Origin of the sequence: Pseudomonas sp. BF-R-30 (assembly GCF_019956175.1) — a bacterium.
Lineage (GTDB): Bacteria > Pseudomonadota > Gammaproteobacteria > Pseudomonadales > Pseudomonadaceae > Aquipseudomonas > Aquipseudomonas jessenii.
Window position 1 is genome coordinate 401,074 of sequence record NZ_JAHBDE010000011.1, and the last position, 57,212, is coordinate 458,285.

Sequence of the window (57,212 nt, forward strand, 5' to 3'; positions counted from 1 at the left end):
CCTCGTTGCCCAACAGGCCGGCCGATGCCTTCAACTTGTCCTTGGCCACGTCCAGGCGCTGCTCGACCTCGCTCACCGGCAAGCCGTCCTGCAACGACTGACGGTAGGCCATCAGGGATTTTTCAGTGTCTTTACGCACGTTGGCGTCAATGTTATCCAGCGAGCTCTCAACCAGCTCGAAGCCTTCCAGATACGCTGCTACCGATAAGTCATAAGCCTGATCATGCTCACCGGCACGATACGCCGCGATGCTCTTGTCCAAAGTGGCCGCAGTGTAGTCGAGCAGTTGCGCCGGGCCACGCTTGACCTGTGGCGGCTGCGCCCGCTGGGCACGGAAGGTCGCGGCGGCTTGCGGGCCTTCGACAGCCTGTACTTCGGCCGGGGTCTGACGAGCGAGGTCGGCGATGTTGTAGGTCTTTTCAGCCTTGGCCGTGGCCGGGTCGACACTGAAGCTGGCGATATAGGTGGCCAGGTCCCAACGCTGACGATCATCCAGTTGATCGGCAAAGGCCGGCATGTCAGTCCCTTCGACCCCCAGGCCCAGGGTGCTGTAGATCGCGTAGAGGCTCAGTCGGTCCAGTCGTGTGGTATCACGCAGATTGGATGGCGGCGGCGCCATGCCGACACCTGCCGGGCCGTCGCCGGCCCCTGTATCGCCATGGCAGACCGAGCAATGCTGAGCGTACAGCGGCGCACCACGCACCGGGTCCGGCGTAATGACCGGGGCCTGACTGACTTCATAGGCCACGGCCAGCTTCGCACCCAGTTGCCGGGCCTGGCGCGCGACGTCGGCGCCGTCCTGATGGGCGTCAATGGAGTTTCCCAGCGCGGCCAGGCTTTGCTCCAGAGCGGCTTTTTCCGGCTTGGCCGGCATGACTGCAATCAGACGTCCCAGCGTCTTGACCGAGTCTTGCTGCACGCGAAATCCGGCCTGGTCCGTGATGCTGCCCGCCTGCACCGTGTCCGGGTAATCCGCGCCGATGTAATCGAGCAAGTGCAGCGCCTGCGGCGCACCTTCGGCGGGAGCGGCCAGTAGCTGAAAACTGCACGCAGCCAACAGCGGCAGCAACAGCCAGGCCAGGAAACGGGAGGGGGCAATCATGAATGAATCTCAATTGGAAATACGAAGTTACATATTGTTAACGCCAGACGGGTTTCGCTCAAGCTTTGTTGATATCTCTTCGTAATTGCATCAGTTTCGAGAGCGGCTCATCCAATCAAAAAAGGCGACCTCCAGGGTCGCCTTTTTTGTACATCGCCGTTTTACACAGCAGCTTTGCGCAACGTCGCCATGAACGCCGCCGCCCCGATGAACAGCCCGGCAAAGGTCCGGTTCATGCGCTTTTGCTGTTTCGGTGTGCGCAACAGACGCAGCACTTTGGACGCCAGACCGGTGTAGCCGGCCATGACGATCAGGTCGACGCAAACCATGGTCACACCGATTATCAGATACTGAATCAGCAGTGGCGCATGGGGGTCGATGAACTGCGGCAGCACCGCCAGCATGAACACCAGCGCCTTGGGGTTGCTGATGTTCACCAGAAAACCACGGAACACCAGGGCCATCGGCTTGCCGATCTGGCGCAGCGCCGCGTCATCGCTCATATCGCTGGGCAGCGCACGCCATTGCTTGATCGCGAGGTAAACCAGATACGCCACGCCAAACCATTTGATGGCGTAGAAGGCCGTGGCCGACGCCGTGAGAATGGCGCCGACACCGGCGCCGACGATGGCGATCTGCATAGCCAGGCCCAGTTGCAAGCCCAGGGCGTTCCAGTAGCCGCGCCAGAAACCGTATTGCAAGCCGCTGGACATCGACGCAATGGCGCCGGCACCGGGGGACAGGCTGATCACCCAGCAGGCGGCAAAAAACGCCAGCCATGTTTGAAGCTCCATTGCACACCTCGACTCAGACTCGTGACAGATGTCTAAGCTAATGCGGCTTTGATTGGATGACTACCGATTTTTTGTAGGACATGACGACTGCTGACCAGCGTGCTCGGCGTTATGACCCCTTCGCGAGCAAGCCCGCTCCCACACTGGATCTACGCTGCTCACAAAGTTTTGTGTCCACCGAAGAGCAAATGTGGGAGCGGGCTTGCTCGCGAAGGCAATCTATCAGACAGCAGAAGGCTTACTTTTCAAACCCGCTGGAAGGAAACACATCCGTCCCGCGCCAGCGCCGCACCGAACGCTGGAAGAACAAACTGTTGGGCACCTGCACCATGGCGCTGCCAGTGCCGAGTTCTTCGGCCTCGATCAGCGTGGTGTAAAGAAGATTGATCGCCACCACCCGGCCTTTGACACCGGGCTTGTCGGTGGTGTCCACCAACTCGACTACGTCACCTATGCGAAACGGGCCGACGGTAAAGATCAGGATCGCGCACAGCAGGTTCGAGAGCACGCTCCACATGGCGAAAAACGCCACCGCCGCGACTGCGACGAAACCGGACAACGCGGTCCAGAGCACCGTGGCCGAAACACCGAGGCGTTCCAGCACGAAAATCAATGCACTGCCCATGATGAGCCAGCGCAGGCCACCGCGCAGCGGCATCAGCAACTGCGGCGGAAACGGATAGCGCTCGCCGAGACGGGTCAGGCATTTGGCGACGAAACGCTGGGCGATGTATCCGGCCAGCAGGATCAGCAGGATTTGCACGCCGAGCCAGATCGGCTCGACCCACACCGCCGGCAGCGGCAGCTTGAAGGCGTCCATCAGGACAGCTCCTCCAGCTCCGCCTGCATGTTTTCCAGCAACTCCAGGGCTTCCATCCAGGCTTCTTCCAGCTCCGCCTCACGCACCTTCAGCTTGGCCTGTTCGGCCAGCAGATCCCGCAATTCGTTCTTGCGCGCCGGCTCGTAGATGTCGCTGTCGCCGAGGCTGGCATCGATCTTCGCCAGCTTTTCGTGGAGCTTGCCGAGTTCGGCTTCAAGCTTGTCAGCTTCGCGCTTGTGCGGCGCCAGTTGCTGACGCAACGCAGCAGCGGCCTGACGCTGGGCTTTCTTGTCGGTCTTGTCCGGGTTGACCGGCGTGTTGCTGACCGGTGCGTTGCGCTGGCGATACTCCACCAGCCAGCGGGTGTAGTCCTCCAGGTCGCCGTCGAATTCCTCGACCTTGCCGTCCGCCACCAGATAGAAATTGTCGGTGGTGCTTTTGAGCAAGTGGCGATCGTGAGAGACCACCAATACCGCACCACTGAATTCCTGCAGGGCCATGGTCAGCGCCAGACGCATTTCCAGGTCCAGGTGGTTGGTCGGTTCGTCGAGCAGCAACAGGTTCGGTCGGTCCCAGGCGATCAAGGCCAACGCCAGGCGCGCCTTTTCGCCACCGGAGAAATTCAGTACCGGCTCGTCGATTCGCGCACCACGGAAGTCGAACCCGCCGAGGAAGTCGCGCAGGGTCTGCTCACGCTCGGTCGGTGCCAGGCGTTGCAGGTGCAGCAACGGGCTGGCCTTGGAGTCCAGCGAATCCAGCTGATGCTGGGCGAAGTAACCGACAACGGTGTTCTCGCCACGGGTCAAGCGGCCGGCCAATGGCGAGAGCTCACCGGCAAGGTTCTTGATCAGGGTCGATTTACCGGCGCCATTCGGGCCGAGCAGACCGATTCGCGCACCCGGGGTCAGTTGCAGCTTGACCTTCTCCAGCACGGCCTTGTCGCCGTAACCCAGGCGGGCATCGGACAGGTCGATCAGCGGGCTGGAAATCTTCTGCGATTCACGGAAGACAAAGTCGAATGGCGAATCGACGTGGGCAGCGGTCAGCTCTTCCATCCGCTCCAGTGCCTTGATCCGGCTCTGGGCCTGACGGGCCTTGGTAGCCTGGGCCTTGAAGCGGGCGATGTAGCTTTCCATGTGCGCACGTTGCACCTGCTGCTTCTCGTACGCCTGCTGTTGCTGGGCCAGGCGTTCGGCACGGGCACGCTCGAAAGCGCTGTAGCCACCGCGGTACAGGGTGATCTTGCGCTGATCGACGTGGGCCACGTGGTCGACCACGGCATCGAGGAAGTCCCGGTCGTGGGAAATCAGCATCAAGGTGCCGGGATAACTCTTGAGCCACTCTTCGAGCCAGATGATGGCGTCGAGGTCCAGGTGGTTGGTCGGTTCGTCGAGCAGCAGCAGGTCCGATGGGCACATCAAGGCCTGCGCCAGGTTCAGGCGCATCCGCCAGCCACCGGAGAAATCCCCGACCTGGCGATCCATCTGCTCGTTGGTGAATCCAAGCCCGGCCAGCAGCTTGCGCGCCCGGGCATCGGCGGTGTAACCGTCGGCGCTGTCGAGTTCCGAGTGCAGTCGGGCCTGAGCGGCACCGTCATGGGCCGCTTCGGCTGCCGCCAGGTCGCGTTGCACCTGGCGCAGGCGCAGGTCGCCATCGAGCACGTAGTCGACCGCCAGGCGTTCGAGGGTGTCGACCTCCTGGCGCATGTGGGCGATACGCCAGTCGGCCGGCAGGAAGCAATCACCCGAGTCCGGGTGCAGCTCACCCCGAAGCAAGGCGAACAGGCTCGATTTGCCAGCGCCGTTGGCACCGATGAGGCCGGCTTTCTGGCCGGCGTGCAGAGTCAGCTCGGCGTCTTCTAGCAGACGTTGCGGGCCACGCTGTAAAGTCAGGTTCTGAAGTCGAATCATAATGGCGGCGGAGTCTACCAGCTTCGCTCGCAACTGGCGCGAGTAGCACTATGTCCTCTGACCTGTGGAGCTTTTCCCTAAGTACTTATGCACAGCCCGGCGTTGAACCCGCATGCCTGCAATTGCAGTCGGCGGGCATCAATGTGTGCTTGCTCCTCTGCGGACTGTGGCTGGGAGAACGTGGCGTCGCCTTTAACGAACACCGATTGCAGCAACTGCGTAGCGTGGCCGAGCCGTGGGACGCAGACGTGGTGCGACCGTTGCGAGCCTTGCGGGTGAATTGGAAAGTCGTTGCCGCCGACGATGGCGAACTGAATGCTTTGCGCGAGCAAGTGAAGGCACTCGAACTGGAAGCCGAGCGACATCTGTTGGTACGACTGGAACGAACGGCGTTGAGTTGGCCGCAAGGTGAGGCGACCGATCTATCGGCCTGGCTCAATGGTGTGGCGGCAGGCGCCGCCCACCTGGACCGCGACGCGCTGCATCAGCTGCGCGTCGCGGTAACCGGCACTTAGGAAGCGCTGGTTGGGGTGGTTGCTGCGATCGATGCGGCGGCCGGCGTTGGCGCTGGCGTGCCTGTCGAGGTGGCTGCTGCTAAAGCAGACGGTGCACCCGGAGCCGGATTGGCTGGCTTGGCAACTGGCGCGGCGGCCGGCTTGGCGGCAACAGGTTTCACTGCTGGTTTTGCAGCTGGTTTTGCAGCTGGCTTCGCCGCCGCTGGCTTGGCAGCGGGCTTGGCGGTGGCCGGTTTGGCAGCAGCGGCTGGTTTAGCCGCAGCAGGTTTAGCCGCAGCAGGTTTGGCTGCCGGTTTAGCGGCTGGTTTAGCGGCCGGCTTGGCCGCTGCTTTTACAGCGGGTTTGGCCGCAGTTTTCGCAGCTGGTTTTGCAGCGGTTTTAGCCGCGACAGATTTGGCGGCCGGCTTCGCAGCAGGTTTCGCTGCTGCAGTTTTGGCTGCTGGTTTTGCTGCGGGTTTAGCGGCTGGTTTTGCAGCCGGTTTCGCGGCGGCGGTTTTAGCCACGGCTGGTTTGGCAGCAGCGGCTCTTGCAGCGGTAGGTCGTGCGGCGGCTGGTTTGGCAGCCGTGGTTTTAGCCGCAGGTTTTGCAGCGCTGGCAGCAGCTGGTTTTCTCGCAGCCGGTTTGGCTGCAGGTTTGGCTGCGGCAGTTTTAGCTGCTGGCTTGGCAGCTGCAGGTTTTGCGGCAGGTTTGGCCGGTGCTTTTGCAGCAGCCGGTTTGGCAGCGGCTTTCTTCGCAGGTGCCGCAGCAGGCTTGGCCGCACGCAAGGACAACACCTTGCCGACAGCCTCTTGTACACGACCGACGCCCTGGGCCAGTTTCAGGCTTTCCTGAGCATCGCGCTTGAGTTGCAGAATGTAGCCGCGGGTTTCCGATTGACGATCCTTGAGGGCATCGAGCAGCTCCTCAAGATCGGCCACTGCGCCCTTGGCCTTGGCTTGTGCCTTGGCTTTTCCGGCCGCCGCAGCGTCCTGCAATTTGGTGCGGGATTTGTGCAGTTTTTCTTGCGCTTTTCCGCGCTGCTTTTCCAGCTTGGCGAGCAGTTTTTCAGCATCAGCCAAGGCTTCGGAACAAGCGGTTTCCAGATGCTCGAGCAGGCTGCTCGAGAGTTGTTGGAGCAAGTGCAACGGAGTGTTTACTGGCTTCTTGGTGGCCGACATGGTTTACCTCCTGGCTGAAGTGAGTGCGGCTCATACTAGACCTCTGCTGCAACCGCCGCTAGGGCATGTTGACACTATCGAAAGCGCTGTGTTGCAAAGGATTGAAAAACTTCTGCCTCGGCGCAAAAGCAGTTCACCGTTGCGCGCATTCTCGCTGGCATAATCGCCCGCAATTCAGGTCGGAGAGTGCCCATGTCGCGCTACCTTTTTTTATCGCTGTGCGTGTTTTTTTCGGTGGCCCAAGCCGGCGAAACAACGCAGGAAAATGAAGCCCACGATCTCGCTTACAGCCTGGGTGCAAGCCTTGGCGAACGCTTGCGCCAGGAGGTTCCCGACCTGCAACTCCAGGCATTGGTCGAAGGATTGCAGCAAGCCTATCAGGGCAAACCGCTGGCGCTGAAGGACGAGCAGATCCAACAGATACTGACCGAGCATGAAGCCCGCATCGCCATGCAGTCCGACGAGCCGCAAAGCGAAATGGCACTGGAAAAAGAACAGCGTTTTCTCGCCACAGAAAAAGCCAGGCCCGGCGTACGCGAACTGGCTGATGGCGTGTTGCTGACCGAGTTGACGCCAGGTACCGGCGCCAAGGCCGGACCGAACGGCAAGGTGCAGGTGCTGTACATCGGTCGATTGCCCGACGGCACTGTGTTCGATCAGAACAGTCAGCCGCAGTGGTTCAGTCTCGACAGCGTGATCGCCGGATGGCGCAGTGCGCTGCAAAACATGCCGGTCGGGGCGAAATGGCGACTGGTGATTCCATCGGCTCAGGCCTATGGCGCCGACGGTGCCGGTGACGTGATCGCACCATTCACACCACTGGTGTTCGAAGTCGAACTGCGCGGCGCCACCAGCTGACGATGCAAACGAAAAACGGCGTGCCTTGGCACGCCGTTTCCGGATCTTGCAGAGAAGTGCTTCAGGCCTGAACCGAGTCGGCTTCCTTGTGGGCGGTGTGCAGCACTTCGATCAGGCAGTCTTCCAGTTCAAAGCGCTCGTGCAATAGTCCGCCGAGTGTCTTGAACTCTTCGGCGACACACTTACCTGCGTCACACAGGTCATTGAAGGCGAGCAGCTTTTCGGTGATGACGTCGATCCGCGGGTAGATGGTCTCGGCGAGCTCCAGGCCACGCTTGTCGTTGAAGGCCTTGGCCTCCCCCGTCAGCTGCTCGTAGATCTCGAAGTGCCCGGCCGATACATAATCGACCAGCACGCCGCAGAATTCCTGCAAGGGCTTGCGGTTCTCACCCAGCGCCTCAGGCTTTGCGCCGAGCGCGTCATAGGCCCCGATCAGTTCGTGTCGTTCCTGCAACCAGCGATCGATCAGCAGGTGCACTCCGCCCCAGCGTTCCTGAGCATTCTGACAACTTTCGAGCATGGTGATCTCTCTTCCCTTGTGGGTCAGCTGCTCTATGCCCGCTCGCCTCTTGTAACGTCGGTGGGCGGTCAGGCAGAGCGTCATCGAGCAACATAATTCCAATGACACGTGCGGGCCAGATTATGCCCGCACGACACTGGCTTCAAGGTACGCAGGCGATAAAGTTCATACAAGTGTTTAATCACCCGCAAAGGCCCGGTGCGACGACTCGCCGCTGAGTGGTCGCTGATAGCCGGTCCAGACCAGTCGCAGCGACTGGTAAACGGCCAGAATCATCATTGCGACGAAGAGCAGCAGGCTCCACTCGGTGAGACTCAGATCGAACAGCGTCCAGGAAATTTCCACACAATCGGCAGCGCCATTGAACATTTGCTGTACGACCGAAAGCCACGGAGAGTTGGCCAACAGGTCCGCCAGATGAGTCGAGCACGCCGCTACCTGTTCCGCAGGAAGGCTTTGCAGCAGGACCTGTCGCCATGCAGTGACAGTGCCGGCCAGGCTGCAACAAAGACTGAACAGCCAATAGAGAACGTTTCCGATGCGACCGGGGCCATGGACCGAAGCCATCAGGCAGACGCCGGTAAGGAGCGCCAGGCAAAACCGCTGCACAAGACACAAGCCACAAGGCCGCAGGCCGACTGCATATTCCAAGTAGTAGGAAACACCCATCGCCAGGGCACCCGCAATGAAAGCCATGAAAAACAAGGAGCGTGAGCAGGCCAAAGACATGGCTTTTCCGTAAAAGTAGTGACAGACCATTACGGTAGAGGAAAGCGCGACAGCCTTTCAAGGCAAGTGCCCACAGAGACTTCAGCGCAGGTGTAGGGAAATCCCGACGCAGGCGAGAGGATAAAATGTAGTCCTCTGTAGGACTTTGTCTGCGATGAAATTTCGCGACTGAATTTCAACTAATCATCGCACTGCGGCGAGGGTGATTGCTCCCTCGTCGCAGGTCATCGCTCAGGCGCCGGAGCCCGGTGCCTGCGAGTGGGTCAAGCGCCGACTGGCGTTGGCAGAGGGGCCGCGAGCAAGCGCTCATCCAACAACCCCAGGCCTTCCTGAAACAGCTGGTTGCTGCGCTCGGCATCGCCCATTTGCGCCAGCAAGCGTGCCAGCTCGGCACAGGCTTCCGGATTGCGCTGTACACGCAGGCTGCTTTCCAGATAGTCCCGGGCCTTGCCCCACAAACTGTTTTGCAGGCATAGACGACCCAGTGTCAGCAGCAGGCCCGGATCGGCCGGATGCTCCTTGAGCCAGCCTTCGGCTGCCTGCAGCTGGCGGGCCGGATCATTGCCGCGAACCAGTCCGTAGAGACGTGCCAGATGACTGTCGTAGCTGCGCTTGATCGCGGTGCGCAGCACTTCTTCAGCCTCGACCTGAGCCCCCAGTTGCCGCAACTGCTCGGCATACGCCAGCACCAGTTGCGGCTCCTGACGCTGTGCCGAAGTCAGTTGCTGCCAGGCACGTTCCAGCGATTGCAGCCCCACCGTTCCGTCTTCTTCCCGTTGCGCCGCCAGGGACAGGTTCGCCCCCCAGGCCCGACGCTCCAGCTCGGCGAGCTCCGCCGCCGGCAGGATTTTGTCCTTGCGCAGCTCCGGCAGCAGGCGAATCACTGCCGACCAGTCACCACGCTGCTGAAGCAGGCGCTGCAATTGACGCAGGGTCTGTGCGTTATGAGGATGGCGTTCACGCATGGCTTGCAGGGTGGCCAGGGCGCCTGCGGTATCACCGCGATCGGTCTGTAACTGGGCGTGGCTCAAGGCGATCGCCAACTCGGCCTGGGGCTGACGCTCGAGGGCGCGCTCCAGCAAGTTGTCGCTTTCTTCGTGATTGCCGAGTTCGTTCGCTGCACGGGCAGCGCCGAGGTAGTAAAGCAGCGGCTGACGCTCGGCTTCGGCAGCCCGATGCAAGTGACGCTGCGCGCTGGCCCAGCGACCCTCGGCCAGGTCCAGTTGACCGTGCTCGATCGCCACCTGCACTCGACGGCTGCGGTTACGCCGTGACCACGGATTGACCACGCCACTGGAAGCCATCACCAGTTCGACCAGCGACCTGATGCCCCAGATCACCAGCCAGAGCACAGCCACCAGCGCCAAAGTAGCCCACAGGCTCGACTCATAACGGAAGGTCTTGTAGGCAATCAACACGTAGCCGGAATGCTCGGCAATCGCCAGCCCCAGCGCAGCGGCAGCGGCGATCACGAGGAACACGATCACATAGAGGCGTCTCATGGCGTGGCCTCCGGCGCGGCGCTCGCGGCAGGCCTGACCAGTGGCTTGACCGAATCCTCGGCGTTGACGTTGCGCCGTTCCAGATACCCCTGCACCGCGCTCAGGGTGCCGGTCATATCCGGCGTGACGACGGTGACAGGTTGCACGCTCAACTCGGCCACCTGTTCAAGCATGACTTTGCTTTGTGCGTTGTCCGGATTGAAGTTGCCCTTGAGGATGTCCCGCGCCTCGTCCAGCACTTGGGAGTAAACCGCCGGCTGGCCATTGAGTGCGGCCCACTGTGCCTGCTCCAGCGCCAGACTCAGGGCCAGGCGTACCTGGCTCAGGCTCTGGCCGGCCAGCAATGGGCGAACGTTCTTGTCGGCATTGAAGTCGATGCGGATGTAGCGCGAAATCTGGTCCCACCATTGCGCCCAGCGACTGGCACCGTCGCCATCGGCAGTCAGGCCCAGCAGCGAATCGCCACGGTCCTTGTACTCCGGTGCCAGTTCGGTGAGGCTGGCCACTTGATCGCGCAGTGCGCCCAGACGCAGAAACAACCCGGTGCGGTCCGGTTGTTCGGTGCTGCGCAAGGCGATCAGGGTCTTGGCCACCTGCTCGCGAGCGGCAAAGGAGCCCGGATCGTTTTGCTCACGCAGTATCTCGTCGGCACCCTGGACCAGTGCCTGGGCACTGCTGATGTCCTGCAAGGCGGACAGTCGCAGGCTGGCCAGACGCAGCAGGTGCTCGGCCTCGGCCAGACGCCAGTCTTTGCGGCTGGCACCGAGAACGGTTTCCAGCCGCTGGTTCAACCGCTGCTGATCACCTTGCAGCTGAATCACCAGACGACTGCGTGCTTCCAGTTCATCGGCGGGAGGCAATTGCGCCAGGCGTGCGCTCAGGCGCTCCTCGTTGAGCTTGAGGTTTTGCGCCTGGTCATTCAGCGCCTGCACCTGGCTCAGTTGCTGCTGATTATTGGCCTGCAGGTGACGCACCTGCCAGACACCCCAACCGCCCACCGCTACACCGGCCGCGCCCAACAGCAGCGCGATGATTGCCAGACCATTGCCTCGACGCTGCTCGGCAGCTGGCGGCGGCGACATTTCATCAACAGGTGCATCAACAGGTGCATCAAGCACCGGTCGCGAGTCATCTTTAGGCAAGGCTGTTTCGCTCACGTATCCATCCTTTGCATTAGAAAACGGGTACGGGATGCTCCCGTAACGCCGTCAGCAAGGCCGCGGCACTGGCGCCACGACAATCCACAACTGTTTTGGCCCCGGCGGCACGCGCCAGCTCGGCAACCCTGGGGCTCGGTACAAACAACGGCAACCGCGCCAACTGCGGCCAGGCATCGCCGGCCAGTTGATGCAGGTGCTCAAAACCTTGTCCACTGCTGACCACCAGCCCGTTCAGGCGTTCCGCCTGGATCCGTTGCGGCAGCAGTGTCGGCGGGTAAATCGGCAATCCCCGGCGGTACAGTTCCAGATACTCGACACTAGCACCAAGCTCACGCAAACGCTCAGCCAGCAACTCGCGCCCGCCCTCCCCGCGCAGGATCAGCACTCGTGCATCGGGTTGTGCGATAGCCTCGCGCAGTCGGGAAAGTTCGAGCAAGGCTTCACTGTCATCGCCTTCTGCCGGGAAGCTCACGTCCAGCCCGTGATCCCCGAGGATCTGCGCGGTCGCCGCGCCGACGCTGAACCACTTCACACCGGGCGGTGTTGGCCAATACCGCTCGAGCAGTTCGACGCCGATCCGGGCGGCCGGCTTGCTGACCACGATGACGGCGCAGAACTGATCCAGCGCCAGAATCACCTGGCGCATTGTGTCAGTGGCCTCAATGGGCATGATGTCCAAAAGCGGCAGACTGTTACTGAATATCCCCTGCTCGGCCAAAAAACCGCTCAGCGCCGCCGCTTCTTCGGCGGGACGCGTCAGCAGCAAGCGCCAGCCGATCACTCGTGACCAGCCTCGCCATAGACCGCTTTGAGGATGGCGTCGGCACCCTGGCTGAGCAGGTCTTCGGCGACTCGTACACCCAGTGCCTCGGCATCGCCGCGAGGGGCGCGGGCTTGTGCGCTGAGCAGCAGGCCACCGCCTGGATCGCCCACCAGCCCGCGCAACCAGACCTGCTCACCCTCCAGCACGGCGTAGCAGGCAATCGGCACCTGACAGCCGCCATTGAGGTGCTTGTTGAGGGCTCGTTCGGCGGTCACGCGGGTGGCGGTGTCCTGGTGATGCAGGGGTGTCAGCAACGCATGGATTTCACTGTCGGCGCTGCGGCATTCGATACCCACCGCGCCCTGGCCACCGGCCGGAAGGCTGTCGTCGACGCTGATGGCCGAGGTGATGCGGTCTTCGAATCCCAAGCGGATCAGGCCGGCAGCGGCGAGGATGATGGCGTCGTATTCGCCGGCATCGAGCTTGGCCAGGCGGGTGTTGACGTTGCCGCGCAGGAAGCGGATTTCCAGATCCGGGCGACGGGTCAGCAATTGAGCCTGGCGGCGCAGGCTGGAGGTACCGACGATGCTGCCCTGGGGCAACTCATCCAGGTTGGTGTAGGTGTTGGAAACGAAGGCATCGCGCGGGTCTTCCCGCTCGCAGATACAGAACAGACCGAGGCCTTCGGGGAAGTCCATCGGCACGTCTTTCATGGAGTGCACGGCGATGTCGGCTTCATTTTCCAGCAGCGCGGTTTCGAGTTCCTTGACGAACAGGCCCTTGCCGCCGATTTTCGACAGCGGAGAGTCAAGCAGCTTGTCACCACGGCTGACCATGGGGACGAGGGTCACCAGCAGGCCCGGATGAGCCGCTTCAAGACGGGCCTTGACGTATTCGGCCTGCCACAGGGCGAGAGCGCTTTTGCGGGTGGCGATGCGGATCTGGCGAGAGGACATGGATCAATCCGTACTGAATAGATATGACGGATAATAACAGCTCAGCCAAATCCACTTTGACTTGTATCAGATACTACTCGGCCTCCCTGGCCCCGGATGTCCGGCAATCGGGTGTGAAATTGGCCTGCGAACAGCTTTTTAAAGCTGTTGCATCATTTTGCGTACCCCAGCCACATGACGACGGCTGACGATCAGCGCATCACCGTTGAGGCCTTTGAGGAACAGCTGAAAATGCCCCAGGGGTGTGCGTTGCAATCGCTCGATACGCTCGCGGGCAACCAGTGCATTGCGATGGATACGCACGAAACGGTCACCGAATTCATCTTCGAGGGCCTTGAGCGGCTCATCGAGCAACACTTCGCCGCTTTCGTGGCGCAAGGTCACGTATTTGTGGTCCGCAATGAAATACACCACCTGATCCAGCGGAATCAGCTCGATCCCTTTACGGGTTCGGGCGCTGATATGGCTGCGCGGGCCGTTGCCGCTTTCGGCAGCAGGGCGGGTCAGGGCGGAGAGCTGGGCACGATTGGGGCGCTCGGCTCTCTTTAATGCGTCATGTAATTGTTCAGTTCTCACAGGTTTCACCAGATAGCCTACGGCGCTGGCCTGTAAGGCTTCCACGGCAAATTCATCGGGCCCGGCGCAGAACACCACGGCGGGGGGAGTTTCGCGTTCACACAACCGAGCAGCCACTTGCAGGCCATCCAGGCCAGGCATGCGGATATCGAGCAGCACAATATCCGGCTTGTGGCTGTCGATCAGTGCCAACGCCTCTTCGCCATTCGTGGCACTAGGCTCCAGGACACTGTACCCCTCGAGTTCGCCAACCATTCGGCTCAGGCGCTCGCGGGCCAAGGGTTCGTCATCAACGATCAGGACATTCATATTGCGCTGGATTCCTGCGTGAGTCTCGCACAAGGATAGCGTAGACAGGTGAAGTGACGTCCGTCACCGCGATCCACGCTAAGACTAGCGCGAGCGTCAAAAAGTGCCGCTGGTCCGGCGGCTAAATTTTCATCTGCCGGGCGATTGGCGGCCCAGGCCCGCGTTGGCGATGCATCGCCACAGGGTTTGCTGATACGCAATATGAACACCCCACTCTTCTTATAGTCAGCGGCTGCACCGAGAAATGCGCTGATCCTACTGTCCAACTGTAGACGGTTGCCGGGACGATATTGCTCAATTGAAAAATATCGTTCGGCAAAAATGCGCGGCTCTTGCCCCGGCCCGGACTTTCCCTCCCCCAAAAAAACGTATCGACCAGTGTCAGCGACAGGATTGGCAACCCTGTTATTATCCGCGCCAGCGTTCCACGCCTTCTTACTTCAAGCCGATACGAGCGAATTCATGAGCACTGACAAGACCAATCAGTCCTGGGGCGGCCGCTTCAGTGAACCCGTCGACGCCTTCGTCGCCCGCTTCACCGCCTCCGTCACCTTCGACCAGCGCCTGTATCGCCACGACATCATGGGCTCGATCGCCCACGCCACCATGCTGGCCAAGGTCGGCGTGCTGACCGATGCCGAGCGCGACAGCATCATCGATGGCCTGAACACCATCCAGGGCGAAATCGAGGCCGGTCAGTTCGACTGGCGCATCGACCTCGAAGACGTCCACATGAACATCGAGGCGCGCCTGACCGACCGCATCGGCGTGACCGGTAAAAAACTGCACACCGGCCGCAGCCGTAACGATCAGGTCGCCACCGACATCCGTCTGTGGCTGCGTGACGAGATCGACCTGATCCTGGCCGAAATCACCCGCCTGCAAAAAGGCCTGCTGGAGCAGGCCGAGCGCGAAGCCGCCAGCATCATGCCGGGGTTCACCCACCTGCAGACCGCACAACCGGTGACGTTCGGGCATCACATGCTGGCCTGGTTCGAAATGCTCAGCCGCGACTACGAACGCCTGGTCGACTGCCGCAAGCGCACCAACCGCATGCCACTGGGCAGCGCGGCACTGGCCGGCACCACCTACCCGATCGATCGCGAATACACCGCCCAACTCCTGGGTTTCGACGCGGTTGGCGGCAATTCGCTGGACAACGTCTCCGATCGTGATTTCGCCATCGAATTCTGCTCGGCGGCCAGTATCGCGATGATGCACCTGTCGCGTTTCTCCGAAGAGCTGGTGCTGTGGACCAGCGCGCAGTTCCAGTTCATCGATCTGCCCGACCGTTTCTGCACCGGCAGCTCGATCATGCCGCAAAAGAAAAACCCGGACGTGCCGGAGCTCGTGCGTGGCAAGACCGGTCGCGTGTTCGGTGCGCTGATGGGCCTGCTGACCCTGATGAAAGGCCAGCCTTTGGCCTACAACAAGGACAACCAGGAAGACAAGGAACCGCTGTTCGACGCCGCCGACACCCTGCGCGACTCGCTGCGGGCCTTTGCCGACATGGTCCCGGCGATCAAGCCCAAGCACGCGATGATGCGTGAAGCGGCCCTGCGCGGCTTCTCCACCGCCACCGACCTGGCCGACTACCTGGTGCGTCGCGGCCTGCCATTCCGTGACTGCCACGAAATCGTCGGCCATGCCGTGAAGTACGGCGTGGACAGCGGCAAGGATCTGGCGGAAATGAGCTTGGAAGAACTGCGCAAGTTCAGCGATCAGATCGACCAGGATGTGTTCGCCGTGCTGACCCTGGAAGGCTCGGTCAATGCCCGTAACCACATCGGCGGCACCGCGCCGGTGCAGGTGAAGGCTGCAGTGGCTCGCGGTCAGGCGCTCCTCGCCAGCCGCTAAAAGCTTCGCGGGCAAGCCCGCTCCCACAAGGATCCAGTACTTGCCAAAAATCCATGGCAAACAAAGAAACCTGTGGGAGCGGCGGTGCGGCGATCCGACTTGCCCGCGATGACTGACTTCAGAACGCCACAGAACTACTTTTTGGCAGCAATCATCGCCATGAACGCCGGCATCGCGGCCTCCCGGTCCGCCGCCACACGCTGCACATTCGGATTCCCCCCCAAAAACTCCAGCAGCGCCTTGGCCTTTGGCATCTCGGCCAACAGATCGATGCCAAACAACTTCTTGGCGACCCCACACGCCAGCGGCACGCTGAACAGGAAATACAGATCCGCCACGCTCAAGCTGTCGCCAGCCACGTAAGGGCTGAATTTGGCATGCCGGCCCAGCGCAGCCATCCCCAGCAACAATTCGGCTTTGGTTTTTTCCTTGATCGCATCCGGCAGGGTCATGCCGAAAAAGGCTTCGGGATAGCAGGCCCGGCCTGGCAATTCGATGTACAGCTCGATTTCCTTGGCCAGTGCCAGCACCTGCGCGCGCTCGAACGGGTCGCTCGGCAGCAGCGGCGTGCCTTTCTGGCTTTGCTCGATGTATTCGAGGATCACGCTGGTTTCATTGATGAAGCCCTGCTCTACCTGCAGCACCGGGACCTTTCCGCGAGGGCTGATGGCCAGTGCCTCGGGGCTGGTGCCAGCGTAAAACGGTACTTCTTCGAAGGGCAGGCCTTTTTCCAGCAGCGCCAGTTTGACCATGTTGTAGTAGTTACTGACGGAGAATCCATAAAGCTTGATCATCACAAAGCCTCCAGGCCATGCGGGGTGGGCAGTGCCTGTTTATAGAACGCTGCCGGGATTCTTGCCAGCAGCATCACGCCGCTGAATGCGGGTAAACTGGCCGCCTTTCCCTGAGGAGCCTGCCATGAGCGAGCCAACCGATATCGACAACGACGAAGAAGAGTTCGCCGAAACCACCCTGATCCAGGCCATCGAAAACCAGATCGAAAGCGACAACCCGCCGGCTGCCAAGGCGACGTTCAACAAGCTGACGCTGGTGGGTTACGAGCGGGAAGAAATCCTCAACCTGATGGCTCACGTTTTGGCGGTAGAAATCGACGCGATCCTCGAAGAAGACCGCGCGTTCAACACCGAATGGTACGAAGCTGCCCTGCGCGCCTTGCCCGAGTTGCCACCGGAAAAGCAGTAAGCCCACACCTCCCTGTAGGAGCGAGCCCGCTCGCGAAAAACCCGAGAGCGCCGCTGGGCATCTGGTTTTACGCGTCATCGTTGACGACCTTCGCGAGCAAGCTCGCTCCTACAGAGGAAAAAAACCCTGTCGCGAGCACTGGACATGCCGGACAAGCGGGTTCACCTTAGGGGCGCTGTCGTCCAATTCCTAGAAAGTCTGGAGTCCTTATGTCGCTTACCCCTGAGTTGGTTGCCGAACTGGAAGTCCTCGCACTCTTCAACCTGGACAGTTCCCAGGAAGGTCTGAAAATTCATCAGACCGCTGCCCCGAAACACGTTGCCGCCGCCAAACGCCTCTTTGAAAAAGAACTGACCGACCAGCCTGATGGCGGTTACCTGACCAGCCTGGGTCGTGACGCCGCGCAAAATGTGCAAGCCGTGCTGACCATTCTTAACGCCGAAGTAACAGCCTGAATTCTGCCGCATCGCCCACGGAGACCCCGATCCAGGGATTTCCGCGGGCACATCCCCCTGATTTCTGTCTGCAGCCGATAGAAATCTGACGCCAGAAAAACAAAATCAGCTTAAAAGTCCTCGCCTCAAGGCGCTAAACTGCCCCTCATCCGAAGAGCCCCACGTCCGAGCCCTGCGAGCCGGTTTGAGCTGACATGACGCGCATCCATGAAATCCGCCCCGATCTGGACGAGGGAATCGACCGCAAGGTTCTCAGCCAGCTGCGCGCACGTTTTCTGAAACTCAACGAAGGGCGCATGGCTCGCGCCATGGAAGGGTTGTCGACCCGCCAGCAAGGGGTCCTGACCTTGCTGCCGCTGTTTTTCCACGTTAACCATCCGCTGTTGCCCGGTTACGTTTCCGGCAGTACGCCGGCCGGGCTGTCGAATTTCGAGCCGGATGCCAATGTCCTCGCTGAAGCCCAGCGCCTGACCCGCTCGTTTTCCTACAAGCCGCGCCACGGCAGCAACCCGCCGAGGCCGATTCACGGATTGTTCCTGATGGGCAGCCTCGGCACCTTGGCCCAGGCCGACCAGAGCGACATGGATGTGTGGGTCTGCCATGGGCCGGACCGGACCGAAAACGAACTCGCCGAGCTGCGCAAGAAATGCCAGTTGCTGGAAGCCTGGGCCGCCAGCCAGGGCGCCGAAGCGCATTTTTTCCTGATCGACCCGAGCCGTTTCGTCCGCGGTGAGCGCGATACCCAGCTGAGCTCGGAAGATTGCGGCACCACCCAGCACTACCTGTTGCTGGACGAGTTTTACCGCACCGCGATCTGGCTCGCCGGACGCACACCGATCTGGTGGCTGGTGCCGGTCTACGAAGAGTCGAGCTACGACCGCTACACCCATGCCTTGATCTCCAAACGCTTCATACGTGCCGATGAAACCCTCGACCTCGGCAACCTGGCCTACATCCCGCCCGGCGAATTTATCGGTGCCGGGCTCTGGCAGTTGTTCAAGGGCATCGAGTCGCCCTACAAGTCGGTACTCAAGCTGCTGCTGACGGAGGTTTACGCCAGTGAACACCCCAGGGTCCATTGCCTGAGCCTGCGCTTCAAGCAAGCGGTGTTCGCCAACCGCCTCGACCTCGACGAACTGGATCCGTATGTCGTGGTGTATCGGCGCATCGAGGAATACCTGATCGCCCGCAACGAACCGGAACGGCTGGAACTGGTGCGACGCGCGTTGTACCTGAAGGTCAATCGCAAACTCACCGGCAACAGCCGCACCCAGAGCTGGCAGCGCTCCTTGCTTGAACGCCTGGCCCATGAATGGCACTGGGACCAGCGTCAACTGACCCTGCTCGACAGCCGCAGCCAGTGGAAAGTCCGCCAGGTCGGCTCCGAGCGGCGGGCACTGGTCAACGAGCTGAACTACAGCTACCGCTTCCTCACGCAGTTTGCCCGTCACGAACAAACGGTCAGCCGCATCAACAAGCGCGACCTGAGTGTCCTCGGCCGTCGCCTGTACGCCGCTTTCGAGCGCAAGGCCGGTAAAGTCGAATTCATCAATCCCGGCATCGCCCCGGACCTGGCTGAAGACACCCTGACGCTGGTGTACGCACCGAACAGGAAAGAGCCGGGGCAAAGCCAGTGGGGCTTGTACAACGGCAGCCTGACGGCACTGGAGTGGGAGCATTTCGCGCCGATCAAACGCAGCCGTCACTTGCTCGAACTGCTGACCTGGTGCCACCGCAATGGCGTGATCGACAGCAGTACCCGCCTGGCCTTGCACCCCGGCACCAGCGACTTGAGCGAATTCGAACTGTTCAACCTGCTCGGCAGCCTGCAACAGACCATCGCCCTGCCCTTGCCCACCGTCGCCGAGGAACCTCTGTTGCGCGCCAGTGTGCCGAGTGAAGTGCTGATCCTGGTGAATGTCGGCATCGATCCGCTCAAGCACCATCGCGACCTGAACATCCTCATGACCACCGAGCGCACCGACTCCCTGAGTTACGCGGGTGTCCGGGAAAATCTGGTGCTGACTCTGGACCAGGTCACGCTCAATAGCTGGAACGAAGTGCTGGTTGGCCGTTACGACGGTCCCCACGCCCTGCTCGACTGCATCCGCGACTACCTCAATAACCTGCCGGCCGGGCCGCAACAGCCGAAGCTGCGGGTGCGTTGCTTCTGCCATAACCGCGCGCAGTTCATTGCCCAACGGGTCGAGGAAATCCTCGATACCGCGCAGAACCTGCTGCTGAGCCGGCTCAATCATCGCTACCTGATCCAGGTCCAGCAGCACTACCACGTGCTGGAGTTGGTGTCGGGCCAGGTCCAGCACATCGCGCTGGCCACTCTGTCGGCACTGATCGATTACCTGGGCGAAGAAATGGCGAGCTACAGCCCGTTGCACCTCGATCCGAAGGCACTGGAAGACCACGACCTCGCACTGTTCCTGCCAACGGGCCAACCGGACTGCATTCAAGTGTTCTATAGGGTCAACGAAGATCAGGCTGATCTGTACGTGCTCGATGAGTTCAACGCCCTGTGGCAGCAACGCCTGCCCTGGCACGATGAGCAAAGCCTGCTGGTGCCGCTGCAGCGTTTCCTGCAATCGATCCAGTACCGTCGCGATGCCTTGTTGCCGATGGACGCAGCCCACCCGCTGAACCTCGACACCCTGTACTGCCAGTTGCTGCCGTCAGGCCCTGGCCGCGCACGCCGCATCGAAGCCCGGCCAGTGCCGCAGACGCCAGTGAACAAGCCGCTCTACGACGTGCAGGCGATCGTCGGCAAAGCCGCACCGGGTCAGGTGCAGGTGACGCTGTATTGCAATCAACGGGAATTTTCCGAGCTGGAACATGGCGACCAGTTGTTCCGCGTGGTCGCCCGGGAAATCGTCGGGCAGCGCCGGGAAACCGAACGCTACCGCTGCTACATCACCGACCTCGACCTGTCAGGCCTGCTCGGTGAAGGTCAGAGTTCCACCCATCTGTACCTGCGCTACAAAGCCGACCTGGAGCACGCATTGAACGAGGCGCTCGATCAGGTCTGAGGGGGAGTCACTCCGGGAACGCGCCGCCATTGGCCGGCTGCGATTCGACTTCCAGCAGTGTCAGCTTCAGGGTCTTGCCGCCCGGAGCCGGCCAATCGATGTGCTGGCCAACCTTCAGGCCGAGCAGCGCACTGCCCACCGGCGCCAGGATCGAGACCTTGCCTTCGTCGGCATTCGCATCCTTGGGGTACACCAGGGTCAGGTGGTAGTCCTTGCCACTGCCTTCTTCGCGGCAATGCACTCGGGAATTCATGGTCACGACATCCGCCGGCACTTCATCGTGGCCGACCACGGTATCGGCGCGATCCAGTTCGGTTTGCAGCGCAATAACGCCCGGCAGCGTGTCGTCCAGGCTGTCGATCAGACGCTCCAGACGCTGGACGTCCAGACGGGTAAGGGTGATGGAAGGTGAGGTCATGATCTGGGCAGACTCCTTTCTTCTGCACGAAAAAAGCAAAACCCCGCCAGAAAAAGGCGGGGTTTTCACAAGCCTCGATGGGTTGAGGCGTTTCTGGACACTATCACAGCTCAAAAAATATACAAGTCATGGCCAAACCGACGCTATGGACTTGTAGAGAACTCCTGTGGCGAGGGGGCTTGCCCCCGTTCGGCTGCGCAGTAGCCGTAAAAACTTGGGCCCGCTACGCGACCCAACGGGGGCAAGCCCCCTCGCCACAATGACTCACTAGGCTGAAGCTTTGCGGTGGGCAGCCTGCTCGCAAATGACGCGCCGACGCTGATCATCGGCCGAACGCCACTCACGAATATCTTCGACATGACGGAAGCAGCCCAGACACACTTTTTGGTCGTTCAGCCGGCACACACCGCTGCAGGGCGACGGTACCGCCGGGCTGACATTGCTGTAGAGCGGTTTGGGCGCACGGACAGGCGCAGGCTGGGTCACGATCTCACAGGCCTTCGAAATCGAGTTCGACACCGGCCTGCTGCTGGACGATACGCTCAAGCATTTCACCCAACTGCTCTTCGCTCTTGTCGCACATCCAGCGCTCGCTTTCTTCGTCGTAGTCGAAGTGGAAACCACCGGACACCGCCGCCAGCCACAGCTGGCGCAGCGGCTCCTGGCGACTGAAGATCAACTGGCTGGCGTTCTCGAACTTGACCGTCAGCACGCCGGCCGAGCTTTCGAGGTCGATATCCAGGTCGCTTTCGTCAAAGATGTCCTCCAGGGTTTGCTGGGTGGCATCGACCAGGTCATGGAAACGCGCTTCGGACAAACTCATTACGGCAACCTCAAAAAGTGTCTGATCAGGCTCAAGCGCCGCAAGATACGACCGAGCTCCGTCGATTGCAAAGGATAACGACCTGTGGGAGCGGGCTTGCTCGCGAATACGGACTGACATTCAACATTGATGTCGACTGACACGACGCCTTCGCGAGCAAGCCCGCTCCCACAAGGATTGCATGATACCGACCGGCATCGGGCCGAGCCCCGCCGGACGGGCGGTCCGTTGCATAGGCAAGCTGCCGGGTGGCCGGTATACTCCGGCGCAATTAATGCATTTTCAAGGATTTCGCCATGAAGCGCCTGATCTCTTCCCTTGCTGCGCTCCTCGCGGTTGCCTGCCTTGTGTCGGCCTGCGGTCAAAAAGGCCCGCTGTACCTGCCCGATGAAGACCAGGACCCTGTGGAGCAAGCCAAGTCGTCGCAGCAGCAGCCTGCCTCCAAAGCACACAAGCACGACGTCTACCAATAATAAGGGAACCTCATGGACGCTTTTAACTACCGTGACGGTGAACTGTTCGCGGAAGGTGTTGCCCTGTCTGCCATCGCCGAGCGCTTTGGTACACCCACCTACGTTTACTCGCGCGCGCACATCGAAGCCCAATACCTGGCTTACGCCGATGCGCTGGTCGGCACACCGCACCTGGTGTGCTACGCGGTCAAGGCCAACTCCAACCTGGGCGTCCTGAATGTCCTGGCGCGTCTTGGCGCCGGTTTCGACATCGTCTCCCGTGGCGAGCTGGAACGCGTACTGGCCGCTGGCGGCAGCGCCGACAAGATTGTGTTCTCCGGCGTCGGCAAGACCCGTGACGACATGCGTCGCGCCCTGGAAGTCGGCGTGCACTGCTTCAACGTCGAATCCACCGACGAGCTGGAACGCCTGCAGGTGGTCGCCGCCGAACTGGGCGTTCGCGCGCCGATTTCGCTGCGCGTGAACCCGGACGTCGATGCCGGCACCCACCCGTACATTTCCACCGGTCTCAAAGAGAACAAGTTCGGCATCGCCATCGCCGACGCCGAAGACGTGTACGTGCGTGCCGCGCAGCTGCCGAACCTGGAAGTGGTCGGCGTCGATTGCCACATCGGCTCGCAACTGACCACCCTGCCGCCTTTCATCGATGCTCTCGACCGCCTGCTGGGCCTGGTCGATCGCCTTGGCGATTGCGGCATCTACCTGCGCCACATCGATCTCGGTGGTGGCCTGGGCGTACGATACAAGGACGAGGAGCCACCACTGGCTGCCGACTACATCAAGGCCGTGCGCGAGCGTCTCGACGGTCGTGACCTCGCGCTGGTGTTCGAGCCGGGCCGCTTCATCGTCGCCAACGCTGGCGTGCTGCTGACTCAGGTCGAATACCTCAAGCACACCGAACACAAAGACTTCGCCATCGTCGACGCCGCCATGAACGACCTGATCCGCCCGGCGCTGTATCAGGCCTGGATGGACGTCACTGCCGTGAGCCCGCGCACCTCCGCTGCCCGCGCCTACGACATCGTCGGCCCGATCTGCGAGACCGGCGACTTCCTGGCCAAGGATCGTCAGCTGGCGCTGGAGGAAGGCGACCTGCTGGCCGTGCATTCGGCCGGTGCCTACGGGTTTGTCATGAGTTCCAACTACAACACCCGCGGCCGTGCCGCAGAAGTGTTGGTGGACGGTGATCAGGCATTTGAAGTGCGTCGCCGTGAAACGGTAGCCGAGTTGTATGCTGGCGAAAGCCTGCTGCCGGAGTAAAACCATGCTGCTGCGTTTTACCAAGATGCACGGCCTGGGCAATGATTTCATGGTCCTCGACCTGGTCAGCCAGCACGCGCACATTCTGCCCAAGCATGCCAAGCAATGGGGCGACCGGCACACCGGCATCGGTTTCGACCAGTTGCTGATCGTTGAAGCGCCGAGCAACCCGGACGTGGATTTCCGCTATCGGATCTTCAACTCCGACGGCTCCGAAGTGGAACAGTGCGGCAATGGTGCGCGCTGCTTCGCCCGTTTCGTGCTCGACAAGCGCCTGACCGCAAAGCGGCTGATTCGCGTCGAGACCAAAAGCGGCGTCATCGAGCTCGACGTGCGTAACGACGGCCAGATCAGCGTCAACATGGGCGCCCCGCGCCTGGTGCCGGCGGATATTCCGTTCCAGGCACCGGAGCAGGCCAAGAGTTATCAGGTCGACGTCGACGGCACCCCGGTCGATCTGGCCGCCGTGTCCATGGGCAACCCCCATGCCGTGCTGCGGGTCAGCGATATCAACAACGCGCCGGTGCATGAACTGGGCCCGAAAATCGAACATCACCCGCGCTTCCCGGCACGGGTCAATGTCGGTTTTCTCCAGGTCATCGACCGGAGCCGCGCGCAATTGCGCGTCTGGGAGCGTGGAGCCGGGGAAACCCAGGCTTGCGGAACCGGCGCCTGTGCCGCCGCAGTGGCCGCGATCAGCCAGGGGTGGATGGATTCGCCGCTATTGATCGACCTGCCTGGCGGGCGCTTGTCCATCGAATGGGCAGGCCCTGGCCAACCGGTGATGATGACCGGCCCGGCAGTGCGCGTATATGAAGGACAAGTGCGTCTTTGAGTGAGCGAAATCCATGACCGACAAGCCTCAGGTACCCGCACGACAAGCTGACGAATCACCGTCCGAAAGCCTCGAGGCGGCGGCTGTAGCCGCGTACCTGGAGGCTCATCCGGACTTCTTCGTCGAGCACGAAGAACTGCTCCCGTCCCTGCGTATCCCCCATCGGCGCGGCGATACCGTGTCGCTGGTCGAGCGTCAGATGACCATCCTGCGCGACCGCAACATTGAACTGCGTCATCGCCTGTCGCATTTGATGGACGTGGCCCGGGACAACGACCGCCTGTTCGAAAAGACCCGTCGCCTGATCCTGGCATTGATGGATGCTGCCAGCCTGGAAGACGTGGTGATGTGCGTCGAAGACAGCCTGCGCCAGGAGTTCCAGGTGCCCTTCGTCAGCCTCATCCTGCTCGGCGACAACGCCATGCCGGTGGGCCGCTGGGTCACCCACGCCGAAGCTCAAGTGGCCATCGGCGGTTTGCTCTCGGAAGACAAAAGCGTCAGCGGCAGCCTGCGCGAGCATGAACTGGACTTCCTGTTCGGCGAAGAACAACGCAAGCAGATCGGCTCCACCGCGGTTGTCGCCATCAGCCACCAGGGTATCCACGGCATCCTGGCCATAGCCAGCCGTGATCCGCAGCACTACAAAAGCTCGGTGGGCACCTTGTTCCTGAGCTACATCGCTGAAGTCATGGGTCGCGTGCTGCCACGGGTCAACAATTCCCTGCGCTCGGTACGCTGAACATGGAACGACAACTGGACGCTTACTGCGAACACCTGCGCAGTGAGCGGCAGGTGTCGCCGCACACACTGTCGGCCTACCGCCGCGACCTCGATAAAGTGCTGGGCTGGTGCGTCAAACAGAATATCGGCAGCTGGACGGCGCTGGACATCCAGCGCCTGCGTAGCCTGGTTGCCCGTCTGCACGCCCAAGGCCAATCGTCCCGCAGCCTGGCGCGATTACTGTCAGCCGTTCGCGGGCTCTATCACTACCTGAACCGCGAAGGCCTGTGCGACCACGATCCGGCCAATGGCCTTGTGCCGCCCAAAGGCGAACGCCGCCTGCCGAAAACCCTCGACACCGACCGCGCCCTGCAACTGTTGGAAGGTGGGGTCGAGGATGACTTTCTGGCACGTCGGGACCAAGCGATTCTCGAGCTGTTCTATTCCTCCGGCTTGCGGCTTTCGGAGCTGACGGGGCTTAATCTCGATCAGCTCGATCTGGCTGACGGCATGGTCCAGGTGCTCGGCAAAGGCAGCAAGACCCGCCTGCTGCCGGTAGGAAAAAAGGCCCGCGAAGCGCTGGAGCAGTGGCTGCCATTGCGAGCCATGGCCAACCCGACGGACGATGCGGTATTTGTCAGCCAGCAAGGCCGCCGCCTCGGCCCCCGGGCGATCCAGGTGCGGGTCAAGGCTGCCGGCGAGCGCGAACTGGGGCAGAACCTGCACCCGCACATGCTGCGGCACTCCTTCGCCAGCCATTTGCTGGAATCGTCCCAGGACCTGCGCGCGGTGCAGGAACTGCTCGGACACTCGGACATCAAGACCACACAGATCTACACCCACCTGGACTTCCAGCATCTGGCAGCGGTCTACGACAGCGCCCACCCACGGGCCAAACGCATGAAAGGCGACGATTCATGAGTATTCAGTTGATCACCTTCGACCTCGACGACACCCTGTGGGACACCGCCCCCGTCATCGTCAGCGCCGAAGCCGTTTTGCGTGAATGGCTGACCGAGCACGCGCCCAACCTGGGGGCAGTGCCGGTGGAACATTTGTGGGCCATTCGTGAGCGCGTATTGAGCAACGAGCCTGGCCTCAAGCACCGCATCAGCGCGCTGCGTCGGCGTGTGCTGTTCCACGCACTGGAAGAGTCCGGTTATGGGCATGACAAGGCGTCGGATCTGGCGGACAAGAGTTTTGAAGTGTTTCTGCACGCTCGCCATCAGATCGATGTGTTTCCGGAGGTTGAACCGACCCTGGAAATCCTCGCCAATCATTACGCCCTCGGCGTGGTCACCAACGGCAACGCCGATGTGCGTCGGCTGGGGCTGGCGGACTACTTCAAGTTTGCGTTGTGCGCCGAAGACATCGGCATCGCCAAACCCGATGCGCGACTGTTTCACGAGGCCTTGCAGCGCGGCGGCGCGACCGCCGAAACGGCGGTGCATATCGGCGATCATCCAGGTGATGACATTGCCGGGGCGCAGCAAGCGGGATTGCGCGCAATCTGGTTCAACCCGGCGGGCAAGGCCTGGGAGGCTGAACATTTGCCAGATGCCGAGATTCGCAGCCTGACCGAGTTGCCTGCATTGCTGGCGCGGTGGAACAAGGCCTCGGCCTGACACAAAACCTGTGGGAGCGAGCTTGCTCGCGATGAGGGCTTAACATTCAAAATAAATGTTGCCTGACACTCCGCCATCGCGAGCAAGCTCGCTCCCACAGGGATCACCACAGGTTTCATGTTTTTTGTTTCAGGCATGAAAAAGCCCGCAGCGACGGCGGGCTTTTTCAGCAAGCGGGTAGCAGGCTCAGATAGGCCGGCTGCCGTACTTGTTGTCAGGCTTCTTGGGAGGATCTGCGACCACATTGGCCTCCACTTCCTGCACCTTGCCACCACGAGCCAGGAACTCTTCCATGGCCTTGGCCAGGGCATCGCGTTCCTTGTTCTTGGCTTCGACACTCGGCAGCTCATCGACCGATACCGCTGCCTTGGCCTTGCCTTTGGCGGTCGGAACCGGCGCATCACCACCGTCGTCTTCAGCGACGTCTTCCGCCGCTGCTTCCAGACCTTCTTCGGTTTCGTCGTCGTCGCCTACTTCGAGGTCGTCGTTTTCCAGATCATCGTCGCTCATGTTCTACCTCATGACTTGCGAAAAGCAGATTAGTTATAGCCCAGCTTTGCCCTCTGTCGAAGGCTGCCGGAAAAAAATCAACAGCCGCTGCTGACCAGCGGTTATGCCCCTTCACCGTGCACGGTGGCGAGGACTTTACGGGCACCGCCATGATCACGGTGCTCGCCCAGATAAACGCCTTGCCAGGTCCCCAACGCCAACCGGCCTGCCGCAATCGGCAAACTGAGCTGACAGCCAAGCACGCTGGCCTTGAAGTGCGCCGGGAGGTCGTCCAGGCCTTCGTCGTTATGCTCATAGCCGTCTGTTCCTTGTGGGATCAGACGATTGAAAAATCGTTCGAAGTCGCGACGTACCGCCGGATCGGCGTTCTCGTTGATAGTCAACGACGCCGAGGTATGCTGCAGCCACAAGTGCAACAGACCGACCCGACACGCCTTGAGTTCAGGCAGGCCGGCGAGTAACTCGTCCGTTACCAGATGAAAGCCCCGGGGCCTCGCCCGCAAGGTAATCAGAGTCTGTTGCCACATACAGTTCTCCGCACGTTCGGGGCGCATTCTAGCGCGCTCTGTGAAAAAACAAAGGCCCTAATATTCCTTCAATCCTGTAAGCCTTTGGCTGCACAAAAACACCCGACGTAAACATCATAAAACCTGTAGGAAAAAACCTTTCAGCTCGGCCTTCAACGACAAATTCCAGACAAAAAAATGCCCGGCAAGCCGGGCAGTTTTTTACGCGCTTGCTTACAAGTTGTAGCCGCGTTCGTTGTGAAGCGCCAGATCGATGCCGACCGCTTCTTCTTCTTCGTTGATACGCAGGCCCATGACCGCATCCAGCACCTTGAGGATGATGTATGTAGCGATCGCGGTGTAGATCACCGTGAAGCCCACGCCTTTGCACTGAATCCACACTTGTGCGGCGATGTCGGTCACGGTGCCGAAGCCACCCAGGGACGGAGCAGCGAACACACCGGTCAGGATTGCGCCGAGGATACCGCCGATACCGTGCACGCCGAAGGCGTCCAGGGAATCGTCATAGCCGAGCTTGCGCTTGAGGGTGGTGGCGCAGAAGAAGCACACCACGCCAGCCGCCAGACCGATTACCAACGCGCCCATCGGGCCAACGGTGCCGGCAGCCGGGGTGATTGCCACCAGACCGGCAACCACGCCCGAAGCGATGCCCAGTGCGCTAGGCTTGCCGTGGGTGAGCCACTCGGCAAACATCCAGCCCAGTGCAGCAGCAGCGGTAGCGATTTGCGTCACCAGCATCGCCATGCCGGCGGTGCCGTTGGCCGCAGCGGCGGAACCGGCGTTGAAACCGAACCAGCCAACCCACAGCATGGCCGCGCCCATCAGGGTGTAACCGAGGTTGTGCGGCGCCATCGGCGTGGTCGGGAAACCCTTGCGCTTGCCCAGCACCAGGCAAGCAACCAGGCCTGCTACACCGGCGTTGATGTGCACCACGGTGCCGCCGGCGAAGTCCAGAACGCCCCAGTCCCACATCAGGCCACCGTTGCCGGACCAGACCATGTGCGCAATCGGCGCATACACCAGGGTGAACCAGATACCCATGAAAATCAGCATCGCGGAGAACTTCATCCGCTCGGCGAACGCACCGACGATCAGCGCCGGGGTGATGATCGCGAAAGTCATCTGGAAGGTGATGAACACCGCCTCGGGGAACAGCGCTGCCGGGCCGGTGAGGCTCGCTGGCGTGACACCCGCAAGGAACGCCTTGCCCATGCCGCCGAAGAACGAGTTGAAGTTGACGACGCCCTGCTCCATGCCCGTGGTGTCGAACGCGATGCTGTAGCCATAAATGACCCACAGGACGCTGATCAGACCGGTAATGGCGAAGCACTGCATCATCACGGAAAGAATGTTTTTCGACCGAACCATGCCGCCGTAGAACAGCGCGAGGCCGGGAATGGTCATGAACAGCACGAGAGCTGTCGAGGTCAACATCCAGGCGGTGTCGCCGGAGTTGAGGACTGGGGCCGCCACTTCGTCTGCCGCCAGAGCAAGGCTGGGCATTACGATGGACAACAGGGCTCCTAGCCCTGCGAATTTACGCAGAGTCATATTGTTTTCTCCTGGGGCGTTGGGTTTGTGGCGGCTTAGATCGCGTCGGTATCGGTTTCGCCGGTACGGATGCGAATCGCCTGTTCCAGATTGACCACGAAGATCTTGCCGTCACCGATCTTGCCGGTGTTGGCAGCCTTGGTGATGGCCTCGATTACCCGGTCCAGATCCTTATCGTCGATGGCGACGTCGATCTTCACCTTGGGTAGGAAATCGACCACGTATTCCGCACCGCGATACAGCTCGGTGTGACCCTTCTGCCGACCAAAGCCTTTGACTTCAGTGACGGTAATGCCCTGCACGCCGATCTCGGACAGCGACTCGCGTACGTCGTCCAGCTTGAACGGCTTGATGATGGCAGTGACTAGCTTCATGAAAACTCTCTCCCGAATTTGGTGGACTTGCCCCAGGAAAACAAACCCGTCTCAAGTCTAAGCGCAGTGCCTGGCTTTGTAACGCATCGTCGGCCTTACCTGCCCGTTCGACGCCAGCTAACCGCTCCTCACGAAACACTCCCCCGCGTTCCGTTTGGCGCACTGCATTCGTCACAGCGACTGCATCAGTGCATGGGTCACCAGCATCTAAGCAGAAAGCTTGCCATCTCCACAAAACCGACTGTTTTCAAGCCATTACAGGTGGATGGTGGATACTTCGCGACAAGACCCCGCACGTTACGCACAACAACGGTGCAACGCCGCCTGTCCCAATGCGCGAAAAGCGTGCATCCCTTGCCCGCGCAAATGACTATAGACACTGCGTGATACACTGCCCGTCATTGTTTCCAGGACATTGCCCATGCTCGCGCCAAAAGACTTCCTCGACGCCCTCACCGGCACCGCCTCCCGCCTTTTCAGCGGTGACACGCCACTGCCGAAAGCTGAAATCGAAAGCCAGTTCAAAATGTTGCTGCAGAGCGGCTTCAGCAAACTGGACTTGGTGAGTCGCGAAGAATTCGACAGTCAGATGGTCGTGCTGGCGCGCACACGGGCCCGCCTCGAAAGCCTCGAAGCGAAAGTCGCCGAGCTGGAAGCGAAACTGAACCCACCAGCCGAATAACACCGCAAATGCTCACTGTGGAACCCAATCCACTGTGGGAGCGAGCCTGCTCGCGAAATGGTCGCCACGACCTTCAGACTCACCTGTAGGAATTGCCGCAACCTGCGCTCTTCAAGCCCGCAAGAATCCCGGCAACTTCCTACAAAGATCTCACTCCCCTTCCGATTGCGCAGCAAAGCTCCGGTTCCTAAGCTCACTCCCAACTGATTAGCCAGCAATGGGTTTAGCGGCTCGAACAGCACCCGACGCACCGTGACCACGTTCGAACCAGAGATTTATTCCTTTCTCGAATTACGGCCGTGCATGGAAGACCTTCGGGCCTGCCAGTATTTCCGCAGGCTTCGGTTCGCCAATTCGCTCGAAAAAGTTTAAGCCCATGTTACATGGCTTAGATAATAGTTTGTGATGAGCACAACTTTTTAAATGGAATACTGTTAGCAACACCACAAGGAGCAACACCCATGAAAACATCCAAGTCTTTAATTGCCGCTTTCGCATTGACTGCATTTCACATAAGTTCAGCGGTCGCTGGGCCGTCTGTTACAGTCACATTCAAGAACCTTGGAACACAGCCTGCTACGTACACCCCCATAACAAACAACGAAGCTATAACGAAAGCAAACGCATCACCTACTCCACAAGCGTCCGTGATTGCAAATGGCTCAGATACGTACGTCATACAAAGCCAGATATCACCTGATTACAATCATGCTAATTTGCGATATCAAATTGGCAACAAGACATGTATTTATTTAGCTACATTTGTGACTACTCCTGGCTTTGGTGCGAGTAAAATTCCAAAATGGAATAATACGGCCACGCCTAGTGGTGGGGCCGCCTGCACTATCAAGGTAACTAAAGCAAATCCGTCCACCTATGCCTGGTCAATAGTAATCACCATGAAATAAAGCATGTAGCGCCTTAATCGGCTTATAAGATCTTGCCAAAACATCAACATTTATTAGGCAACATATTATATTTTATGTCATCGAACAGGGAGTGGCAAAAAATGGTTAACTCACTAAACAATTTTGCAGCTAACAGCGGCCAAGCGCTGGCTGAAACAAAAAAATTGACAGCGACTCCCGGCAAAAACCCAGGCGTCAACCAAAGCACACCCCAAGTCCCATTTGGCAACGCACGAGATAGCAGTACCGTTTCCACGCTAGCGAGCCAATTGAGCGAAGCCTCAGTACGCGCACAGGCCCGGGATGCACGCCTAACTAGAACGGAACTGAGTTCGATGGCTAATAACACATTCAACGAATTGGAGGGCACTAATTATACTACCAACAAATCAAAATACGACTCTGAAGTTCCCGACACAGATAGTGCCACATTACTAGCGCGCGCCAAAAGTGCGACACAGTATACAAACGGACTCGGCAAAAATCCGTTTTCGGGGATGCCCATGGATCAGCTGGCTTTAATTACTTACGATGATAGCGGCACCTTTACCGTGAATGAAAGGCGGGCAGCACTGGAAGAGTCAGCCAAACAAGAATTTGCATGGCGACAGAAAGTGGTGGCCGAAGCAGAGTTTGAATATAACAGCACTGGAAAACTCACAAACTTCTCCCAAAGTGTCCTTGACCATTACAAGGGCTTGCCCCGGTGCTGCAAGCACAGTATCCAAACAACTATGAAGCCAAACTTAAGCACTGGATAGATTTAGACTTCAACTACTTTACGAATGTCGCAGAAGGTAAAAAGAAGATGATTGCCGAGATCTTCGCCAGAAAAATCCTGGACGGCGATAATAGCTTGTTTGACGACACAACCTCTTCCAAACAAGCTGCCTCAACATAAGTTGCTTGATTTACACGCGAAATAAATGCGCAGGGGTGTGTCAGGCTGACTTTGCCAGCAGGTTTTACGACAGCTGCGCAGCCGAACTCAGCGTTTGGCTGATGTTACAGTGCGTGGCTTCAGCAACATTCTGCGAAAGTTTCCCTCCTATCCGACCGGACTCCACGACTACCCTTCAAAAACCCGCAGGAAGCGGCTCCCGTCATCTCAAGGAACGACCATGTCCCTCTCCATCGTCCACAGCCGCGCCCAGATTGGCGTGGATGCGCCCGCTGTCACCGTTGAAGTCCACCTGGCCAATGGTTTGCCGTCGCTGACGATGGTCGGTCTGCCCGAGGCGGCGGTTAAGGAAAGCAAGGACCGGGTGCGTAGCGCGATCATCAATTCGGGGCTGCAGTTTCCGGCGCGGCGTATCACGTTGAATCTGGCGCCGGCGGATTTACCCAAGGATGGCGGGCGGTTCGATCTGGCGATTGCCCTGGGAATTCTCTCGGCCAGTGTGCAGGTGCCTACGTTGACGCTCGATGATGCGGAATGCCTTGGGGAGTTGGCGTTATCAGGTGCCGTGCGGGCGGTTCGTGGGGTCTTGCCAGCGGCGCTGGCAGCGCGCAAGGCCGGGCGCTGGTTGATGGTGCCGCGAGCTAACGCTGAAGAGGCGTGCCTGGCCTCGGGACTGAAAGTAATTGCGGTGGATCATCTGCTTGAGGCCGTTGCGCATTTCAATGGGCATACACCGATTGAGCCTTATGTCTCCAATGGCCTGCTCTACGCCAGCAAACCCTACCCCGACTTGAATGAAGTGCAGGGGCAACTCGCGGCCAAGCGTGCGCTGCTGATCGCTGCCGCTGGTGCTCACAACCTGTTGTTCAGCGGGCCGCCGGGAACGGGGAAAACCCTGTTGGCGAGCCGCTTGCCGGGATTGCTGCCGCCGCTCGCCGAAAATGAAGCGCTGGAAGTGGCGGCGATTCAGTCGGTCGTCAGTTGCTCGCCGTTGAGCCATTGGCCGCAGCGGCCGTTTCGCCAACCGCATCACTCGGCGTCCGGCCCCGCGCTGGTGGGGGGCGGCTCGAAACCGCAGCCCGGTGAAATCACCCTCGCCCACCACGGTGTGCTGTTCCTCGATGAGCTCCCGGAGTTTGATCGCAAGGTATTGGAGGTGTTGAGAGAGCCACTGGAATCCGGCCACATCGTGATCTCCCGTGCCAAGGACCGCGTACGCTTCCCGGCGCGCTTTCAACTGGTCGCAGCGATGAATCCCTGCCCCTGTGGATATCTTGGCGAGCCGAGCGGCCGTTGCTCCTGTACGCCGGACATGGTTCAGCGCTATCGCAACAAATTGTCGGGGCCGCTGCTGGATCGTATCGATCTGCACCTGACGGTTGCTCGCGAAGCCACGGCGTTAAATCCTGCGTTGAAACCCGGCGACGATACTGCCACCGCCGCCGAGTTGGTTGCCGATGCAAGAGAACGGCAACAAAAGCGCCAAGGCTGTGCCAATGCATTCCTCGATTTGCCGGGCCTGCGCAGACACTGCAAGTTATCCACAGTTGACGAAACCTGGCTGGAAACGGCGTGTGAACGGCTGACCTTGTCGCTGCGAGCGGCCCATCGACTGCTCAAGGTTGCTCGCACCTTGGCGGACCTTGAGCAAGTCGATGGCATCACCCGTGAACACTTGGCCGAGGCTCTGCAATATCGGCCGGCAACACTCTAGTCAGCATCACACCTTCTTGAGGTCAACCAACGGCGTCTGCCGCACCTCAGTCTCCCGCCCACCCTGAATCTCGCTCACCTGTTTCAAGGCCTTATCCACAGCCGCCTTATCCGCCAACAAGCTGTAGCTGATGCGGAACTGCTTGTGTTCCTTCGGCCCAATCGTCGGCACCAGGTTCAATGGGCGCTGATACCGGCGGTTGTAGGAAAAACTCGTCCCCGGTTCCAGCCCCGTGACATAGCCCTGCCCCTGGGTATCGGTGTTTTTCCACAGGGAGAACACGGGCAGTGTTTGAGTATTGAAGCCGACCGAAACGCCCAGGCTGCCGGCCTTGTTATGTAACACGGTCAACGTATCGCCCTTGGCATCGGCATACGGCACCACGTTGTAAACCGTCTCGTCGTAGTCCTTGGTCGGTGCGCGGTAGGTTTGCCAGTCCGGCAGATCGCCTTTGGCTTTGTCGTTGAACGGTGAGACCTGTTTCACCGGCGCGGCGAAGCGGGCGCCCTGTTCCAGGAACGGCGTGCTGAAGTTGCTGTGATACAGCGCCTGGTATTCCTTCGGATAGTCACCGTTGTTGGTCAGGGTGTCGTTGAGGGCGAACGTTACGCTGCCGGGTTCGGTGACCAATTCGGTCGCCACGGAGAAGTCGACTTTCTTGAACGCCTGCTCTTTCAGCTCGCCACGCAGGCTGATGGCGTATGGCGGTTTTTCATCGATGTGCAGGGTGACTTTGTTGGCCGGAATGTTGGCGGCGCGGCCGTGCAGGGTCAGCAGTTCACCGTTGTCCATGCCGGGATGGCCGACCCATTCGTAGCCGCAGCGGGTGACCAGCTCATTGAAACCTTCCAGCCAGCCCAAGCCACCGCGACCATTGAGTTCGATGAAGGACGGGTTGACCACTTCCTTGACCGGCGAATCCCAGCCCATGCGCACATTGCCGACCGAGGCCTGCAAGACGTTCATGCCGCGAGTCGGCACCACCGAGAGTTTCATCTTGCCGTTATCGATGTCGACGATGCTGACGCCCTCTTGCCGACCGCCGTGCAAGGTACGAAGTGTCACGGAGAAGGGTTGGTCGGTTTTCACACCGAGTTGCTGGCTGGTGATCTGCCAGTTTTGCGCGGCCTTGTCGCTGTCGAGCAGGACGTAATCCCAGGCCATGGCGTGGGAGGCGGACAGCGCGCCAAGGACAACGAGGAGTTTGAGCGGGGACATGGGGAAAGCCTTTCTTGGAGTTGTGCATTTTTTATAGCGCTGATGAAACGATTCAGCAAGCATAAAAAAGCTTACGCCCGAGCCTTCCCAAGCTAATTAAATTTGACCTTATGCAACCTCCGCACGCTTACGTTAGTCTCATAAGGTTTAAACCTCCGGCAGATTGACGGCGATATCATTATGACACTAATGTCGCCCGCTAAATGCAGGAGCAAGTACAGACACATTTGTCTGTCATTTTTGCGCAACGGATCGTATGGAGTTTGAATGCGCGGGGCACTATTACGCAGCGGTAAGAGCGGGTCATTCACTGCCCTCGGCGAAACAGGTCAACCGGTCTACCGAGCAGCCCTGCAATTGCGCGAAGCCATTCGCCGCAAGAACCCCGAGTTGGTCGATCATCTGGCCATCCCTCAAAGCGATGAACTCGGGAACCAGATCGATTGGTACAGCGCTCTCGACGGCGATGTGATTCCGTGGAGCAGCGCGACCGAAGAAGAACGTGCCCCTGCCCGCCGCCAGCTTGAAGCGCTGAAGACCGCGCTCGAAGAATTGAGCCAGCGTTTCCTGGGTACGGACTCCGCCGAACAGCCGCAAGGCGACAAAGCCGTGTTCGGTAAGCTACTTAAGCGCGTGATTCATTTCCCGGACGAAAACTTCGTCTACCTGGTGCAAGGCAAACCGGTGCTGACTTTCTGGGGTTTCGAGCATGCCGGCACCGGCAATGGCGATCCCCTGCACTGCCTCTATCAGGTACCACCCGCGTTCACGCTGCCACCCGAGGTCGAAGCGCCTGTTGTTCCGCCCGTTGTGCCGGTGGTTGCTCGTCCGTGGTGGCGTCGTTGGTGGTGGCTGTTGCTGCTGCCGCTCCTGCTGCTGCTTTTGTGGCTGTTGCTCGGCCTGCGAGGGTGCGTACCGATTCCGTTGGTGGCGGTAGATTTGCTGCCTGACGGCGTTGTGCCAGTAGAAAAACAACTGGAAGAGCCGCCACTGACCGGAAATGTCACGACACTCAACAACGTTCCGGTGACAGGCACCGTTATAGGCTCGACCACTGGAACCGGCACCGCCGTGACTGGAACGCATGGTGTGGAAACGCCGGCCGTCGAGGGTAACGAGGCTGACATGGCACCCGCCGACTTGACCAAAGACCCGGCCATAGACCCGGCAGCTGAAAACAAAACTGAGCCACCAGAAAACAAAACCGCGCCGCCGGATGTCACATCGCCCGAGGCAGAAAAACCCGCCGCTGCCAAACCCGGCCCGCCCCTGAGCATCCCGCCAGACGCCGCCGACGGTGCCGCCAAGTTTCTCGATGGACAGTACAGCGCAGGCGCCGGGATTCAGGATCGCCGAACCGGCAAACCGCTACGTCTGGAGTACCAACTCAAGGACGGTAAGGGCCAAGTCACCGTACATCAGGCCGACGGCTCGAAATGCAGCGGGCCGGTGAGCGCTACTATGAAGGGTGGCAGCCTGGCCATCGACAGCCAGGGCCAGGCCGTTTGCGGCGATGGCAGCACTTACGACATGCCCAAGGTCAGCTGCCGCCCAGGGGCGACCACGATCGCAGACTGCACCGGTGGTTACGGAAAAGAACAATTCCCCATGTCCATGCGGCAAGTGGCCGAATAAAAACGGAATAACCCGACATGTTGCCTGAAGTCACTCAATTCGAAGACACCGTCACACTGGTCAGCGACACCGGCATCCAGTTCATGGATTTCGCCCTGCGCCTGGATCCCCGCAAGGAACCGGCGGGCGAGTTCGCACCGATGATCAGCGGGCTGATCTGCCGCCTGGCGTACAACGAAGAGAAAGACTTCTTTTTCTACGAACCCGAACCGGAAAAGGTCGAAAAAGCCAAACCTGCGTTCAGCGTCGACATGAAAAGCAGCCTCGATTTGCTCGACGGTATCTGGCTGCCGATCCCGTTTTTCCGCTTCATGCCGCCGCATCGCTTCGACGAAGGTCCGACCAACTGGTCGCGCATGCGTTTGGTGAAATTGGCAACTCCTGACATCGACGGTAATACCCACCGCCTGACGATGGCGTTCGACAGCCGTGTGATGCCCAAACGTGACGGCACTGCCTATCTGGCGCCGAACGATGAAGACATCAGCTCCGGCGTGTCTTTCAAACTGGCGACCAAGGCTAGCGAAACCCGCTGGTTCCTGGCGCAGCCGTGGGTCAACGAGTGGTTGCTGGAAGTGTTCAATGAGGGCAATGCCCACCGTTCGCGCGCAGAGCTGGACATCGATATTCGCGCCAACCATCACCTGGCGCACTACCTCAACTTGCTCAGCCTGTTGAGCAAACCGTCAGCCGCCCAGGAGTCGAAGGCCCGGGCGAAAGTTGAAATCCCCGAGCTGAAAGTGGTCGCAAACGACAGCAATGGCCTGGTCAAACCCATACCGGTGGACCTGGTGCTGGACGTCGGCAACTCGCGCACCTGCGGCATCCTGATCGAAAATCACGGTCAGGCCGGCTCCGGACTGAAGCAGAATTATGTGCTGGAACTGCGTGACCTGATCACCCCGGAACACACCTATAACCTGCCGTTTGAAAGCCGCGTGGAGTTCTCCCAGGCGTACTTCGGCAAGGACCACTGCTCGGTCAAGAGCGGTCGCCACGATGCGTTCCAATGGGCGACGATTGCCCGTGTCGGCAATGAGGCCAGTCGTCTGGCCAGTCGTCGTCGCGGCACCGAAGGCTCCACTGGCCTGTCCAGCCCGAAACGCTATCTGTGGGACGAAAACGCCTATGGCCACGGCTGGCGTTTCAACTGCTCGTATATAAAGACCGACAATGAGCCGTACGCCACCGCCGCGCCGTTCTCGCACCTGATCAACGAAACCGGCGAGGCGCTTTACAGCCTCGAAGAAGACGATCGTCTGCCGGTGTTCATGCCGCGTTACTCACGCAGCTCGCTAATGACCTTCATGCTCGCCGAAGTACTGGCCCAGGCGCTGTCGCAAATCAACAGCCCGGCCCAGCGTTCGCGCCAGGGTCACACCCGCGTGCCGCGCCAGCTCAACAGCATTACCCTGACTGTGCCACCGGGCATGCCACAGGCCGAGCGCAGCATCCTCAACGAACGCATGCTGCAAGCCATCGGCCTGGTGTGGAAAAGCCTCGGCTGGCATGCCGGCGAGGAAGATCCACATCAGGATCAGGCCGTCAGCCCGCGCACGCCGATCCCGAGTATCCGCGTGGAATGGGACGAAGCGTCCTGCGGCCAGTTGGTGTACCTGTACACTGAGGTCAACGAGAACTTCGCCGGTCACCCGGAAGAGTTTTTTGACACCATCGCCCGGCCGGACAAGGTCGACCGCCAACGCATCACCCTCGCGACCATCGACATCGGCGGTGGCACCACCGACCTGGTGATCACCGACTATCGCCTCGACCGTGCGGGCAATACCGGCAGCGGCAGCAACGTGCACATCGTGCCGGAACAGCGTTTTCGCGATGGCTTCAAAGTGGCCGGCGACGACATCCTGCTGGACGTGATCCAGGACTTCATCCTGCCGAGTTTCGAAAAAGCCTTGCAGAACGCCGGCGTAAAGGCCCCGAACTCACTGATGTCACGGCTGTGTGGCGATGAATCGGTCAGCGCCCAGGACATGATCTTGCGTCAACAATTGAACCTCCAGGTGTTCGCCCCGCTGGGCCTGGCGCTGCTCAAGGCGTATGAGCATTACGATCCGCAGGTCCCGCAAGAAGTCATCCCGCAAAGCTACCGCCAATTGCTCGGTGACAATGCCATCAGCCAGACCGTACTCGACTACGTCAATGTCGCCGTGCGTCGCGATGTCGGCGCTCAGAGCGGTTTCGACCTGTATGACGCGCCGATCAGCTTCGACCTGCAAAAGCTCCATGCCGCGTTTCTCAACGACCAGATCAACATCACCAAGATCCTTGGTGCGCTGTGTGAAGTGGTCGCGCATTACCCCTGTGATGTCTTGCTGCTGACCGGCCGCCCTTCGCGCCTGCCCGGCATCCAGGCGTTCATTCGCAAGCTGTTGCCGCTGCCACCGGGGCGTATTCTGGCGCTGCAAAACTACCGCACCGGCGGCTGGTATCCGTTTCACAAGAACGGCCGGATCGACGACCCGAAAAGCACCGCCTCGGTCGGCGCCATGCTCTGCCTGTTGTGCGCCAACCACAGCGTGCCGAACTTCTACTTCCGGGCATCGGCGCTCAAGCCGTATTCAACGGTCAAGCACATCGGCGTCATCGATCTGAACAACGTGATCAAGGATGCCGACGTGCTGTACCGCGACATCCAGTCCGAAGACTACAAAATCAAGCTACCGGAAATTGGCGTTGGCGACGCCGCCGACACACCGCAGCTGGAAATGCGCGGCGACCTGCGCCTCGGTTTCCGCCAGTTGGCCGCTGACCGCTGGGCCGCTTCGCCGTTGTATACCTTGCGGTTCACCAAGGCGGGTCGGGAGAAGTTTTCCCGGGCAACCGGTGAAAACGGCAGCGCCCCGCTGCTCAAGGTGCGGTTCGAGGTCAAACCGGCGGACAAGTACACGCGCAAGCAGGATCTGGTCAGCGACCGCCTCTCGGTTCGCGACATCGAATCCAACAGTAACAACGTCAACTTCAACCCGCGCAGCGACCTCGAGCTGGAACTCAACACCATGCTCGACGCCGGCCTGAGCGAGACCAAGTACTGGCTCGACAGTGGAAGTGTGAAACGCAAATGAAAGACCTGACCCCCGATCAAACTCAGCTCTCTGCCAGTTGGGCCGCTGTTTATGAAGGCGCCGGTCAGGCGCTGGACTGGATTGACCAGACGCGCGGCAATGCGCCGCGCCTGGACAGCGAAGCCGACAACCTGAACATCCGCCTGCACCGCGCCCGCAACCTGGCTCAAAGCCTCGGTCGCGTGGCCTGCACGCCGATGACCATTGGCTTTTTCGGCTTGTCCCAGGCCGGCAAGTCCTACCTGATTTCGGCCCTCGCCGCCGGTCAGAACGGTAAGCTGGAAACCGAGTTCGGCGATCATCGCCTGGACTTCATCAAGCACATCAACCCGGTGGGTGGTGGCAAGGAAGCCACCGGCCTGGTAACGCGCTTCAGCCGTCGGGCGACGGAAAGTCAGGACAAGGACTTCCCGGTAGAACTTACGTTGTTCAAGGAAATCGAGCTGGCGAAGATTCTCGCCAACGCCTGGTTCAAGGATTTCGACCTTGAGCGGATTTCCTACGAGATCGACGAGGAGCGCATCCAGCGCGTGCTCAAACCGTTCGAAGGTCGCGAAACCGGGCCGCTGCAAACGGGCGTCAACGCCGACGATCTGGTGTCGCTGTGGGATTACCTGCGCGACAATTTTCGCAACTCGGTGAAGAAGCTTGAGCACCTGTTCTGGCCCAAAGCGTTGCAGCTGGCGCCACGCCTGAATTTCCAGGAACGGGCCGAGCTGTTTTCGATCCTCTGGGGTGAACAAAGCGAGTTGACACGCGTGTACCAGAAACTGGCCGGCGCGCTGCACAAGCTGGGGCTGCCCGAGACCGTGTTCGCACCGTTGAAGGCCTTGGTGAGTTTCGACAACGACACCTACAGCCAGCGCGACAGCATCATGAACGTCGACATCCTCGAACGCTTCGGCAGCCCGCTGGACTTACCGATCGAGGTTCGACCGCTGGTTGGCGATCGCCTGCAAAACAGTCAGGCGATTGCGGTCGCGCAACTGGCGGCACTGACCGCCGAAATGACCTTCCGCCTGATCGAAGCGCCGGTGGATGACATCGTCAATCAGGTCGACCTGCTGGATTTCCCCGGTTATCGCGGGCGCCAGAAACTGCACGAGATCGCCGATTCCAACGACCCGCAATCCAGTACCAAGGACAACTCCGTTTCCCAGCTGATCCTGCGCGGCAAGGTCGCCTACCTGTTCGAACGCTACACCGACAACCAGGAAATGAACGCACTGGTGGTCTGCACCAGTTCGACCAAGCAGAGCGACGTCAACGACGTGGGTCCGGTGCTGACCCGCTGGATCGAAAAAACCCAGGGCGCCGACTCGGCTGCTCGCAGCAAGCGCGATACCGGCCTGATCTGGGCGCTGACCATGCTCGACCTGCGCATTACCAACTCCCTGAGTCTGACACCCGATCAGTACGACGAGAGCTGGAACGGCATGGTCAAGCTGACCATGCTGGAGCGTTTCGGTAGCCTGAGCTGGATGAACGACTGGGCCGGTACACCGTTCCAGAACACCTACCTGGTGCGCAAGCCGCGTATGGATGCGGCGTTCATCGGGCAAGACGCAACCGGTGCGGAAACCGGCCTCAATGCCATTTATCAGGAACGTGTCAGCGCGCTGGGCACCAGCTTCGCCAGCAACGCTCTGGTGTGCAAACACATCAAGAATCCGGTCAACGCCTGGACAGAAATGCTGCGCAACGATGACGGTGGCATCAGCCACTTCAGCGGCAGTTTCAAAGGCGTGGCCAATATCGAATTTAAATTGCAGCGTATCCGCGAGCAATTGAGCGAATGCCTCGAAGGCCTGACCACTCACGGTCTGAGCACCTGGTACCACGCTGACGACGACGGCGCCGCAGCCGCCAAGAAAGCCAAAGCGCAAATGATTCTGACGGGCTTGGGCCGTCGCCCGGCGGTACTTGGTGAATTGATCGATCAACTCGACATACCGAGCGAAGAGGTGCGCGACCTGTACCTCAGCGGCGTGTACGAAACCGATGACGAGCCGGCCGTGAACGACGAGCCGGTCACCCCGACACCGAGCCAGAGCCTCTACGGCAATGACACCGGTTTCAATTTCGATTTCAGTGACGACCCGGGCCACGACGCGCCAGTCAGCAGCAAAACCGGCACCCCGGCGCCCGAACCGCAAAGCAACGAGCACCGTTTCGCCAAAGCAGCGTTCAAGGCCTGGATCGCGCACTTGCGTGAACTGACCACCCGGCAAAGCCTGCTCAACCTGCTGGGGCTGGAAAAGGCCTTGCTGGAAGCGGTGGTCGATGAACTGATCACCGCCGGCTATCGCCAGGATTTGCCGGGGCAACTGAGCCGCGCCGTCCTCAAGCGCGCACAAAGTGGCGCGCGGCGCGATCAACTGGTTGAGCGCCAGGTGCTGGAAGTGCAGCGCGTGCTGCGCGATTTCGTGTCCTGGTTCGGCTACCTCCAGAAACCGGTGAGCGAGCGTCCGAACAGCCGCGCCGGTGCCAAGGAGCCCTTGTTTTCGTTCTACACCGACATTGGCCCTGGACAAGTGCCTGTACTGCCGGCGCAACCGGCGAATCAGGCGCAACGGTATCTAGGCGACTGGCTTTCGGGCCTGGCCTACATCACGCAGGACAATGCTGGCCATGGTGCTGGACGTGAAATCACCCCTGAACAGAACGAACGGCTGGGCCAAGTGCTCACAGCCTTCGCAGCGAGATAAGCAATGCCAATTCGTGTCGACCTGCTCGCGTTAGAGCCCAATGTGCCTGGCCAGGCCCGCCTCACTGTGAAGAAATGGCAGGGTGACGAGGAACAGCTGGAGTTTTCCATTCAGCGCAACCAGGACGGTTTTTACCTTCAGGACCACAAGGCCTGGAGCAACAATCCATTCTGGTTCAAGGTCTCGCGTTTCAACCTCGCGGCCAACGGCGAAGCTTTGGAAACCCAGGTCGGACCGGACGTGGTTGACCCACTGCTGGAAGGCGGCGCCAACTCGCAATTCCAGATCGAACTGCGTGAACAGAGCCAAGGCCACGCCGACAAAGGCGTGGTTCGGCCAGGCGTCGGCTTGCTGCCGTCCACGGCCGGCGGCCAGACACGCTCGACTTACGGCGGTGCCGAACTGACGGCGCCGAGCGCACCGGCACCGGAGATCCCGGAGATCCCGGATTTGCCTGAACTGACCCTGTCCACCGCCGAGCCAGAAGTGGAGTTGGAATCGGTACTCACCGAGCGCGCCTATACGCCGCCTCCCGCACCGGTGAAGAAAAGCAACAAAGGTCTGATCGGCCTGTTGATTGTGGTGTTGTTGCTGGCGGCGGGCGCCGGATTCTGGTTCTACAAACGCACCCCAGCGCCTGCGGTTGCAGCCACTGCCAGCGCACCTGCCGGCGCCAATGCTCAAGCCTGCACCCTCGACAGTATGAACAGCCTGCCCGAGTTGACCTTCGTCCAGACCTGCATCAAGGCGGCACCCGACAGTGCCAGGTTGTTGGAGATCATCGACCAGGCCAAGGCCAGTAAACACTGCGGCGTCGCCCAGCGCCTGTACGCCAACCGTGCCCAGGCTGGTGACGTGCTGATCGCCAACGCCTATGCCCGTGAATACGACCCTAAATACCTGAAGGCCAGCGAGTGCTTCCCGGCTGCGGACAACGCCACCGCCGCCTACTGGTATGAAACCATCCTCACCCAGGACCCGAACAATGCCGAAGCCAAGCAGCGTTTCGAGGAGTTGCAGAAGTGATGCGTTCACCCATGAGTCGACTCCTGCTGAGCGGTGCCGCCTTGCTCGCGCTGTGCATCAGCCCGCTGTCCCAGGCCGATGACAAACCGCTGATCCAGGCCGGTAAAAAGACCCTGTTCCAACGCGTGCTGACCACACCGGGCTGCAAAATCAGCTCGACGGCGGGCGGTGCCGAAGGTGAAGCACAACCGGTCTTCAGCCGCTTCTATGTGTACGAACGTGCGCAAGCGAACAATGCCGAATGGCTGAAAGTCGGTCCCGACAGTTATGGCAAAACCATTGGCTGGCTGCCTGCCAGCTGCACCACCGACTGGAAGATGCAGCTGACGCTGGCCTTCACTAACCCGGCCAACCGCGACCGGCTGCTGTTCTTCAAGGACCGCGCCACCGTCGAAGGCATCCTCGATGCACCGGACCCGGTCAGCAAAGTCGCGCCGCTGCGGGCCACGCTGAAAAAGGGCCTGCAAGCACCGGGCGTACTGGCTGAAGAACCTGAATACTTCGTCGACCTGCAAAAGCAGTTCTACCTGCTGCCGGTGCTCAGTGGCGAAGAAGTCATGACCGAAAGCGGTTTCCGCACGCGCCTGCTCAATGTGGCCTCCGTCAGCAAGCCGGATGACAAGAACGCCAAGGGCGGGGCTGCAAACAGCCCTGCCGGCAGCAAGGAAGCCGAAGAGAAAAAGGCCAACCAGCTGAAGGAATTCAGCGCGGCCGTGGTATTTGTCATCGACTCGACGATCTCGATGGACCCCTATATCGACCGCACCCGCGAGGCGATCCGCAAGGTTTACCAGAAGATCGAAGCGCAGAACCTCGGCAAGCAGGTCAAGTTCGGCCTGGTGGCTTTCCGCTCCAACACCCAGGCAGTACCGGGGCTGGAATACACCACCAAGATGTACGCCGACCCTACTAAGGTGAAAGACAGCGCCGACTTTTTCGCCAGGATCAAAGACCTCAAACAGGCTAACGTGTCGAGCAGCAGCTTCGATGAAGACTCGTTTGCCGGGGTCATGGAGAGCATCGACAAGGTCGACTGGAGCCAGTTCGGCGCACGCTACGTGGTGCTGATCACCGATGCGGGCGCCATCGAAGGCGACGACAAGCTGTCGAAGACCGGCTTGAGCGCTGCACAGGTACGTATCGAAGCCGCCAACCCGGGTGTGGCGATTTACACGCTGCACCTGAAAACCCCGGCCGGTGCCAAGGACCATGCCAAGGCCGAGGCGCAATACCGGAATCTGTCGACCTACCCGGGTACCAACACTTCGCTGTACTACCCGGTAAACGCAGGCGATGTGCAAGAATTCGGGCGCAAGGTCGACACACTGGCCGCAGCGATCACTACACAAGTCAAAGCCGCCTACATGGGCGAAGACGCCATCGGCAGCGCGGCGAACGCCAAGCAGGACCCGGCCGAGAAAAAAATGCTCGAAGACGCGGCGCTGATCGGCCACGCCATGCAACTCGCCTATCTCGGCGAGAGGACCAACAGCAAGGCCCCGCCAGTGTTCAAGGCATGGATCACCGACCGCGACCTGATCAAGCAGAACATTCCGACCACCGACGTGCGGGTGCTGCTGACCAAGTCACAGCTCAGCGACTTGAGCGACGTGATGAAGCAGATTCTCGATGCCGCCAACGAGGGCCTGATTTCGCCAACGGACATGTTCAATCGCCTGCGCTCGGTGGCGGCGACCATGGGCGCCGATCCCAATCAGCTCAAACAGAACAGCAATGCCAAACTGGCGGACATGGGCGTGCTCGGTGAATACCTTGAAGACCTGCCTTATCAGAGTGAAGTGCTGAACCTGGATGAAGAGACCTGGAAGAGCTGGGATGGTCTGGCACAAGAAAAATTCATCCGCACGTTGAACACCAAACTGCGGCATTACCAGCGTTACAACGCCGATGTCGACCGTTGGGTAGCCTTAGCCAAAGACAGCGATGCGCGGGACAACGTCTACCCCGTCCCGCTGGAAATGATGCCCTGACGAGACGCCGATGCTCGAAATCAAGAACATGCTGGTGCGCCGTGGAGAAGGCGCACAGGCTCATCACGTGCGACTGCCGCACCTGCGGATCGGCGCCGGAGAAATCCTCGCCGTCACAGGTGAGAGCGGCAGCGGCAAAAGCACGTTGCTCGAAGCCATCGGTCTGTTGCTCGCACCGGTAGAACTCGAGCGCTTCCGGCTGGGCCCGACGCACGCTCAGGATATCGCCCAACTGCTGGCCACTGACGATCAGCCTGCGCTTGCAGCGGTGCGTTCACGGCACTTGGGATTCATTTTGCAGAGCGGCGGCTTGCTGCCGTTCCTGAGCGTGAGAGACAACATCAGCCTGCCGCGCCGTTTGCTCGGGATGCAGGCGAAGAGCGATCACATCGACCACGCCGTTGACGTATTGCGCCTGCAAGGCTTGTTGGACAAACAACCCCAGGCCTTGTCGATTGGCGAGCGCCAGCGCGTCGCCTGCGTTCGGGCAATTGCCCATGAACCGCTGCTGCTGTTGGCCGACGAGCCGACCGCCGCGCTCGACCCTCACAGTGCCCGGCGATTGTTTGAGTTACTCCTGAGCCTGGTGTCGAGCATGGGCCTGAGTGCGCTCGTTGTATCCCATGACTGGGCCCTGCTGAAGGATTTCGGGTTGCCGCGACTCGGTGCTATCAACCATCTGGGAGAGACTCTGTTTGAACCGATGGACTGATCGCTTGCGCCTGCTGGGCTCACTGGCACTGCAAGACCTCTGGCACGACCGCAAGGTCTCGCTGTGTATCGCCGCTTCCCTGGTGGCGGTGATCGCGCCGTTGTTGTTGCTGTTCGGGCTCAAACACGGGGTGGTCAGCCAGCTGCAGGACGAACTGCTGCGCGACCCGCGCAACCTTGAAGTGAAGATGCTCAGCAACGGTAACTACGACGCAGCCTGGATCGAGCGTTTGCGCCTGCGCCCCGAGACCGGCTTTGCCCTCGGCCAGACCCGCTCGCTCAATACCCAGGCGGACCTGCTGATCGGCATGCAACGCTTTGTCGAAGGCGCGGAAATCATCGCCACCGAGCCCGGCGACCCACAGCTGAATCTGGCGTCCCTCAACCCCGTCGGCAATCAGGTGATCCTCAGCGCCAGCGCAGCGCAACGCTTGCAGGCCAAGGCCGGCGACAGCGTGCAGCTACGGGCCTTGCGCCGCCTGGAAGGTGTCAATGAACGCGGCGAGATGACGCTGACGGTACTGGCCGTGCTCGACGGTGCCCGCTTCGGTCGCGCTGCCGGGTTTGTCGCCCCGCCGCTGCTGCTGGCTCTGGAGCGCTTTCGCGACGGTTATCAGGTCAGTGAGTTCGGCGTTACCACCGGCAAGCCTCAGGATAATCTGCAGCCGCTGTATGCCCGCGCCCGCGTGTATGCGCGCGACATCGATCAAGTCGCACCGCTGGAACACTGGCTCAACGAACAACACATCGAAACGTCGAGCCGACTGGCCGACATCGACAACGTCAAAGCCATCAACCATGTGCTGGGGTTGATCTTCGGTGTGATCGCCATCGCGGCGCTGATCGGCTGCGTGGCGTCCATGGTTGGCGCGTTCCTGGCCAACATCGATCGTAAACGCAAAAGCCTGGCGGTCCTGCGTCTGCTGGGCTTCAAGCGCAGGTCCATCGGCGGTTTCGTGGTCCTGCAAGCGCTGGTGCTGAGTTTGGCCGGCTACGTGGGCGGGCTGGGGTTTTATACCGTGGGCAGTCATTTGTTCGACTCCCTGCTCGGCAGCAGCCAGGCCACCGGTACCTTCGTTTGCCACATCACGGTCTGGCACGGCGTTGCCGCCCTGCTCCTGACCTTTCTGGTCGCTGCCCTGGTGGCCATGATCGGCGCGCTGAGAGCCATCAACATCCAACCTGCGGAGAGTCTGCGTGAGCTATAAACGTTTTGGCTTGCTGTTACCCCTGAGCCTCGGCTACTTGCTCGACGCCTCGGCGGCGGGCTGGGAAGAGAAGTATTACAACCCGATGCCCGAGGCTGGCGACGTCGTGCTGCCGATGCCCTGCGAAGGTTCGATGGTGTTTCGCAAAGTGTTCATTCCGGTCGCAGGTCCCTTGGATGACTACCCGATCAACATCGGTCAGGACGGCGCGGAATACGGCTATGTCGAGCAGACCCGCCCGACCTTTATCGCCGGCAGTTTTACCGGGGCCAGGAACGACAAGTCCCGCTACTACCTGATGGCCAAGTACGAGATGAGTCAGTTGCAATACGCCGCGCTGACCGAAGCGACCTGCCCCACCGCTGCCACCAAAATGCGCTTGCCGCAAACGGCGGTGAGCTGGGTGCAAGCCATCGACGCCGCCGACAAGTACAACCTGTGGCTGCGCAAAAACGCCGCCGGCAAGCTGCCAAAGGAAGACGGCGCCCTGGGATTCCTGCGCCTGCCGACCGAGGTCGAGTGGGAGTTCGCCGCGCGCGGCGGGCTGGAAGTCGGTGCCGCTGAATTCCGCGACACGCACTACCCGATGCCAGAAGGCATCAACGCCTACGAGTGGTTCGCCGGGGCGCAATCGTCCAACGGCAAAGTGCAATTGACCGGCCTGCAAAAGCCCAACCCACTGGGCCTGCATGACATGCTCGGTAACGTCGACGAAATGATGTTCGAGCCGTTTCGCCTGAACAAACTCGACCGCCAGCACGGTCAGGCCGGCGGCTATGTCGTCCGTGGCGGCAACTACCTGACCGCACAGGCCGACCTGCGTACGGCATTGCGTAAGGAAGAGCCGTATTACAACGCCGAAGGCCAGGTGAAAAACAAGACCACCGGCCTGCGACTGGTGCTGGTCTCCCCGACCCTAACCTCTCGCGAACGGGTCGCCAGCATCGAAAGCAGCTGGAAGAAACTCGGCACCGGCAGCAAGGAAACCGAATCCGCCGACAAAGGCACCGTACAATCGCTGAACAGCCTCGCCTCGGGTGTCGAAGACAAAGCGCTCAAGGAAAAGCTCCAGGCCCTGGAGAACCAGCTGCGCGCCAGCAACCAGCAGCAGGAAGAAACCCGCGACCAGGCGATCCGCGCCAGCCTCAACCTGGGTGCGTTCCTGTGCACCAAGATGCTCGACGACGGCCAGTACGTCGACTTCCTGCAAAAGAACTACAAGCTCAACTGCGAAAGCGCAGACAAAGATGCCAGTTGCGACATGCGTAAAGGCAAGCTCAACGAGCAAAAGGATCGCCTGCACAAACTCAGCCGCTACTACGCCAGCAGCCTGGTGGAATCGGCTACCTTGTACGGCCAGCCACTGCTTGAATCGCAAGTCCCGGTGATGGAAGAAATCATCACCCGCAACAAACAGCTGCAAGACCTCAAACCTTACTTGCGCACCCACTGGGCCAATCAGAAGGCGTTCCTGCAAAAGCAGAAAATCGACACTGAAGCCTGGCTGACCAGCTGCAAAACCGTCACTCAATAACAACGCGTCAACACCGTTACGTAGGAGTTTCACCATGTCGCGCAGCCTTTGGACTCGCTTCAAGCTACAGATCGCTTTCGTAGTCGCCGGCAGCCTGCTAATGAGCGGTTGCGCCAACACCGGCAGCTCCATGTTGGGCGAAGGCGAAGGCGACGGTGCCGACCCGCGCCTGACCCAGGGCAATGACGCAGAGTTCTTCAGCAAGTCCGGTTACCAGGCCTGCGCCGTCGGCGCCGGTGTCGGCATCCTCGCTTGCGCGCTGTCCAACAGCAGCAACAAAACCGTGTGCGTCATCGCCGCCGGTATTACCGCGTGTGGCGTGGCCATGGGCGCGAACTATTACCTGGATCAACGTCGCGCCCAATACGCCGACACCACCACCCGCTTGGCGAAGATGAACAGCGACGTCGAACAAGACACGCAGAACGTGATCGCCCGGACTGCGACCGCTCAGCAAGTGATCAATGATGACAATGCGCAAATTGCCCAGATCAAAAAGGACATCGCCAACAAGAAAGTCGACAAGAGCAGGGCTCAGGCGCAAATCGCCGGGATCGACTCGGACATCGCACGCCTGCGCAAAGACCTTGCCAACATGCGTACCAAGGTCACCGAGTACAGAAAAGTGGCAGACGCCGAGCGTTCGCAAGGCTCCAGCGCCGAGATCCGACAGGTGGACATGAACATTCAGAGAATGAACCAGAAAGTCGTCAGCCTGCAGAAGGAAGTCGACGCTCTGTACAGCCAACGCTCCGCAATCACCCTGGGTTAAGCACATGACGCTACGACAACTAATGGTCATCACTGCCGTCCTGGCCCTGAGCGGTTGCGCGACCCCGCCCGGCGAATGCGATGCAACCAATCGCGACAGCAGCCTGCTAACCAAGATGAACTGTGACTACTCCGGTGGTTACAGCGATCAGGTCAAGCAGAAGGAACTGGCCCTGAGCGAGTCCCGACAGCAAAACGCAATGTTCCGTCAGGTGTACGAGAACATTCAGGCCCAGCAGCTCAGCACCAAGACCGATCTGGCCAGCCAGCAGAAATCCCAGGCGGCGCTGAATCAGTCGCTGGCGCAACTGCTGACCTCGCTCAAGGCTCGGCGTGGCAATGAGGCCCAGGTGCAGAAGCAGATTGCCGACCTCGAGAAGCAGCTCAAGGCTTCGCAAGCGGTGCCAACGGCCAAATCAACACCCGCGACACTGGCGGCCAAGCAGCAAGAGCTGAAAACGTTGCAGAAGAAGGTCAATCAGCTGCAATTCAGCCTCGGCTACGAAGAGTAACTTTTCACCCCGCAAGCGTCCCGATGGATGCCTGCACTTTTTCAGGAATCGTCGTCATGCAGCGGGTCATCAGGGATGCGCAAGCCACATCGGAGGGGATGAGTGCGCTGCAAGCCAAAGTCGCCCTCATCCAGAAACACTTTCCGCCGACCGTCGCCAGTCTGTTTGCTATCCCGCGGATGGGCAGCGGCGACGTGCTGGAATGGTGGACCGAACTGGGTGGCCAACCCACGCCTTATGCCGATCTCAACGAGGACGCGCAACGACGTTTGCTGGAAACCTATGAAGTGCGTCAGACGTCCCTCGGACAGCTGGCGGATGAACTGCAAAAACGCGGTCAAACGACGGAAGCGGATGACCTGCGCAGCCTGCTCGGTACGCCTGAGCTGGACAAACTCTACAGCCTCAACGGTGAGCCTTTGGTGGTGCGGTGGAACCAGCGTCCGCCCAAACCGATCGTGCCGCCAGTGGTGCCCGTCCTACCGCCGTCGCGTCGTGGCTGGTGGATCGCGGCAGCCTTGCTCGCGCTGCTGTTGCTGCTTCTGGCGCTCTGGCTCTGGTGGTTCCTGCACCGTGAGCCGGTTGTCGTGGTTCCGCCTGTAGCGCCTGTGGCACCGGTAGTGACGCCTGTTGAGAAACCGGTTGAACCTGTCCCCGAGCCTGTCGTGGAACCGGAACCGAAACCTGTTCCGGCACCAGAACCCACGCCAGAGCCGGTAGCGGAACCCAAGCCGGTCCCGCCACCAAAGCCGGCACCGGCACCGGAACCCAAGCCGACCCCGCCACCCAAACCGGTTCCACCACCAAAACCGGTAGTGGCTGCCCCGCCACCCGCCCCGACGCTGGACAACTTCGCATGCCGCAAAACAGCGCCGAAGTCAGAGGTCCCGCAGTTCGTGGTGGTGCTCGACACCTCGGGTTCGATGGATTTGAACATCAAGTCAGTGAAATCCGACGAGGACTGGTTCTTCGGTCCTGACATCAACAAGCTCCTGGACCCGAACCGCACCATGCGGCTTACCGCCAAACCCAGCCGCATGGACGTCGCCAAGGACTCGCTGGCCGGCATGATCAACGGGCTGGACCCGAAGATCGACACACGCCTGATCACCTTCGCCGGCTGCGAAAGAACACCGGACCAGGGTTTGTTCAAGTTCGGCGACCGCCCGCGGCTGATCAACGGGATTCGAGGCCTGGTTCCCGACGACGGCACACCGCTGGCCGACAGCCTGGCCCACGCGGCGAGTACGGTCGACGGGCGCAATAACGATGCGGTGATCGTGATGTTCGTCGACGGTGAAGACGGTTGCGGGCAGGACGTTTGCGCGGTATCCCGTCGAATCGCCAGGGAACAACCGCGCCTGCGGGTCAACGTGGTGAAAATCGGTGCTGGCGGCCCGTCACGCTGTATCGCTGAAAACACCGGAGGTCGGGTTTACAACAGCACCAATGCGGCTGAGTTGAGTAACCTGTTGAAACAGGCGAGCAAGGAAGTATCCAGCAATGCCAAGTGCGATTAGCTTGGGGACTGTTCCGACTTGCCCGCGATGATTCATCTCAAGTGCTCGACCGCCGGTAACTCCATGGCCCGAACCTCACCCAAAAGAAAATCGCTGAGGCGGCGCAAACGCTCGCCTCCGGGGCGGGTTTTCGGCCAGACCAGGAAATAATTCTCACCGCTGGCGACGGCTGTCGGCCACGGCAAACTCAGACGTCCCTGCGCGACATCCTCCGCGACCATCAGCAAATCGCCCATGGACACGCCGTATCCACGGGCGGCTGCAATCATGCCCAGTTCCAGCGTGTCGAACACCTGACCTCCCTTGAGCGAGACCTGATCGGTCAGGCCCATGCGCTCCAGCCAGTTGCGCCAGTCACGGCGGTCCGGTGTCGGGTGCAGCAGCTCGGTACTGGCCAGGCGCGCGACGTCCCATGGTTGATCCTTCAGAAGATTCGGCGCGCCCACCGGAATCAGCTCTTCGGGGAACAGGAAAGTCGCCTCCCAGTCCGGTGGAAAATGCCCATTGCTGAGGATGACGGCGCAGTCGAAGGGTTCGTGGTTGAAGTCCACTGAATCGACGTCCATCCACGCACTGGTCAATTGCACTTCGTTGCCTGGCTGCAGATGACGGAAACGACTGAGGCGCGCCAGCAACCAACGCATGGTCAGGGTCGACGGGGCTTTCATGCGCAGGATGTCGTCTTCGGCGCGCAAGGTATTGCAGGCGCGTTCAAGCGCGGTGAAGCCTTCGCGAATGCCCGGCAACAGCAATCGGGCCGACTCGGTCAGTTGCAGGTTGCGGCCACTGCGATGAAACAAGCGGCAGGCAAAGTGCTCTTCGAGCGTACGAATATGCCGGCTGACCGCACTTTGGGTAATCGACAGCTCTTCGGCCGCGCGGGTAAACGAACTGTGCCGCGCCGCCGCTTCGAATGCGCGCAGGGCATACAAGGGAGGAAGACGACGGGACATTGGGAAAGCTCCTACTGCGGGGTTCGCCTACCCTAGCAGAAACTCTCCAGCATGAGTTTGAATCATGCTATCCATCCTTTTTATCCCTTTGTGAAAACCGTGCAGAGCGCCGAGAATCGGTGCTTTCCTGTTCCCTTTTGATAATCGAGCGTGATGACCATGCAGCATCCAGCACGTACTGAACTCTGGGCCATCCTGCGGCTGGCGGGGCCGTTGATTGCCTCGCAGTTGGCGCACATGCTGATGGTCCTCACCGACACTCTGATGATGGCGCGCCTGAGTCCCGAGGCCCTGGCCGGTGGCGGGCTCGGTGCGGCGACCTATTCGTTCGTGTCGATTTTCTGCATCGGCGTGATTGCGGCGGTCGGCACCCTGGTGGCGATCCGTCAGGGTGCCGGCGATATTGTCGGGGCCACTCGACTGACCCAGGCCGGGTTGTGGCTGGCGTGGCTGATGGCGCTGGTCGCCGGATTGCTGTTGTGGAACCTCAAACCGGTGCTGCTGCTGTTCGGCCAGACTGAAAGCAACGTCAACGCAGCCGGGCAGTTTTTGATCTTCCTGCCGTTCGCCCTGCCCGGCTACCTGAGCTTCATGGCCCTGCGCGGGTTCACCAGCGCCATTGGCCGTGCAACGCCAGTGATGGTCATCAGTGTTGGCGGTACGGTCGCCAACTTCCTGCTCAACTATGCGCTGATTACCGGCATGTTCGGCCTGCCGAAACTGGGGCTGACGGGCATCGGGCTGGTCACGGCGATTGTCGCCAACCTGATGGCACTTGCGCTGGCGTGGCACATTCGTCGGCATCCGGCTTATGAGGCTTATCCGCTGCGCCAGGGCCTGTCGCGGCTGAACCGCCAGTACCTGAAGGAGCTGTGGCGTCTGGGGCTGCCGATTGGCGGTACCTACGCGGTGGAAGTCGGGCTGTTTGCCTTCGCCGCGCTGTGCATGGGCACCATGGGCAGCACACAGCTGGGGGCTCATCAGATTGCCCTGCAAATCGTTTCGGTGGCGTTCATGGTCCCGGCAGGGATTTCTTATGCAATCACCATGCGCATCGGCCAGCACTACGGCGCCGGGCAATTGCTGGATGCGCGGCTGGCCGGGAGGGTCGGTATTGCCTTCGGGGCGGTGGCGATGCTGTGTTTCGCCATGGTCTTCTGGCTATTGCCAAACCAGTTGGTCGGTTTGTTTCTCGACCACAACGACCCGGCGTTTCGCGATGTCATCAACCTTGCCGTGAGCCTGTTGGCGGTGGCGGCATGGTTCGAACTGTTCGACGGCACGCAAACCATTGCCATGGGCTGCATCCGCGGACTCAAGGATGCCAAGACCACTTTCCTGGTCGGCCTGGGTTGCTATTGGCTGATTGGCGCACCGGCGGCGTGGTGGATGGCGTTCCACCTGGACTGGGGGCCAACGGGCGTCTGGTGGGGCCTGGCGCTGGGGCTGGCGTGTGCGGCGGTGAGCCTGACGCTGGGATTTGAGTGGAAGATGAAGCGGATGATCAAGCGCGACACGACGTCAGTGCAGCGTTTCGAGATTGCTCAGCCTGACTGAGCCCCCTGTAGGAGCGAGCTCGCTCGCGATGGTCGTCAACGATAACGCTGGTTGGCAGGTGCCCCGCGGGGTTCTCAGGTTTATCGCGAGCAAGCTCGCTCCTACAGGGCTCTGTGGCAACCTCAGCCCACGATTTCCAGCATCGGCTGCTGATTGCTGCCAAACGTCAGATACTCCACCAGTTCGGCCAGCGGCAAAGGCCTGCTGATCAAATACCCCTGCACCTGATCGCATTCAAACCCACGCAGCAGATCCAGTTGCTCCGGCGTTTCCACGCCTTCTGCGACCACCTCGAGGTTGAGGTTGTGCGCCAGGTTGATCATCGCATGCACCAGTTTGCGGTTTTCCTCACGCTGCTCCATGCCGCCGACAAAGCTCTTGTCGATCTTCAGCAAGGTGATCGGCAGGCTGTTGAGGTGCACGAACGACGAGAACCCGGTGCCGAAGTCGTCGAGGGAGAAGCGCACACCGAGGCGCCCGAGGGCGTCCATGGTCTGCTTCACCAGATCGCTGCGACGCATCACGGCGGTTTCGGTCAGTTCGAACTCCAGCCACTGCGCCTCGACACCGCGCTCGGCAATCAGGCGACTGAGAGTCGAAAGCAACTGGCTGTCCTGGAATTGCCGGAATGACAGGTTGATCGCCATGTGCAACGGTGGCAATCCCAGCTCGAGCAGCGCCTGCATGTCGCGCAAGGCCCGGGAAATTACCCAGTACCCCAACGGCACGATCAGACCGCTCTGCTCAGCCAGTGGCACGAACTCGCTCGGAGGCAACAAACCGCGCTCGGCATGGCGCCAGCGCACCAGGGCTTCAAGGCCGACGATCTGCCCGTCTTCGAGGTTCAGCCGTGGCTGGTAATGCAGCTCCAGCTCATCGCGGCGCAGTGCCCGACGCAGCTCGGTTTCGAGGTCGGCGATGCTGCGGGCATTGCGATTGATGCGCTCGTTGAAAATGTGAAAGGTGCAGCCCTGGGTGCTTTTGGCCTGCTGCATGGCGATATGTGCATGCCACATCAGCGGATCCGCACCGGCCTGGGCCCGGGCGTAGGCAATGCCCAGGCTGGAACCGATCAACAGGCTTTCGCCATCGACCCAATAAGGCTCGGCCAGTATTTCGCTGATGCGCTCGGCCATCCACTCGGCACGCTGGGGAGCACGACGGGTGTCGATCAGCAGAGCGAATTCATCACTGCCCAGGCGCGCCAGTTGATCGCCGGCCTCAAGCTGACTCTTGAGCCGCGCCACCACTTGCAGGATCAGGCGATCACCGGCCTGATGGCCGAGGGCGTCGTTGGCATAACGAAAGTTGTCGAGGTCGAGATGACCGAGGGCCAGACCGCGACCGTCGTTTTCCGCCAGGCGCGCCGTCAGCAGAGTCTGGAAGCCCTGGCGGTTAGCGATGCCGGTCAGCGGATCTTGCTCGGCCAGACGTTGAAGGGTGTTTTCCAGAACGCCACGTTCGCGCACATGGCGTAGGCAACGGCGCAACATGCCGGGATCGAGATGATCGCGCACCAGCCAGTCACTCACGCCGTCGGGCGGGATCAGCGGCTCATGGTCGAGCAACAACACCGTCGGCAGGCTGCAACGACCCGGCGCCGGCTGAAGTTGCGGGATGGTCAATAACACCGCGCTGCGGTTGTCATCGAACAGGCTGCTGACCGACTCCCAACTCGGCGCGCTGATGAGCACGGCCGAGCTCCCCATAGGAGCCAGACACTCGCGCAACAACGCTGCCCACGCTGGCTCTTCGGCCAGTAGCAGCAAACGCAAGGGTTCGACAGGCGTAGACAAGCTAGCTCCCTAGACTCTGCAAAGATGTAGGCGACGGGCATTATGCCGTTCCGATGACCAATGACAATGACATCGGTGAGCAAAACGAGACCTTTGTATCCGGAAATACGAACATTAGCCGCAAATTCGTTGCGCATCCTGCGTGAAAGTAACAAAACCGGCAATTACAGATAGCGTGGTACGTCACAAGTCGGACAGAGCAGCACAATTCGCTGAGCCTGTTAAAATGCCGGCCCATTTCGTGACTGACTCCTGAATTTACCTATGTCCCGACTCAATCCCCGGCAGCAAGAAGCCGTGAGCTACGTCGGCGGCCCTCTTTTGGTGCTCGCCGGTGCTGGCTCCGGCAAGACCAGCGTGATCACGCGCAAAATCGCGCACCTGATCCAGAACTGCGGCATCCGCGCCCAGTACATCGTCGCCATGACCTTTACCAACAAGGCCGCCCGCGAGATGAAGGAACGGGTCGGCACCCTGCTGCGCGCCGGCGAAGGTCGTGGCCTGACGGTCTGCACCTTCCACAACCTGGGCCTGAACATCATCCGCAAGGAACACGTGCGGCTGGGCTACAAACCGGGCTTCTCGATCTTCGACGAGACCGACGTCAAGGCCCTGATGACCGACATCATGCAGAAGGAATACTCGGGCGACGACGGCGTCGACGAGATCAAGAACATGATCGGCGCCTGGAAAAACGACCTGATCCTGCCGGCCCAGGCCCTGGAAAACGCGCGCAACCCCAAGGAACAGACCGCTGCCATCGTCTACACCCACTACCAGCGCACGCTCAAGGCGTTCAACGCGGTGGATTTCGACGACCTGATCCTGCTGCCGGTGAAGCTGTTCGAAGAACACGCCGACATCCTGGAAAAGTGGCAGAACAAGGTGCGCTACCTGCTGGTGGACGAATACCAGGACACCAACGCCAGCCAATATTTGCTGGTGAAAATGCTCATCGGCAAACGCAACCAGTTCACCGTGGTGGGCGACGACGACCAGTCGATCTACGCCTGGCGCGGCGCGCGCCCGGAAAACCTGATGCTGCTCAAGGACGACTACCCGTCCTTGAAAGTGGTGATGCTGGAGCAGAACTATCGCTCCACCAGCCGCATCCTGCGCTGCGCCAACGTGCTGATCTCGAACAACCCCCACGAATTCGAAAAGCAGTTGTGGAGTGAAATGGGCCACGGCGACGAGATCCGCGTGATCCGGTGCCGCAACGAGGACGCCGAAGCCGAGCGCGTGGCCATGGAAATCCTCAGCCTGCACTTGCGCACCGACCGCCCGTACAGCGATTTCGCGATCCTGTATCGCGGCAACTACCAGGCCAAGCTGATCGAGCTGAAATTGCAGCACCACCAAGTGCCGTATCGCCTGTCCGGCGGCAACAGCTTTTTCGGTCGCCAGGAAGTAAAGGACCTGATGGCCTACTTCCGCCTGATCG

General features: G+C 60.4%; 52 protein-coding genes and 1 pseudogene (2 of these 53 only partly in view). 29 read left to right on the forward strand and 24 right to left on the reverse strand.

Annotated features, from left to right (window positions below; all coding sequences use genetic code 11):
• From KGB20_RS08650 to KGB20_RS08665, 4 genes are all read right to left on the reverse strand, one after another.
• Nucleotides 1–1,102 carry the 5' portion of a cytochrome c/FTR1 family iron permease gene (locus KGB20_RS08650; RefSeq protein ID WP_154909835.1) on the reverse strand. It extends 797 nt beyond the left edge of the window, so the window shows 1,102 of its 1,899 coding nt (coding positions 1–1,102); it begins with the start codon at nt 1,100–1,102; its stop codon lies off the left edge, out of view.
• A gap of 161 nt (nt 1,103–1,263) precedes the next feature.
• On the reverse strand, nt 1,264–1,896 hold the full coding sequence (rhtB, locus tag KGB20_RS08655; RefSeq protein ID WP_154909833.1) for a homoserine/homoserine lactone efflux protein: 633 nt from the start codon (nt 1,894–1,896) through the stop codon (nt 1,264–1,266).
• A 238-nt stretch (nt 1,897–2,134) separates the two neighbouring features.
• Nucleotides 2,135–2,716 carry a mechanosensitive ion channel family protein gene (locus KGB20_RS08660; RefSeq protein ID WP_150813724.1) on the reverse strand — a complete coding sequence of 194 codons (582 nt, stop codon included), beginning with the start codon at nt 2,714–2,716 and terminating at the stop codon, nt 2,135–2,137.
• A complete protein-coding gene (locus KGB20_RS08665) occupies nt 2,716–4,626 on the reverse strand; it encodes an ATP-binding cassette domain-containing protein (RefSeq protein ID WP_090452095.1) in 1,911 nt (636 codons plus the stop codon). Before KGB20_RS08665 ends, KGB20_RS08660 begins: the two co-directional genes overlap by 1 nt.
• Nucleotides 4,627–4,676: 50 nt before the next feature.
• Here KGB20_RS08665 and KGB20_RS08670 point away from each other — a divergent pair, with 50 nt between their 5' ends.
• Entirely contained in the window at nt 4,677–5,141 is a 465-nt protein-coding gene (locus KGB20_RS08670; protein WP_150814553.1) for a TIGR02444 family protein, read from the forward strand.
• Here the strand turns inward: KGB20_RS08670 and KGB20_RS08675 are convergent.
• Complete coding sequence (locus tag KGB20_RS08675; RefSeq protein ID WP_154909831.1) at nt 5,138–6,298, reverse strand: AlgP family protein; 1,161 nt, start codon at nt 6,296–6,298, stop codon at nt 5,138–5,140. The two genes, KGB20_RS08670 and KGB20_RS08675, sit on opposite strands and share 4 nt — an antisense overlap.
• 192 nt (nt 6,299–6,490) lie before the next feature.
• Here KGB20_RS08675 and KGB20_RS08680 point away from each other — a divergent pair, with 192 nt between their 5' ends.
• Nucleotides 6,491–7,156: an FKBP-type peptidyl-prolyl cis-trans isomerase gene (locus tag KGB20_RS08680; protein ID WP_102669349.1), complete on the forward strand. Its 666-nt coding sequence runs from the start codon at nt 6,491–6,493 to the stop codon at nt 7,154–7,156.
• 61 nt (nt 7,157–7,217) lie between these two features.
• Here the strand turns inward: KGB20_RS08680 and KGB20_RS08685 are convergent, their stop codons facing one another.
• The 8 genes and pseudogenes from KGB20_RS08685 to KGB20_RS29240 all read right to left on the reverse strand — a co-directional run.
• Nucleotides 7,218–7,676 (reverse strand): Rsd/AlgQ family anti-sigma factor, encoded by a 459-nt coding sequence (locus KGB20_RS08685; protein WP_057712794.1) that lies wholly within the window; start codon nt 7,674–7,676, stop codon nt 7,218–7,220.
• Between the two features lie 177 nt (nt 7,677–7,853).
• Entirely contained in the window at nt 7,854–8,405 is a 552-nt protein-coding gene (locus tag KGB20_RS08690; protein WP_154909829.1) for a disulfide bond formation protein B, read from the reverse strand.
• Between the two features lie 263 nt (nt 8,406–8,668).
• Nucleotides 8,669–9,907, reverse strand: a complete 1,239-nt coding sequence (locus KGB20_RS08695) for a heme biosynthesis protein HemY (protein WP_154860912.1) — start codon at nt 9,905–9,907, stop codon at nt 8,669–8,671.
• Nucleotides 9,904–11,064 carry a uroporphyrinogen-III C-methyltransferase gene (locus tag KGB20_RS08700; protein WP_154860911.1) on the reverse strand — a complete coding sequence of 387 codons (1,161 nt, stop codon included), beginning with the start codon at nt 11,062–11,064 and terminating at the stop codon, nt 9,904–9,906. Before KGB20_RS08700 ends, KGB20_RS08695 begins: the two co-directional genes overlap by 4 nt.
• A gap of 16 nt (nt 11,065–11,080) precedes the next feature.
• Nucleotides 11,081–11,848, reverse strand: coding sequence for a uroporphyrinogen-III synthase (locus KGB20_RS08705; protein WP_057712790.1), 768 nt, complete (start codon nt 11,846–11,848; stop codon nt 11,081–11,083).
• A complete protein-coding gene (gene hemC / locus KGB20_RS08710; protein ID WP_090452109.1) occupies nt 11,845–12,786 on the reverse strand; it encodes a hydroxymethylbilane synthase in 942 nt (313 codons plus the stop codon). The genes KGB20_RS08705 and hemC overlap by 4 nt, the downstream gene beginning before the upstream one ends.
• 138 nt (nt 12,787–12,924) lie before the next feature.
• Nucleotides 12,925–13,671, reverse strand: coding sequence for a LytR/AlgR family response regulator transcription factor (locus KGB20_RS08715; RefSeq protein WP_057712788.1), 747 nt, complete (start codon nt 13,669–13,671; stop codon nt 12,925–12,927).
• A pseudogene (locus tag KGB20_RS29240) lies at nt 13,668–13,790 on the reverse strand (sensor histidine kinase); the annotation flags it as partial. The gene KGB20_RS08715 and the pseudogene KGB20_RS29240, both read right to left, overlap by 4 nt.
• Nucleotides 13,791–14,133: 343 nt before the next feature.
• Between KGB20_RS29240 and argH the strand changes: the two are divergent.
• On the forward strand, nt 14,134–15,528 hold the full coding sequence (argH, locus tag KGB20_RS08720) for an argininosuccinate lyase (RefSeq protein ID WP_154909827.1): 1,395 nt from the start codon (nt 14,134–14,136) through the stop codon (nt 15,526–15,528).
• Nucleotides 15,529–15,662: 134 nt separating this feature from the next.
• Here the strand turns inward: argH and KGB20_RS08725 are convergent, their stop codons facing one another.
• Nucleotides 15,663–16,322, reverse strand: a complete 660-nt coding sequence (locus KGB20_RS08725) for a glutathione S-transferase family protein (RefSeq protein ID WP_057712787.1) — start codon at nt 16,320–16,322, stop codon at nt 15,663–15,665.
• Nucleotides 16,323–16,446: 124 nt separating this feature from the next.
• Between KGB20_RS08725 and KGB20_RS08730 the strand changes: the two genes are divergently transcribed.
• The 3 genes from KGB20_RS08730 to KGB20_RS08740 all read left to right on the forward strand — a co-directional run bounded on the left by KGB20_RS08730 (nt 16,447) and on the right by KGB20_RS08740 (nt 20,224).
• A complete protein-coding gene (locus tag KGB20_RS08730) occupies nt 16,447–16,731 on the forward strand; it encodes a hypothetical protein (protein WP_057712786.1) in 285 nt (94 codons plus the stop codon).
• Between the two features lie 209 nt (nt 16,732–16,940).
• Complete coding sequence (locus KGB20_RS08735; protein WP_150814548.1) at nt 16,941–17,186, forward strand: TIGR02647 family protein; 246 nt, start codon at nt 16,941–16,943, stop codon at nt 17,184–17,186.
• Nucleotides 17,187–17,380: 194 nt separating this feature from the next.
• A complete protein-coding gene (locus KGB20_RS08740; RefSeq protein WP_154909823.1) occupies nt 17,381–20,224 on the forward strand; it encodes a class I adenylate cyclase in 2,844 nt (947 codons plus the stop codon).
• A 7-nt stretch (nt 20,225–20,231) separates the two neighbouring features.
• Here KGB20_RS08740 and rnk read toward each other — a convergent pair whose 3' ends face one another.
• The 3 genes from rnk to cyaY all read right to left on the reverse strand — a co-directional run bounded on the left by rnk (nt 20,232) and on the right by cyaY (nt 21,465).
• The gene (gene rnk, locus KGB20_RS08745; protein WP_057712783.1) at nt 20,232–20,642 is read right to left on the reverse strand and encodes a nucleoside diphosphate kinase regulator; all 411 of its coding nucleotides are present in this window, start codon (nt 20,640–20,642) and stop codon (nt 20,232–20,234) included.
• A 267-nt stretch (nt 20,643–20,909) separates the two neighbouring features.
• Nucleotides 20,910–21,128 (reverse strand): DUF1289 domain-containing protein, encoded by a 219-nt coding sequence (locus KGB20_RS08750; RefSeq protein WP_154909822.1) that lies wholly within the window; start codon nt 21,126–21,128, stop codon nt 20,910–20,912.
• 4 nt (nt 21,129–21,132) lie between these two features.
• On the reverse strand, nt 21,133–21,465 hold the full coding sequence (gene cyaY, locus KGB20_RS08755; protein ID WP_090452113.1) for an iron donor protein CyaY: 333 nt from the start codon (nt 21,463–21,465) through the stop codon (nt 21,133–21,135).
• A gap of 296 nt (nt 21,466–21,761) precedes the next feature.
• Here cyaY and lptM point away from each other — a divergent pair, with 296 nt between their 5' ends.
• Genes lptM through KGB20_RS08785 form a run of 6 tightly spaced genes read left to right on the forward strand, consistent with a single transcriptional unit; the run spans nt 21,762 to nt 26,378 of the window.
• Nucleotides 21,762–21,938 (forward strand): LPS translocon maturation chaperone LptM, encoded by a 177-nt coding sequence (gene lptM / locus KGB20_RS08760; RefSeq protein ID WP_007980804.1) that lies wholly within the window; start codon nt 21,762–21,764, stop codon nt 21,936–21,938.
• Between the two features lie 12 nt (nt 21,939–21,950).
• Nucleotides 21,951–23,198: a diaminopimelate decarboxylase gene (lysA, locus tag KGB20_RS08765; RefSeq protein WP_057712781.1), complete on the forward strand. Its 1,248-nt coding sequence runs from the start codon at nt 21,951–21,953 to the stop codon at nt 23,196–23,198.
• Between the two features lie 4 nt (nt 23,199–23,202).
• Entirely contained in the window at nt 23,203–24,033 is an 831-nt protein-coding gene (gene dapF, locus KGB20_RS08770) for a diaminopimelate epimerase (protein ID WP_046039004.1), read from the forward strand.
• Between the two features lie 13 nt (nt 24,034–24,046).
• Nucleotides 24,047–24,772 carry a DUF484 family protein gene (locus KGB20_RS08775; protein ID WP_015097340.1) on the forward strand — a complete coding sequence of 242 codons (726 nt, stop codon included), beginning with the start codon at nt 24,047–24,049 and terminating at the stop codon, nt 24,770–24,772.
• Between the two features lie 2 nt (nt 24,773–24,774).
• The gene (gene xerC, locus KGB20_RS08780) at nt 24,775–25,674 is read left to right on the forward strand and encodes a tyrosine recombinase XerC (RefSeq protein WP_057712779.1); all 900 of its coding nucleotides are present in this window, start codon (nt 24,775–24,777) and stop codon (nt 25,672–25,674) included.
• Entirely contained in the window at nt 25,671–26,378 is a 708-nt protein-coding gene (locus KGB20_RS08785) for an HAD family hydrolase (RefSeq protein ID WP_154860907.1), read from the forward strand. The genes xerC and KGB20_RS08785 overlap by 4 nt, the downstream gene beginning before the upstream one ends.
• Nucleotides 26,379–26,564: 186 nt before the next feature.
• Here the strand turns inward: KGB20_RS08785 and sutA are convergent, their stop codons facing one another.
• The 4 genes from sutA to glnK all read right to left on the reverse strand — a co-directional run bounded on the left by sutA (nt 26,565) and on the right by glnK (nt 29,340).
• Entirely contained in the window at nt 26,565–26,888 is a 324-nt protein-coding gene (gene sutA, locus KGB20_RS08790; RefSeq protein ID WP_007980816.1) for a transcriptional regulator SutA, read from the reverse strand.
• Nucleotides 26,889–26,989: 101 nt separating this feature from the next.
• Nucleotides 26,990–27,415 carry a secondary thiamine-phosphate synthase enzyme YjbQ gene (locus KGB20_RS08795; RefSeq protein WP_057712777.1) on the reverse strand — a complete coding sequence of 142 codons (426 nt, stop codon included), beginning with the start codon at nt 27,413–27,415 and terminating at the stop codon, nt 26,990–26,992.
• 213 nt (nt 27,416–27,628) lie between these two features.
• Nucleotides 27,629–28,966 carry an ammonium transporter gene (locus KGB20_RS08800; protein ID WP_057712776.1) on the reverse strand — a complete coding sequence of 446 codons (1,338 nt, stop codon included), beginning with the start codon at nt 28,964–28,966 and terminating at the stop codon, nt 27,629–27,631.
• A 35-nt stretch (nt 28,967–29,001) separates the two neighbouring features.
• A complete protein-coding gene (gene glnK / locus KGB20_RS08805) occupies nt 29,002–29,340 on the reverse strand; it encodes a P-II family nitrogen regulator (RefSeq protein WP_002555808.1) in 339 nt (112 codons plus the stop codon).
• Between the two features lie 421 nt (nt 29,341–29,761).
• Between glnK and KGB20_RS08810 the strand changes: the two genes are divergently transcribed.
• The 4 genes from KGB20_RS08810 (at nt 29,762) to KGB20_RS08825 (ending at nt 33,545) form a co-directional block, all read left to right on the forward strand.
• Entirely contained in the window at nt 29,762–30,022 is a 261-nt protein-coding gene (locus KGB20_RS08810) for an accessory factor UbiK family protein (protein WP_008015521.1), read from the forward strand.
• Between the two features lie 461 nt (nt 30,023–30,483).
• Entirely contained in the window at nt 30,484–30,930 is a 447-nt protein-coding gene (locus tag KGB20_RS08815) for a hypothetical protein (RefSeq protein WP_154860905.1), read from the forward strand.
• 101 nt (nt 30,931–31,031) lie between these two features.
• A complete protein-coding gene (locus KGB20_RS08820; RefSeq protein WP_223473482.1) occupies nt 31,032–31,691 on the forward strand; it encodes a hypothetical protein in 660 nt (219 codons plus the stop codon).
• 360 nt (nt 31,692–32,051) lie between these two features.
• A complete protein-coding gene (locus KGB20_RS08825) occupies nt 32,052–33,545 on the forward strand; it encodes a YifB family Mg chelatase-like AAA ATPase (RefSeq protein ID WP_154860904.1) in 1,494 nt (497 codons plus the stop codon).
• Nucleotides 33,546–33,551: 6 nt separating this feature from the next.
• On the opposite strand, the gene KGB20_RS08830 is transcribed toward KGB20_RS08825, so the two are convergent.
• Nucleotides 33,552–34,763, reverse strand: coding sequence for an aldose 1-epimerase family protein (locus tag KGB20_RS08830; protein WP_154909808.1), 1,212 nt, complete (start codon nt 34,761–34,763; stop codon nt 33,552–33,554).
• 267 nt (nt 34,764–35,030) lie between these two features.
• On the opposite strand from KGB20_RS08830, the gene KGB20_RS08835 reads away from it, so the two are divergent.
• The 11 genes from KGB20_RS08835 to KGB20_RS08885 are packed head-to-tail and all read left to right on the forward strand — an operon-like array spanning nt 35,031 to nt 51,462.
• Nucleotides 35,031–36,398: an SrfA family protein gene (locus tag KGB20_RS08835; protein ID WP_154909806.1), complete on the forward strand. Its 1,368-nt coding sequence runs from the start codon at nt 35,031–35,033 to the stop codon at nt 36,396–36,398.
• A 17-nt stretch (nt 36,399–36,415) separates the two neighbouring features.
• Nucleotides 36,416–39,481, forward strand: coding sequence for a virulence factor SrfB (locus KGB20_RS08840; protein WP_102669372.1), 3,066 nt, complete (start codon nt 36,416–36,418; stop codon nt 39,479–39,481).
• Nucleotides 39,478–42,189, forward strand: coding sequence for a putative virulence factor (locus tag KGB20_RS08845; protein WP_154909805.1), 2,712 nt, complete (start codon nt 39,478–39,480; stop codon nt 42,187–42,189). Before KGB20_RS08840 ends, KGB20_RS08845 begins: the two co-directional genes overlap by 4 nt.
• A 3-nt stretch (nt 42,190–42,192) precedes the next feature.
• The gene (locus KGB20_RS08850) at nt 42,193–43,215 is read left to right on the forward strand and encodes a hypothetical protein (RefSeq protein ID WP_154909803.1); all 1,023 of its coding nucleotides are present in this window, start codon (nt 42,193–42,195) and stop codon (nt 43,213–43,215) included.
• A gap of 11 nt (nt 43,216–43,226) precedes the next feature.
• Entirely contained in the window at nt 43,227–45,206 is a 1,980-nt protein-coding gene (locus KGB20_RS08855) for a vWA domain-containing protein (RefSeq protein WP_057716539.1), read from the forward strand.
• A 10-nt stretch (nt 45,207–45,216) separates the two neighbouring features.
• Nucleotides 45,217–45,918: an ABC transporter ATP-binding protein gene (locus KGB20_RS08860; protein WP_090452130.1), complete on the forward strand. Its 702-nt coding sequence runs from the start codon at nt 45,217–45,219 to the stop codon at nt 45,916–45,918.
• A complete protein-coding gene (locus KGB20_RS08865; protein ID WP_154909799.1) occupies nt 45,902–47,125 on the forward strand; it encodes an ABC transporter permease in 1,224 nt (407 codons plus the stop codon). Before KGB20_RS08860 ends, KGB20_RS08865 begins: the two co-directional genes overlap by 17 nt.
• Nucleotides 47,115–48,659 (forward strand): SUMF1/EgtB/PvdO family nonheme iron enzyme, encoded by a 1,545-nt coding sequence (locus tag KGB20_RS08870; RefSeq protein WP_154860898.1) that lies wholly within the window; start codon nt 47,115–47,117, stop codon nt 48,657–48,659. Before KGB20_RS08865 ends, KGB20_RS08870 begins: the two co-directional genes overlap by 11 nt.
• A gap of 34 nt (nt 48,660–48,693) precedes the next feature.
• A complete protein-coding gene (locus KGB20_RS08875) occupies nt 48,694–49,431 on the forward strand; it encodes a hypothetical protein (RefSeq protein ID WP_154909797.1) in 738 nt (245 codons plus the stop codon).
• Nucleotides 49,432–49,435: 4 nt separating this feature from the next.
• Nucleotides 49,436–49,942, forward strand: a complete 507-nt coding sequence (locus KGB20_RS08880; RefSeq protein ID WP_154909796.1) for a hypothetical protein — start codon at nt 49,436–49,438, stop codon at nt 49,940–49,942.
• Nucleotides 49,943–49,998: 56 nt separating this feature from the next.
• Complete coding sequence (locus KGB20_RS08885) at nt 49,999–51,462, forward strand: vWA domain-containing protein (protein WP_154909794.1); 1,464 nt, start codon at nt 49,999–50,001, stop codon at nt 51,460–51,462.
• A 32-nt stretch (nt 51,463–51,494) separates the two neighbouring features.
• Here KGB20_RS08885 and KGB20_RS08890 read toward each other — a convergent pair whose 3' ends face one another.
• Nucleotides 51,495–52,415, reverse strand: a complete 921-nt coding sequence (locus KGB20_RS08890; protein WP_154860895.1) for a LysR substrate-binding domain-containing protein — start codon at nt 52,413–52,415, stop codon at nt 51,495–51,497.
• A 159-nt stretch (nt 52,416–52,574) separates the two neighbouring features.
• Here KGB20_RS08890 and KGB20_RS08895 point away from each other — a divergent pair, with 159 nt between their 5' ends.
• Complete coding sequence (locus KGB20_RS08895) at nt 52,575–53,972, forward strand: NorM family multidrug efflux MATE transporter (protein WP_150814535.1); 1,398 nt, start codon at nt 52,575–52,577, stop codon at nt 53,970–53,972.
• A 122-nt stretch (nt 53,973–54,094) separates the two neighbouring features.
• Here the strand turns inward: KGB20_RS08895 and KGB20_RS08900 are convergent, their stop codons facing one another.
• Nucleotides 54,095–55,768 (reverse strand): putative bifunctional diguanylate cyclase/phosphodiesterase, encoded by a 1,674-nt coding sequence (locus KGB20_RS08900; RefSeq protein ID WP_150814534.1) that lies wholly within the window; start codon nt 55,766–55,768, stop codon nt 54,095–54,097.
• 264 nt (nt 55,769–56,032) lie between these two features.
• Between KGB20_RS08900 and rep the strand changes: the two genes are divergently transcribed.
• Nucleotides 56,033–57,212, forward strand: the 5' portion of a protein-coding gene (gene rep, locus KGB20_RS08905) for a DNA helicase Rep (RefSeq protein WP_007989511.1). Its footprint extends 830 nt past the window's final position; 1,180 of the gene's 2,010 nt are visible here — the first part of the coding sequence; its start codon is at nt 56,033–56,035; its stop codon lies beyond the right edge, outside the window.

What these genes read in the sequence shown, in the direction of transcription:
- rhtB (WP_154909833.1), bottom strand. Translation starts at nt 1,896, where the DNA reads ATGGAGCTTCAAACATGGCTGGCGTTTTTTGCCGCCTGCTGGGTGATC.
- KGB20_RS08880 (WP_154909796.1), top strand. Translation starts at nt 49,436, where the DNA reads ATGACGCTACGACAACTAATGGTCATCACTGCCGTCCTGGCCCTGAGC.
- rnk (WP_057712783.1), bottom strand. Translation starts at nt 20,642, where the DNA reads ATGACCTCACCTTCCATCACCCTTACCCGTCTGGACGTCCAGCGTCTG.
- KGB20_RS08660 (WP_150813724.1), bottom strand. Translation starts at nt 2,716, where the DNA reads ATGGACGCCTTCAAGCTGCCGCTGCCGGCGGTGTGGGTCGAGCCGATC.
- lysA (WP_057712781.1), top strand. Translation starts at nt 21,951, where the DNA reads ATGGACGCTTTTAACTACCGTGACGGTGAACTGTTCGCGGAAGGTGTT.
- KGB20_RS08675 (WP_154909831.1), bottom strand. Translation starts at nt 6,298, where the DNA reads ATGTCGGCCACCAAGAAGCCAGTAAACACTCCGTTGCACTTGCTCCAA.
- KGB20_RS08830 (WP_154909808.1), bottom strand. Translation starts at nt 34,763, where the DNA reads ATGTCCCCGCTCAAACTCCTCGTTGTCCTTGGCGCGCTGTCCGCCTCC.
- KGB20_RS08695 (WP_154860912.1), bottom strand. Translation starts at nt 9,907, where the DNA reads ATGAGACGCCTCTATGTGATCGTGTTCCTCGTGATCGCCGCTGCCGCT.
- KGB20_RS08820 (WP_223473482.1), top strand. Translation starts at nt 31,032, where the DNA reads ATGGTTAACTCACTAAACAATTTTGCAGCTAACAGCGGCCAAGCGCTG.
- KGB20_RS08685 (WP_057712794.1), bottom strand. Translation starts at nt 7,676, where the DNA reads ATGCTCGAAAGTTGTCAGAATGCTCAGGAACGCTGGGGCGGAGTGCAC.
- KGB20_RS08885 (WP_154909794.1), top strand. Translation starts at nt 49,999, where the DNA reads ATGCAGCGGGTCATCAGGGATGCGCAAGCCACATCGGAGGGGATGAGT.
- KGB20_RS08715 (WP_057712788.1), bottom strand. Translation starts at nt 13,671, where the DNA reads ATGAATGTCCTGATCGTTGATGACGAACCCTTGGCCCGCGAGCGCCTG.
- argH (WP_154909827.1), top strand. Translation starts at nt 14,134, where the DNA reads ATGAGCACTGACAAGACCAATCAGTCCTGGGGCGGCCGCTTCAGTGAA.
- dapF (WP_046039004.1), top strand. Translation starts at nt 23,203, where the DNA reads ATGCTGCTGCGTTTTACCAAGATGCACGGCCTGGGCAATGATTTCATG.
- KGB20_RS08690 (WP_154909829.1), bottom strand. Translation starts at nt 8,405, where the DNA reads ATGTCTTTGGCCTGCTCACGCTCCTTGTTTTTCATGGCTTTCATTGCG.
- KGB20_RS08840 (WP_102669372.1), top strand. Translation starts at nt 36,416, where the DNA reads ATGTTGCCTGAAGTCACTCAATTCGAAGACACCGTCACACTGGTCAGC.
- KGB20_RS08850 (WP_154909803.1), top strand. Translation starts at nt 42,193, where the DNA reads ATGCCAATTCGTGTCGACCTGCTCGCGTTAGAGCCCAATGTGCCTGGC.
- KGB20_RS08670 (WP_150814553.1), top strand. Translation starts at nt 4,677, where the DNA reads ATGTCCTCTGACCTGTGGAGCTTTTCCCTAAGTACTTATGCACAGCCC.
- KGB20_RS08800 (WP_057712776.1), bottom strand. Translation starts at nt 28,966, where the DNA reads ATGACTCTGCGTAAATTCGCAGGGCTAGGAGCCCTGTTGTCCATCGTA.
- xerC (WP_057712779.1), top strand. Translation starts at nt 24,775, where the DNA reads ATGGAACGACAACTGGACGCTTACTGCGAACACCTGCGCAGTGAGCGG.
- KGB20_RS08835 (WP_154909806.1), top strand. Translation starts at nt 35,031, where the DNA reads ATGCGCGGGGCACTATTACGCAGCGGTAAGAGCGGGTCATTCACTGCC.
- KGB20_RS08895 (WP_150814535.1), top strand. Translation starts at nt 52,575, where the DNA reads ATGCAGCATCCAGCACGTACTGAACTCTGGGCCATCCTGCGGCTGGCG.
- KGB20_RS08860 (WP_090452130.1), top strand. Translation starts at nt 45,217, where the DNA reads ATGCTCGAAATCAAGAACATGCTGGTGCGCCGTGGAGAAGGCGCACAG.
- KGB20_RS08725 (WP_057712787.1), bottom strand. Translation starts at nt 16,322, where the DNA reads ATGATCAAGCTTTATGGATTCTCCGTCAGTAACTACTACAACATGGTC.
- sutA (WP_007980816.1), bottom strand. Translation starts at nt 26,888, where the DNA reads ATGAGCGACGATGATCTGGAAAACGACGACCTCGAAGTAGGCGACGAC.
- KGB20_RS08890 (WP_154860895.1), bottom strand. Translation starts at nt 52,415, where the DNA reads ATGTCCCGTCGTCTTCCTCCCTTGTATGCCCTGCGCGCATTCGAAGCG.
- KGB20_RS08740 (WP_154909823.1), top strand. Translation starts at nt 17,381, where the DNA reads ATGACGCGCATCCATGAAATCCGCCCCGATCTGGACGAGGGAATCGAC.
- KGB20_RS08845 (WP_154909805.1), top strand. Translation starts at nt 39,478, where the DNA reads ATGAAAGACCTGACCCCCGATCAAACTCAGCTCTCTGCCAGTTGGGCC.
- KGB20_RS08785 (WP_154860907.1), top strand. Translation starts at nt 25,671, where the DNA reads ATGAGTATTCAGTTGATCACCTTCGACCTCGACGACACCCTGTGGGAC.
- glnK (WP_002555808.1), bottom strand. Translation starts at nt 29,340, where the DNA reads ATGAAGCTAGTCACTGCCATCATCAAGCCGTTCAAGCTGGACGACGTA.
- KGB20_RS08810 (WP_008015521.1), top strand. Translation starts at nt 29,762, where the DNA reads ATGCTCGCGCCAAAAGACTTCCTCGACGCCCTCACCGGCACCGCCTCC.
- lptM (WP_007980804.1), top strand. Translation starts at nt 21,762, where the DNA reads ATGAAGCGCCTGATCTCTTCCCTTGCTGCGCTCCTCGCGGTTGCCTGC.
- KGB20_RS08825 (WP_154860904.1), top strand. Translation starts at nt 32,052, where the DNA reads ATGTCCCTCTCCATCGTCCACAGCCGCGCCCAGATTGGCGTGGATGCG.
- KGB20_RS08855 (WP_057716539.1), top strand. Translation starts at nt 43,227, where the DNA reads ATGAGTCGACTCCTGCTGAGCGGTGCCGCCTTGCTCGCGCTGTGCATC.
- KGB20_RS08665 (WP_090452095.1), bottom strand. Translation starts at nt 4,626, where the DNA reads ATGATTCGACTTCAGAACCTGACTTTACAGCGTGGCCCGCAACGTCTG.
- KGB20_RS08735 (WP_150814548.1), top strand. Translation starts at nt 16,941, where the DNA reads ATGTCGCTTACCCCTGAGTTGGTTGCCGAACTGGAAGTCCTCGCACTC.
- KGB20_RS08875 (WP_154909797.1), top strand. Translation starts at nt 48,694, where the DNA reads ATGTCGCGCAGCCTTTGGACTCGCTTCAAGCTACAGATCGCTTTCGTA.
- KGB20_RS08815 (WP_154860905.1), top strand. Translation starts at nt 30,484, where the DNA reads ATGAAAACATCCAAGTCTTTAATTGCCGCTTTCGCATTGACTGCATTT.
- KGB20_RS08795 (WP_057712777.1), bottom strand. Translation starts at nt 27,415, where the DNA reads ATGTGGCAACAGACTCTGATTACCTTGCGGGCGAGGCCCCGGGGCTTT.
- KGB20_RS08680 (WP_102669349.1), top strand. Translation starts at nt 6,491, where the DNA reads ATGTCGCGCTACCTTTTTTTATCGCTGTGCGTGTTTTTTTCGGTGGCC.
- KGB20_RS08730 (WP_057712786.1), top strand. Translation starts at nt 16,447, where the DNA reads ATGAGCGAGCCAACCGATATCGACAACGACGAAGAAGAGTTCGCCGAA.
- cyaY (WP_090452113.1), bottom strand. Translation starts at nt 21,465, where the DNA reads ATGAGTTTGTCCGAAGCGCGTTTCCATGACCTGGTCGATGCCACCCAG.
- KGB20_RS08775 (WP_015097340.1), top strand. Translation starts at nt 24,047, where the DNA reads ATGACCGACAAGCCTCAGGTACCCGCACGACAAGCTGACGAATCACCG.
- hemC (WP_090452109.1), bottom strand. Translation starts at nt 12,786, where the DNA reads ATGTCCTCTCGCCAGATCCGCATCGCCACCCGCAAAAGCGCTCTCGCC.